The organism is Xanthomonas euroxanthea (assembly GCF_900476395.1).
In the GTDB taxonomy this organism is placed as follows: Bacteria; Pseudomonadota; Gammaproteobacteria; order Xanthomonadales; family Xanthomonadaceae; genus Xanthomonas; species Xanthomonas euroxanthea.
The window spans coordinates 1-57,671 of the sequence record NZ_UIHB01000005.1 but is presented as its reverse complement, the minus strand read 5'-3'; the positions used below and the strand labels follow the sequence as shown (position 1 = coordinate 57,671).

General features: G+C 65.6%; 45 protein-coding genes and 1 pseudogene (1 of these 46 running past the window's edge). 26 read left to right on the top strand and 20 right to left on the bottom strand.

Translation table 11 applies throughout. The features are described from left to right. The 5 genes from CPBF1521_RS14445 to CPBF1521_RS14425 all read left to right on the top strand — a co-directional run. On the top strand, positions 1-885 hold the 3' portion of the coding sequence (locus CPBF1521_RS14445; protein WP_104582146.1) for an MDR family MFS transporter. 702 nt of this gene lie to the left of the window's left edge; the window shows 885 of its 1,587 coding nt (coding positions 703-1,587); its start codon lies off the left edge, out of view; its stop codon occupies positions 883-885. A 4-nt stretch (positions 886-889) separates the two neighbouring features. Beyond that, positions 890-2,380: an efflux transporter outer membrane subunit gene (locus CPBF1521_RS14440; protein ID WP_181901243.1), complete on the top strand. Its 1,491-nt coding sequence runs from the start codon at positions 890-892 to the stop codon at positions 2,378-2,380. 252 nt (positions 2,381-2,632) lie between these two features. Further along, the gene (locus CPBF1521_RS14435) at positions 2,633-3,763 is read left to right on the top strand and encodes an ABC transporter ATP-binding protein (protein WP_115677433.1); all 1,131 of its coding nucleotides are present in this window, start codon (positions 2,633-2,635) and stop codon (positions 3,761-3,763) included. Beyond that, entirely contained in the window at positions 3,760-4,674 is a 915-nt protein-coding gene (locus tag CPBF1521_RS14430; protein WP_104649071.1) for an ABC transporter permease subunit, read from the top strand. The genes CPBF1521_RS14435 and CPBF1521_RS14430 overlap by 4 nt, the downstream gene beginning before the upstream one ends. After that, complete coding sequence (locus CPBF1521_RS14425; RefSeq protein ID WP_115677432.1) at positions 4,671-5,519, top strand: ABC transporter permease subunit; 849 nt, start codon at positions 4,671-4,673, stop codon at positions 5,517-5,519. The genes CPBF1521_RS14430 and CPBF1521_RS14425 overlap by 4 nt, the downstream gene beginning before the upstream one ends. A 156-nt stretch (positions 5,520-5,675) precedes the next feature. On the opposite strand, the gene CPBF1521_RS14420 is transcribed toward CPBF1521_RS14425, so the two are convergent. After that, on the bottom strand, positions 5,676-5,969 hold the full coding sequence (locus tag CPBF1521_RS14420; protein ID WP_235858466.1) for a hypothetical protein: 294 nt from the start codon (positions 5,967-5,969) through the stop codon (positions 5,676-5,678). Positions 5,970-6,356: 387 nt separating this feature from the next. Between CPBF1521_RS14420 and CPBF1521_RS14415 the strand changes: the two genes are divergently transcribed. Beyond that, positions 6,357-7,721 (top strand): NAD-dependent succinate-semialdehyde dehydrogenase, encoded by a 1,365-nt coding sequence (locus CPBF1521_RS14415; protein ID WP_115677431.1) that lies wholly within the window; start codon positions 6,357-6,359, stop codon positions 7,719-7,721. A 288-nt stretch (positions 7,722-8,009) separates the two neighbouring features. On the opposite strand, the gene CPBF1521_RS14410 is transcribed toward CPBF1521_RS14415, so the two are convergent. The 6 genes from CPBF1521_RS14410 to CPBF1521_RS14385 all read right to left on the bottom strand — a co-directional run bounded on the left by CPBF1521_RS14410 (position 8,010) and on the right by CPBF1521_RS14385 (position 12,988). Beyond that, the gene (locus CPBF1521_RS14410; RefSeq protein WP_047125205.1) at positions 8,010-9,011 is read right to left on the bottom strand and encodes a magnesium and cobalt transport protein CorA; all 1,002 of its coding nucleotides are present in this window, start codon (positions 9,009-9,011) and stop codon (positions 8,010-8,012) included. Positions 9,012-9,025: 14 nt separating this feature from the next. Next, positions 9,026-10,279 carry a lipoprotein N-acyltransferase Lnb domain-containing protein gene (locus CPBF1521_RS14405; protein ID WP_235858475.1) on the bottom strand — a complete coding sequence of 418 codons (1,254 nt, stop codon included), beginning with the start codon at positions 10,277-10,279 and terminating at the stop codon, positions 9,026-9,028. 14 nt (positions 10,280-10,293) lie between these two features. After that, on the bottom strand, positions 10,294-11,172 hold the full coding sequence (locus tag CPBF1521_RS14400) for an HlyC/CorC family transporter (protein ID WP_016901625.1): 879 nt from the start codon (positions 11,170-11,172) through the stop codon (positions 10,294-10,296). A 95-nt stretch (positions 11,173-11,267) separates the two neighbouring features. After that, positions 11,268-11,786: a hypothetical protein gene (locus CPBF1521_RS14395; RefSeq protein WP_115677429.1), complete on the bottom strand. Its 519-nt coding sequence runs from the start codon at positions 11,784-11,786 to the stop codon at positions 11,268-11,270. Beyond that, on the bottom strand, positions 11,786-12,271 hold the full coding sequence (ybeY, locus tag CPBF1521_RS14390) for an rRNA maturation RNase YbeY (RefSeq protein WP_104582154.1): 486 nt from the start codon (positions 12,269-12,271) through the stop codon (positions 11,786-11,788). The genes CPBF1521_RS14395 and ybeY overlap by 1 nt, the downstream gene beginning before the upstream one ends. A 54-nt stretch (positions 12,272-12,325) precedes the next feature. Next, on the bottom strand, positions 12,326-12,988 hold the full coding sequence (locus CPBF1521_RS14385) for a hypothetical protein (RefSeq protein WP_115677428.1): 663 nt from the start codon (positions 12,986-12,988) through the stop codon (positions 12,326-12,328). Positions 12,989-13,405: 417 nt separating this feature from the next. On the opposite strand from CPBF1521_RS14385, the pseudogene CPBF1521_RS14380 reads away from it, so the two are divergent. From CPBF1521_RS14380 to recJ, 10 genes and pseudogenes are all read left to right on the top strand, one after another. After that, positions 13,406-13,582, top strand: a pseudogene (locus tag CPBF1521_RS14380) (nuclear transport factor 2 family protein); the annotation flags it as partial. A 369-nt stretch (positions 13,583-13,951) separates the two neighbouring features. Next, positions 13,952-15,154 carry an aminotransferase-like domain-containing protein gene (locus CPBF1521_RS14375; RefSeq protein ID WP_115677425.1) on the top strand — a complete coding sequence of 401 codons (1,203 nt, stop codon included), beginning with the start codon at positions 13,952-13,954 and terminating at the stop codon, positions 15,152-15,154. Then, complete coding sequence (locus CPBF1521_RS14370) at positions 15,151-15,873, top strand: MOSC domain-containing protein (protein ID WP_115677424.1); 723 nt, start codon at positions 15,151-15,153, stop codon at positions 15,871-15,873. The genes CPBF1521_RS14375 and CPBF1521_RS14370 overlap by 4 nt, the downstream gene beginning before the upstream one ends. 458 nt (positions 15,874-16,331) lie before the next feature. Next, complete coding sequence (dapB, locus tag CPBF1521_RS14365) at positions 16,332-17,048, top strand: 4-hydroxy-tetrahydrodipicolinate reductase (RefSeq protein WP_115677423.1); 717 nt, start codon at positions 16,332-16,334, stop codon at positions 17,046-17,048. A gap of 239 nt (positions 17,049-17,287) precedes the next feature. After that, a complete protein-coding gene (gene carA / locus CPBF1521_RS14360; RefSeq protein ID WP_104585273.1) occupies positions 17,288-18,421 on the top strand; it encodes a glutamine-hydrolyzing carbamoyl-phosphate synthase small subunit in 1,134 nt (377 codons plus the stop codon). Next, on the top strand, positions 18,418-18,774 hold the full coding sequence (locus tag CPBF1521_RS14355; RefSeq protein WP_047124293.1) for a hypothetical protein: 357 nt from the start codon (positions 18,418-18,420) through the stop codon (positions 18,772-18,774). The genes carA and CPBF1521_RS14355 overlap by 4 nt, the downstream gene beginning before the upstream one ends. 114 nt (positions 18,775-18,888) lie before the next feature. Continuing rightward, positions 18,889-22,131, top strand: a complete 3,243-nt coding sequence (carB, locus tag CPBF1521_RS14350) for a carbamoyl-phosphate synthase large subunit (protein WP_104585271.1) — start codon at positions 18,889-18,891, stop codon at positions 22,129-22,131. Between the two features lie 8 nt (positions 22,132-22,139). After that, the gene (gene greA / locus CPBF1521_RS14345; RefSeq protein ID WP_016903166.1) at positions 22,140-22,604 is read left to right on the top strand and encodes a transcription elongation factor GreA; all 465 of its coding nucleotides are present in this window, start codon (positions 22,140-22,142) and stop codon (positions 22,602-22,604) included. A 30-nt stretch (positions 22,605-22,634) separates the two neighbouring features. After that, positions 22,635-23,555, top strand: coding sequence for a phosphoglycerate mutase (locus tag CPBF1521_RS14340; RefSeq protein ID WP_115677422.1), 921 nt, complete (start codon positions 22,635-22,637; stop codon positions 23,553-23,555). Beyond that, complete coding sequence (gene recJ / locus CPBF1521_RS14335; RefSeq protein ID WP_115677421.1) at positions 23,552-25,291, top strand: single-stranded-DNA-specific exonuclease RecJ; 1,740 nt, start codon at positions 23,552-23,554, stop codon at positions 25,289-25,291. Before CPBF1521_RS14340 ends, recJ begins: the two co-directional genes overlap by 4 nt. Before the next feature lie 827 nt (positions 25,292-26,118). Here the strand turns inward: recJ and CPBF1521_RS14330 are convergent. Together CPBF1521_RS14330 and CPBF1521_RS14325 are read right to left on the bottom strand one after the other, a co-directional pair. After that, complete coding sequence (locus tag CPBF1521_RS14330; protein ID WP_115677420.1) at positions 26,119-27,156, bottom strand: DUF1176 domain-containing protein; 1,038 nt, start codon at positions 27,154-27,156, stop codon at positions 26,119-26,121. 99 nt (positions 27,157-27,255) lie between these two features. Continuing rightward, positions 27,256-28,470, bottom strand: a complete 1,215-nt coding sequence (locus CPBF1521_RS14325; protein WP_115677419.1) for an acyltransferase family protein — start codon at positions 28,468-28,470, stop codon at positions 27,256-27,258. 152 nt (positions 28,471-28,622) lie between these two features. On the opposite strand from CPBF1521_RS14325, the gene CPBF1521_RS14320 reads away from it, so the two are divergent. The 5 genes from CPBF1521_RS14320 to CPBF1521_RS14300 all read left to right on the top strand — a co-directional run bounded on the left by CPBF1521_RS14320 (position 28,623) and on the right by CPBF1521_RS14300 (position 36,065). After that, entirely contained in the window at positions 28,623-29,543 is a 921-nt protein-coding gene (locus CPBF1521_RS14320; RefSeq protein WP_235858464.1) for a LytTR family DNA-binding domain-containing protein, read from the top strand. A 234-nt stretch (positions 29,544-29,777) separates the two neighbouring features. Further along, positions 29,778-30,903, top strand: a protein-coding gene (gene prfB / locus CPBF1521_RS14315; protein ID WP_104648650.1) for a peptide chain release factor 2 whose coding sequence is annotated in 2 segments (ribosomal slippage) — positions 29,778-29,852 and positions 29,854-30,903 — 1,125 coding nt in all. Because the reading frame shifts where the segments join, the coding sequence is not laid out codon by codon here. Between the two features lie 185 nt (positions 30,904-31,088). Then, positions 31,089-32,606 (top strand): lysine--tRNA ligase, encoded by a 1,518-nt coding sequence (lysS, locus tag CPBF1521_RS14310; RefSeq protein ID WP_053045483.1) that lies wholly within the window; start codon positions 31,089-31,091, stop codon positions 32,604-32,606. Positions 32,607-32,746: 140 nt separating this feature from the next. After that, positions 32,747-33,883, top strand: coding sequence for a cyclic di-GMP phosphodiesterase response regulator RpfG (gene rpfG / locus CPBF1521_RS14305; protein ID WP_026064477.1), 1,137 nt, complete (start codon positions 32,747-32,749; stop codon positions 33,881-33,883). Positions 33,884-33,887: 4 nt separating this feature from the next. Next, positions 33,888-36,065, top strand: coding sequence for an ATP-binding protein (locus CPBF1521_RS14300; RefSeq protein WP_115677417.1), 2,178 nt, complete (start codon positions 33,888-33,890; stop codon positions 36,063-36,065). Positions 36,066-36,118: 53 nt separating this feature from the next. On the opposite strand, the gene CPBF1521_RS14295 is transcribed toward CPBF1521_RS14300, so the two are convergent. Both CPBF1521_RS14295 and rpfB read right to left on the bottom strand, forming a co-directional pair. Next, positions 36,119-36,988, bottom strand: coding sequence for a crotonase/enoyl-CoA hydratase family protein (locus CPBF1521_RS14295; protein WP_016903176.1), 870 nt, complete (start codon positions 36,986-36,988; stop codon positions 36,119-36,121). A gap of 474 nt (positions 36,989-37,462) precedes the next feature. Next, positions 37,463-39,145, bottom strand: coding sequence for a fatty acyl-CoA ligase RpfB (rpfB, locus tag CPBF1521_RS14290; RefSeq protein ID WP_115677416.1), 1,683 nt, complete (start codon positions 39,143-39,145; stop codon positions 37,463-37,465). A 97-nt stretch (positions 39,146-39,242) separates the two neighbouring features. Between rpfB and CPBF1521_RS14285 the strand changes: the two genes are divergently transcribed. Beyond that, on the top strand, positions 39,243-39,692 hold the full coding sequence (locus CPBF1521_RS14285; protein ID WP_104585253.1) for a Cif family virulence factor: 450 nt from the start codon (positions 39,243-39,245) through the stop codon (positions 39,690-39,692). A gap of 213 nt (positions 39,693-39,905) precedes the next feature. Here the strand turns inward: CPBF1521_RS14285 and acnA are convergent, their stop codons facing one another. After that, a complete protein-coding gene (gene acnA / locus CPBF1521_RS14280) occupies positions 39,906-42,674 on the bottom strand; it encodes an aconitate hydratase AcnA (RefSeq protein WP_115677415.1) in 2,769 nt (922 codons plus the stop codon). Positions 42,675-42,825: 151 nt separating this feature from the next. Between acnA and CPBF1521_RS14275 the strand changes: the two genes are divergently transcribed. The 4 genes from CPBF1521_RS14275 to CPBF1521_RS14260 all read left to right on the top strand — a co-directional run bounded on the left by CPBF1521_RS14275 (position 42,826) and on the right by CPBF1521_RS14260 (position 47,197). Further along, positions 42,826-43,074: an AbrB/MazE/SpoVT family DNA-binding domain-containing protein gene (locus tag CPBF1521_RS14275; protein WP_016903180.1), complete on the top strand. Its 249-nt coding sequence runs from the start codon at positions 42,826-42,828 to the stop codon at positions 43,072-43,074. Next, a complete protein-coding gene (locus CPBF1521_RS14270) occupies positions 43,071-43,481 on the top strand; it encodes a type II toxin-antitoxin system VapC family toxin (RefSeq protein WP_016903181.1) in 411 nt (136 codons plus the stop codon). The genes CPBF1521_RS14275 and CPBF1521_RS14270 overlap by 4 nt, the downstream gene beginning before the upstream one ends. A 48-nt stretch (positions 43,482-43,529) precedes the next feature. Next, a complete protein-coding gene (gene acnB / locus CPBF1521_RS14265; protein ID WP_104644554.1) occupies positions 43,530-46,121 on the top strand; it encodes a bifunctional aconitate hydratase 2/2-methylisocitrate dehydratase in 2,592 nt (863 codons plus the stop codon). 197 nt (positions 46,122-46,318) lie between these two features. After that, complete coding sequence (locus CPBF1521_RS14260; RefSeq protein WP_235858463.1) at positions 46,319-47,197, top strand: alpha/beta fold hydrolase; 879 nt, start codon at positions 46,319-46,321, stop codon at positions 47,195-47,197. Positions 47,198-47,526: 329 nt separating this feature from the next. Here CPBF1521_RS14260 and CPBF1521_RS14250 read toward each other — a convergent pair whose 3' ends face one another. The 8 genes from CPBF1521_RS14250 to CPBF1521_RS14215 form a co-directional block, all read right to left on the bottom strand. Then, the gene (locus CPBF1521_RS14250; protein ID WP_164740896.1) at positions 47,527-49,752 is read right to left on the bottom strand and encodes a sensor domain-containing protein; all 2,226 of its coding nucleotides are present in this window, start codon (positions 49,750-49,752) and stop codon (positions 47,527-47,529) included. A gap of 108 nt (positions 49,753-49,860) precedes the next feature. Continuing rightward, positions 49,861-50,937 carry a protein-glutamate methylesterase/protein-glutamine glutaminase gene (locus tag CPBF1521_RS14245; RefSeq protein ID WP_047125438.1) on the bottom strand — a complete coding sequence of 359 codons (1,077 nt, stop codon included), beginning with the start codon at positions 50,935-50,937 and terminating at the stop codon, positions 49,861-49,863. Then, positions 50,934-51,530 carry a chemoreceptor glutamine deamidase CheD gene (cheD, locus tag CPBF1521_RS14240; protein ID WP_024937701.1) on the bottom strand — a complete coding sequence of 199 codons (597 nt, stop codon included), beginning with the start codon at positions 51,528-51,530 and terminating at the stop codon, positions 50,934-50,936. Before cheD ends, CPBF1521_RS14245 begins: the two co-directional genes overlap by 4 nt. Continuing rightward, positions 51,527-52,396 carry a CheR family methyltransferase gene (locus CPBF1521_RS14235; protein WP_104537492.1) on the bottom strand — a complete coding sequence of 290 codons (870 nt, stop codon included), beginning with the start codon at positions 52,394-52,396 and terminating at the stop codon, positions 51,527-51,529. The genes cheD and CPBF1521_RS14235 overlap by 4 nt, the downstream gene beginning before the upstream one ends. Before the next feature lie 206 nt (positions 52,397-52,602). Continuing rightward, a complete protein-coding gene (locus CPBF1521_RS14230) occupies positions 52,603-54,984 on the bottom strand; it encodes a methyl-accepting chemotaxis protein (protein ID WP_180496963.1) in 2,382 nt (793 codons plus the stop codon). 85 nt (positions 54,985-55,069) lie between these two features. Continuing rightward, positions 55,070-55,453 carry a hypothetical protein gene (locus CPBF1521_RS14225; RefSeq protein ID WP_005993867.1) on the bottom strand — a complete coding sequence of 128 codons (384 nt, stop codon included), beginning with the start codon at positions 55,451-55,453 and terminating at the stop codon, positions 55,070-55,072. A 171-nt stretch (positions 55,454-55,624) separates the two neighbouring features. Next, a complete protein-coding gene (locus CPBF1521_RS14220) occupies positions 55,625-56,110 on the bottom strand; it encodes a chemotaxis protein CheW (RefSeq protein ID WP_016904902.1) in 486 nt (161 codons plus the stop codon). Between the two features lie 130 nt (positions 56,111-56,240). After that, on the bottom strand, positions 56,241-57,023 hold the full coding sequence (locus CPBF1521_RS14215) for a flagellar brake protein (protein ID WP_164739190.1): 783 nt from the start codon (positions 57,021-57,023) through the stop codon (positions 56,241-56,243). Positions 57,024-57,671: the final 648 nt, after the last annotated feature.

The window sequence follows — 57,671 nt, the reverse complement described above, 5'->3', positions numbered from 1 at the left end:
GAAGGCCAGCGCGAACGCTGGTTCGAATCCAGCGAGATCAACACGCTGAGCGTGATCGCGCTCAGCGGATTCGCTGCACTGGTCGTGGGCCAGTTCCGCAAACGGCCGCCGGTGATCCACCTGTCACTGTTGCTGCATCGCAGTTTCGGCGCGGTGTTCGTGATGATCATGGCGGTGGGCATGATCCTGTTCGGCGTCATGTACATGATCCCGCAGTTCCTGGCGGTGATCTCCGGCTACAACACCGAGCAGGCCGGCTACGTGCTGCTGCTGTCGGGCCTGCCGACCGTGCTGCTGATGCCGATGATGCCCAAGCTGCTGGAGGTGGTGGACGTGCGCATCCTGGTGATCGCCGGGCTGATCTGTTTTGCCGCGGCCTGCTTTGCCAATCTGTCGCTGACCGCCGACACCGTCGGCATGCATTTTGTCGCCGGCCAGTTGTTGCAGGGCTGTGGCCTGGCGCTGGCGATGATGTCGCTGAACCAGGCGGCCATCTCCTCGGTGCCGCCGGAGCTGGCCGGCGATGCGTCCGGCCTGTTCAATGCCGGCCGCAACCTGGGCGGCTCGGTGGGGCTTGCGCTGATCTCCACCTTCCAGGAGCGCCGCATGACCTTCCATACCGAAACCATCGGCAGTGCGATCACTGCCAATTCCTCGCGCGCGCAGGATTTTCTTTCCGGCCTGACCGCGCAGATGCAGGGCAGCGCCGGCGGCGAGGCGGCCATTCGCTCGGTTGCGCAGCTGGCGCGCCTGGTGCAGCAGCAGGCCCTGGTGATGACCTATAGCGATCTGTTCTGGATCTTCGGCGTGATCGTGGTCTGCACGATTCCGCTGGCCTTTTTGCTCAAGCCGTTACCCAAGGGGGCGCACCTTGCAATGCACTGATTCCATGCGCCTGATCCGCATGCCGCTGGCCGCGGCGTTGAGCGTGGTCCTGCTCGGCGGCTGCATGCTGGGTCCCAACTACACCAAGGCGCCGGCAGTGGCCGATGCGGCGATGCAGGCGCCCGCATTGCATCGCGCCAGTGGCGCCGACGTGGTCGCTGCCGCGCCGCTGAATCACTGGTGGGAGGAGTTGCACGACCCGACCCTCACCCAGCTGGTCACCCAGGCCCTGGCCGACAGCCCCAACCTGCGCGCGGCGCAGGCGCGGCTGCGCGCCAACCGCGCACTGGCCAGCCAGCGCCGTGCCGAGCGCCTGCCCAAGCTCAATGCCAGCGCGGTGTATGTGTATGCCGAGCCGCCGCAGACCATCGTCGATACGCTGGGCGGCTTGCAGAATGGCCAGAACGGCCAGCCACCGGCCCAGGGCAGCGAGGCGCTGGATCTGGAAAAGACCCAGATCTACAGCGCCGGTTTCGATGCCAGCTGGGAGCTGGATTTCTTTGGCCGCCGCCGTCGCGCCGCCGAAGGCGCCCTGGCGCAGGCGCAGGCCTCGGAAGCCGAGCTGGCCGATGCGCAGGTGCAGCTGGCGGCCGAAGTGGGGCAGGTGTACCTCAACTACCGCGGCCTGCAGGCACGGCTGGCGATCGCCGATGTCAACCTGGACAAGATCGGGCAGACGCTGCGCCTGACTCAGCAGCGCCGCGCGCGTGGTGCGGCCTCGGACCTGCAGGTCGAGCAGATCGCCACGCAGGTGCAGCAACAGGAAGCGCAGCGCCTGCCGCTGGAGATGCAATCGCAGGAAGCGCTGGACCAGCTGGCGCTGATGGTGGGGCGCGCGCCCGGCGCGCTGGATGCGCAGTTGCGCGCGCCGCAGCCGTTGCCGATGCTACCCACGCAGGTGCGCGTGGACGATGCCGGCGCCCTGATCCGTCGCCGCCCCGATGTGCGCAAGGCCGAGCGCGAGCTGGCGGCCTCCAGCGCGCAGATCGGCGAGGCGTTGAATGGCTATTTCCCGCAAGTGACCTTGCTGGGCGGCCTGAGCTGGGTCGCCGGTTCGCCCAGCGATTTCAATTCCGACGCGTTGACCACGCTGGCGGTGCCGATGCTGCGCTGGTCGATCTTTGATTTTGGCAAGACCCGCGCGCAGGTGGAGCAGGCGCGTGCCGGCAATGCCGGCCGCGAGGCGGCCTACGAGGGTGCGGTGCTGGCGGCGTTGCAGGACGCCAACTCCGCGTTGTCGCGTTTCGGCTCGGCGCGCAAGCAACTGGTGGTGGCGCGGCAGGCCGAAGCCTCGGCCACGCGTTCGGCCGGGTTGATGCAGCAACGCCGCGATGCCGGTGCCACCTCGTCGATCGATCTGCTCGACGTGCAACGCCAGCAGCTGTCGGCGCAGGACGCTGCCGCACAGGCGCAGGTGCAGTTGCTGGTGAACTACGTCGCGCTGCAGAAGAGCCTGGGGCTGGGCTGGAGCGCGCCGGTGCAGGAGGCACGCTGATCGCGACCGGTCGCGGTGGGCATGGGCACGCTGGTCCTGGCAGGGTGCTGCCCTGCCGCTGCCGGCACCACCCTGCTGCGCTACCCGCGCTGGCAGGTGCGCATCAGACATGCCGGGTCGGCGTCAGCTGGTGGCAGAGCACGCGATCGAACTGAAGGGGACCGGTGCCGGCATTCGCACCGGGCACTGGTGGCCCCGGCGTCTTGCGGTGCACAGTCATTGCCGGGCCACGCTTCGCAAACGAGAGGGTTCATGGCACTTACCCAGGCCGCAGCGGCGCCGCTTTCCGCTGGCGACAACGCCTATCTGAGCATCAGCGAGGTCCGCAAGGAGTTCGACGGCGTCGTCGCGGTCGACGAAGTCAGCCTGCAGATCCGCAAGGGCGAAATCTTCGCGTTGCTGGGCGGCTCGGGCAGCGGCAAGTCCACCTTGCTGCGCTGCCTGGCCGGCTTCGAGCGGCCGACCAAGGGCCGCATCGTCCTCGATGGCCAGCCGATCGACGCACTGCCGCCGTACGAGCGCCCGATCAACATGATGTTCCAGTCGTATGCGCTGTTTCCGCATATGAGCGTGGAGCAAAACATCGCCTTTGGACTGAGGCAGGAAGCCCTGCCCAAGGCAGCAATCGCGGCGCGCGTGGGCGAGATGCTGGAGCTGGTGCAGCTCGGCAGCCTGGCCAGGCGCAAGCCGCATCAACTCTCCGGCGGCCAGCAGCAGCGCGTGGCGCTGGCGCGTTCGCTGGCCAAGCGGCCCAAGTTGCTGCTGCTGGACGAACCGATGGGCGCACTGGACAAGAAGCTGCGCTCGCAGATGCAGCTGGAGCTGGTCAACATCATCGAGACCTCCGGCGTCACCTGCGTCATGGTCACCCATGATCAGGAGGAGGCCATGACCATGGCCACCCGCATCGCATTGATGGACCAGGGCTGGATCCAGCAGGTCGGCACCCCGGACGAAATCTACGAACAACCGGCCAACCGCTTCGCCGCCGAATTCATCGGCTCGGTCAATCTGATCGATGCGGTCATCGTCGAGGACAAACCGGACCACGTCAGCCTGAAGGCCCGGGCATTCGACGCCAGTATCCGGGTCGGCCATGGCATCACCGGTTTCGAAGGGCAGGCGGTGGCGTTCGCACTGCGTCCGGAAAAACTGGTCATCGGCAAGGAGGAACCCGCCCAGCCCTGCAACAAGGCGCAGGGCGTGATTGAGGACATCGCCTATTTCGGCAGCCACTCGGTCTACCACGTGCGTCTGCCCGGTGGCTTCAAACTGATGGCCAACTTCGCCAATCGGCAGCGCTGGGCCAGCGAAGCGCTGACCTGGGGCGACACTGTGTGGCTGAGCTGGGGCGAGGACGACGGCGTGGTGCTCACCGCATGAGGCGCCGCCTGTTCCGCGCAGCAGTGCCGGGCGCGCGCTGGGGCGTGATCGCCGCACCGTATCTGTGGCTGCTGGTGTTCTTCGCGATCCCGTTCCTGATCGTGCTGAAGATCTCCTTTGCCGAGCGCGCCACCGCGATGCCGCCGTACACGCCGCTGTTCGCCATCGCGGCCGATGGCGCGGTGAGCGTCAAGCTGCATCTGGGCAACTATCTGGTCCTGCTGCACGACAGCCAGTACCTGGCGGCGTATGCGAGTTCGATCCGGATCGCGGCGCTGTCGACCGTGCTTGCGCTGTTGATCGGCTACCCGATGGCCTATGTCATTGCGCGGCTGCCGCTGGCCACGCGCAACGTGGCGATGATGCTGGTGGTGCTGCCGTCGTGGACCTCGTTCCTGGTCCGCGTGTACGCCTGGATCGGCATCCTCGACGGCAACGGCTTGCTCAATCAGGCGCTGCTGGCGCTGGGAGTGATCCGCCAGCCGTTGCAGTTGCTGTACACACCGCTCGCCGCCTATATCGGCATCGTGTACTGCTATCTGCCCTTCATGGTGCTGCCGTTGTACGCCAACCTGGTCAAGCACGATCGGCGCCTGCTCGAAGCCGCCTACGATCTGGGCGCGCGGCCGTGGCAGGCGTTCGTGCGCATCACCTTGCCGCTCTCGCGCAACGGGATCGTGGCCGGCTGCATGCTGGTGATGATTCCGGCGGTGGGCGAATTCGTGATTCCGGAAATGCTGGGCGGGCCGGATACCTTGATGATCGGCCGCGTGCTGTGGGGCGAGTTCTTCAACAATCGCGACTGGCCGGTGGCCGCTGCGGTGGCCACGGTGATGTTGCTGCTGTTGCTGGTGCCGATCGTGCTGTTCCACCGGTATCAGCAGCGCGAGCTGGAAGGGCGGCTGACATGATGCGCGCCTGGCGCGGTGGTCGCGTGCTGGGTGGCAGCGTGCTCGCGCTGGGCTTCGGCTTTCTGTACCTGCCGATCCTGTTGCTGATGGTCTACTCGTTCAACGCCTCGCGGCTGGCGATGGTGTGGGGCGGCTTTTCCACGCGCTGGTATGGCGAATTGCTGCGCGATCGCCAGCTGCTGGATGCGGCCTGGGTCAGCCTGGAAGTCGCGTTCTGGACCGCCGGGGCATCGACGCTGCTGGGCACGATGGCGGCGCTGGCGATGGTGCGCATGCGGCGTTTCCCCGGCAAGACCCTGTTCGGTGCGCTGATCACCGCGCCATTGGTGATGCCGGAGGTGATCATCGGCCTGTCGATCCTGTTGTTGCTGGTCTCGATGGGCGGCGTGCTCGGCATCGCACCGCGCGGCGCGGTGGCGATCTGGGCGGCGCATGTCACCTTCACCGTCTCGTTCGTGACGGTGGTGATCTCCTCGCGCCTGCAGGAACTGGATCGCTCGCTGGAAGAAGCGGCGATGGATCTGGGCGCGACACCGTTGAAGGTGTTCTTCCTGATCACCTTGCCGATCATCGCCCCCGCATTGGCATCGGGCTGGCTGCTGGCGTTCACGCTGTCGCTGGACGATGTGGTGATCGCCAGCTTCCTGGCCGGGCCCAGTTCGACCACCTTGCCGATCAAGGTGTTCGCGTCGGTGCGGCTGGGCATCAGCCCCAAGATCAACGCGCTTGCCACGCTGATGGTGCTGGCGGTGTCGATCGCCGCAGCGATCGGCTGGTGGCTGCTGGCGCGCAGCGAACAACGCCGCCAGCGCGATGCACAACTGGCGCTGCAAGCTGCTTCCTGAGCAGGCACCAATATGAGTGTGGCGAATGCATCGCCACCAGCGGCGGCCAGACGGCTGCGAACGCCGACGCCACCGACATCCACGATGGCTGCACGCCGATTGCGGACGCCTGATGCGGCCACCGGACGCCGGGCACGGCAGTTGGTTGGGCCGCTGTTACCTGGCCGGAGGCGTGTACCCGCTGTCCCAGGGCTGCGGCTTGGTCAGGTAGCACTGATACTCGGCGCTGATGTCGTAGCCCTGTTGCTCGACCTTGGGTTGTTCGTCGGCGCGATCCTTGTCCTTGTTCTTTCCGTCGTCCTTGGATTTCTGCTTGCTCGGATAGATCGTGACCATGTTCGGCGACGAGTGCGCGGTAACGAATTGGCGGATGGCAGTGTCCGAGCAGGCCCGCAGTGCCTGTTCCTCGCAGGGTTGACTGGGATTGGGCAGCGTGTTGGTGCAGCTCACGGTGACAAATCCGTTCGGACCCGGACGCGGGCCGTGCAGCATGTCCTGCAGAACGGCGCACCCCGGCAGGCAGGCGCCGATGCCAAGTACAACTAGAACAATCAGATCCCGGCGCATCGTGGTGGTCTTCCGTGAATGGATGAAGCTGCCAAGTGCCGAATGCTAGAGCATTTTTGTGCGGTGGGACGGTCGGGACAGGGCAGGGCCGCTTTCGTTAGCGTGGCTGGAAGCGTTGCTCCGGTTGCCAGTGATCCGCGAGCGGTGCGATGGAGGTGCGGCATTGCGTCGCGGCGTGGGTAAACACAGCGTTGCAGCGATTTGCTGCGGTTGTGACGCGGCTGCAACTTGCCGGCGACTAGCATGGCGGGCCTGTAACAGGAGACCGTCATGTCCTACGACACCGTCAACCCGGCCAATGGCCAGGTCGAGCACACCCAGCACACCCTCGACGCTGCCGGCATCGAAGCGCGCCTGGCTGCTTCCGCCAAGGCATTCCCGCAGTGGGCGGCGCTGCCGTTGTCAGAGCGCGGCGCGCTGTTGCGGCGCGTGGGCGAAGAGCTGACCCGGCGGCGCGACGAGTTGCAGCGCATCATGACCGCCGAGATGGGCAAGCTGCGACACGAGGCGCTGGCCGAGGTCGACAAGTGCGCACAGGCCTGCGCCTATTACGCCGAGCATGCGGCCGAATATCTGGCACCGCGCGACATCCCGACCGAGGCGCAGTCCAGCTATGTGCGCTACGAGCCGCTGGGTTGCGTGTTTGCGGTGATGCCGTGGAATTTCCCGCTGTGGCAGGCGTTTCGTTTCCTCGCCCCGGGGCTGATGGCCGGCAATGTCGCGCTGCTCAAGCACGCCAGCAATGTGCCGCGTTGCGCCGATGCGATGAAGCAGGTGCTCGATGCCGCCGGTATTCCGCCCGGCGTGTTCGACGTGCTGCATATCGACAACGATCAGGCCGCAGCTGTGCTGCGTGACGATCGCATTGCCGCGGTGACGCTGACCGGCAGCGAGCGCGCCGGGCGGTCGCTTGCTGCAAATGCGGGCGATCAGTTGAAGAAGTGCGTGATGGAACTGGGCGGCAGCGACGCGTTCGTGGTGCTGGAAGACGCCGACCTGGAGCACACCGTCGCTTCAGCCGTGCAGTCGCGTTTCGACAACAGCGGGCAGACCTGCATCGCCGCCAAGCGCTTCATCGTGGTGGACGCCATCGCCGATCGCTTCATCGAACGCTTCGTGGCCGCCGCCGCCAAGCGCGTGCTCGGCGACCCGCAGCAGGAGGCCACCACACTGGCGCCCATGGCCCGCGCGGATCTGCGCGACGAGTTGCACAAGCAGGTACAAGCCAGCGTGGGAAAAGGCGCCAAGGTGCTGCTGGGCGGCGAACCGGTGCCTGGTTCGCATGCCGGCTATCCGGCCACCATTCTCGATCATGTCGCCCCGGGCATGCCGGCCTACGAGGAAGAATTCTTCGGTCCGGTGGCCTCGGTGATTCGCGTGCGCGATGAGGCGGAGGCGGTACGCGTGGCCAACGACACTAGCTTCGGCCTGGGAGGCAGTGTGTGGACTTCCGATGCCAAGCGCGGCGAGCGCGTGGCGCAGCAATTGCAGTGCGGCGCGGCGTTCGTCAATTCGGTGGTCAAGAGCGACGTACGCCTGCCGTTCGGCGGCATCAAGCGCTCGGGATTCGGCCGCGAGCTGGCCGAGCACGGCATCCACGAGTTCATGAACATCAAGACCATCTATGTGGCTTGATGGCCGGGATTGGTGATTCGGGATTTGGGATTCGTAAAAGCAGGCCTTCCTTCTCCCCTCGGGAGAAGGTGCCCGAAGGGCGGATGAGGGTACGGGCAGCCCACGATGATGCCGACGCCTTCTAACCAGCCAGTACAGAGTCAGCGCGCCTTGCAGTACGTGCAGTGCGGGAACCTCCAGCAGCTCTGTGCCAAGCCAACACTCAGCAGTCAGAAAAACCTGCTCTACCCATTCCCGAATCCCGAATCCCGAATCCCGATTCCCGATTCCCAGGCCGCAACGCGGCCCTCAAAGCCACCGCGCACGCTTGAACAGGCGATACAGCACCAGGCATGAGGCGACCACGCCGGCGACCAGCAGCGGGTAGGCGTAGCGCTTGTCCAATTCGGGCATGTGGGTGAAGTTCATGCCATACCAGCTGGTGATCAGGGTGGGGGCGGCCAGCAGCGCGGCCCAGGCGCCCAGGCGCTTGACGGTTTCGCCCTGGGCCAGGGTCACCATCGACAGGTTGACGCTCAGCGCGGTGCCCAGCATCTCGCGCAAGGTGTCGATGGCGTCATTGATGCGCACCGCGTGATCGAGCACGTCGCGCAGATAGATGCCGACTTCGTCGTGGATCAGCGAGCCCGGGTTGCGCTTGAGGTGCGAGAGCACGTCCTGCAGCGGCGCCACCACCAGCCGCATCTTGTTGAGTTCGCGCTTGAGCTCGTACAGGCGCACCACGGTTTCGCGCTTGTAGTTGTCGGCAAAGATGTCCTTTTCCAGGCCTTCCAGCGTGTCGCGGAACTCGTCCATGATCGGCAGATAGTTGTCGACCACGAAATCGAGCACGCCGTACAGGCAAAACGAGGCGCCCATGCGCAGCATGGCCGGTTCGCGTTCGACCCGGTGCCGCACCGGCGTATACGACAGCGATGCGCCATGGCGCACCGTCAACAGAAAGCGCGCGCCCAGGAACGCGTGCGTCTCGCCGTAGCGGATGCGCTCGTTGACCAGCTGCGCGGTGTTGACCACCACGAACAGGGAGTTGCCGTAGCTCTCGGCCTTGGGGCGCTGGTGCGCCTTGAGCGCATCCTCGATGGCCAGATCGTGCAGGCCGAACTCGTCCTGCAGTTTGTGCAGTACCGATTCCTGCGGCTCGTACAGCCCCACCCAGACGAACCCATCCGGGCGCTGCAGCACGTCGCTGATCTGCTCCAGGCTGATGTCGTGGCGTTCGCCCTCGCCGTCGTAATAGGCACAGGTGATGACGCAGGAGGGGTTGTCCGGATGGCGGCCGTGGTGGTTCATGGACGCATCCTGGATCAGCGCGTGCGCACGGACAAGTCACGCCGCCGCAAGGCGATGGCGAGCGCGGTGTGGATGGGCAACAGCAGCAGCACCCATTGCAGGTTGTCCTGCGCCTGGAACGACAGCCAGTGGATCAGCAAGGCCAGCAGGGCCGAGCCGGCGACCAACCAGCGCAGCACGTCGAACCAGCGTCCGGGCCGGCGCCCGCGCAGCAGGGCGATGCCGCCGACCAACAGCAGCACGCACAGCGGGTTGACCAGCAGCAGGTTGCGATTGGCCCAGGCCGATTGATGCACGGTGAAGCCCCACAGATACACCAGCAGGCCGCCGCCGATCGCGCACAGCAGCCAGTACGGCAGGGCGAGAGCGGCGAGCACGCGCGGCCGGCGACCGAGCGCCAGCACGCCGGCGGCGACGATCAACCCGGTCAGCAACCATGGCCACCAGTGCCGTTGCTGTTCGGCCGGCTCCGGTGCGATGCGATGCGGCAACAGCACCTGCGTGGACTGCACCAAAGGGCGGCCGGCGCTGTTGTGCACCTGGGTCAGGCTGTCGGCCAGCCGCATCGGTACGAAGGCTTCTTCCCAGCGCGACAACGGGCGGTCGGCGTACGGCCCCAGGCCCAGGTCGAAGCCCAGCCACATCCACGGGGCGGGAGAGGCCAGGCGTACTGCCTCGCTGCGGTAGGTATTGCCACGCGAGCGCCCGGCCAGTTGCGATTTCAATGCGCCGCCCATCGCCCGGTCCAGCGTGTCGCGGACCATCGTGGCGCAGTTGGCCACGAAATAATCGTAGTGATAGCGCGCGTTCTCGGGCCGGCTGCGAACGGCCAGCCCGTCGGCCAGCGCGCGCGCCTGGTCCGGTGGCAGATCCAGCCACTGGATGCTGACGCCGCGGCCGACCGCGCGATATTGCTGCAGGTCTTCGTCCAGCGGCAACGCGACCAGGTAGTACATCATCTCGCCGCGCGCAAAACGCGGAACGAAATCCGGCTCGCTGGGATCGAAGAAGCCGAAGTTGTAGGAGGTGGCCTGCCCGGTGACCGGATCGACCACCACGATGGCATCGTGACCGAAGCGCTCGAAGAACACCTCGCCCGGCTGCATGGTGACCACGCCGACACGCGGTGCCGACGCAGCCGGTTGGGCAGGGGCCTGATCGGCGACCTGGGCAACGGCGGCAGGCGCCACCAGCAGTGCAAGCAACAGCAGCAGGCAGGACGCCGCCCATCGCCGAACCCTGCCGCGGCCTGTTGCTGCAGCAGTCATGCGGTGCGAAAGGTTCAAGCGTCGTCCTGCGGGTCTGGCGGCAGGATGGTCACGTGGAAGGCGTGCACGCGCCGCGCATCGGCCTTGGCCACGCGGAACGCAAAGCGCCCCAGCGTCAGCTCCTCGCCGGTTTCCGGCAGATGCCCGATCGCATCGGTGACCAGGCCGCCGACGGTGTCGTACTCGTCATCGGGGAAGTCGGCGCCAAAGCGCTCGTTGAAGTCCTCGATCGGCGTCAGCGCATCGACCACATAGCGGCCGTCGGCCTGGATGGCGATCAGCGAATTCTCTTCCTCGGCATCGTCGTGCTCGTCGTCGATCTGGCCGACGATCTGCTCCAGCACGTCCTCGATGGTGACCAGCCCGGCGACACCGCCGTACTCGTCCACCACGATGGCCATGTGGTTGCGCGACAGGCGGAATTCCTTGAGCAGGACGTTGAGCTTCTTCGATTCGGGGATCAGCACCGCCGGGCGCAGCAGTTCGCGCACATTGCCGGGGCCGTTGTCGGCAACCACGCCGCGCAACAGGTCCTTGGCCAGCAGGATGCCGAGCACTTCGTCCTTGTTCTCGCCGTGCACCGGGAAGCGCGAATGGCCCGATTCCACCACCTGCTTCATCAGGTCGATGAAACGCGCCTCCACCGGCAGCGAGACCATCTGCGAGCGCGAGATCATCACATCGCCCACGGTGAGCTCGGACACGGAGATCGCGCCTTCCATCATGCGCAAGGTGTCTGCGGCGATCAGGCCGTCCTGCTCGGCGGTCCGCAGCAACGCGACCAGTTCGTCGCGGGTATGGGGCTCGCCAGAGAAGGCAGCGCTCAGGCGCTCGAGCCAGCTACGGCGTTTTTCGGGTGTTTCTTGGGATTGGCTACTGTCGTCTTCGGACATCGTGACGGGGGGCGGCACCCGGCAAACCAGGCGATAGCAGGCAGTCTAACAGGAAGCCGCTAAGGCGCTGTAGACGGGGCGGGGCGGGCACCGCGTCAGGGCAGGTCCAGGCTGTAGCCGCAGCCGACCACGGTCTTGCCCGGATGCGACTTCACGTTGGAGACGCTGAGCACGATCGATTCGATCATCGCCTCGCCGGTCTTGGGGTTGGTGGTGTCTTCGCTGACCAGCTCACGGCCGTACATGACCTTGTCGGCGTTATCCACGCCCAGTTCCAGGTTCAGCTGCTTGGCCAGCGGGCGCGGGTCGGGCAGGTCCAGCAGCGCCATGACGCTGGCGCCGGAGAACGCGATATGGGTGGTGCGGTGGCCGAACACGGTGATCGGCGTGTTGAGCGTGTACTCGGTCATGAACAGGTTGGCCTGTTCCAGCGGCGTCCAGCCCAGCGCAACCGCCTTGAGCGGGTCGGCCAGCACCGGCGCCAGCGCGTTGAAGTCGCCGATGCGCTGGCGGCATTCGATCAGGGCCGGCAGGTCCGGACGCACCGGCGCGGTCTGGGCCCAGGCGCCGGAGCAGGCCAGCAACAGCACCGCGGTGGCGACACAGGCCCGCATCAGTGCTCTCCCGCATAGGGGTCGTCGATGCCGAGATCGGCCAGGATCTCGCGTTCGAGTTGCTCCATCGCGTCGGCCTCCTTGTCGTCCTCGTGATCCCAGCCCAGCAGGTGCAAGGTGCCGTGCACGGTCAGATGGGCGTAATGGGCGGCCAGCGACTTGCCTTGTTCGGCGGCCTCGCGCGCCACCACCGGCGCACAGATCACCAGATCGCCGAGCAGCGGCATCTTGATGCCCTTGGGCAGGCCCTCGGGCAACTCGGCCGGAAAACTCAGCACATTGGTGGCGTAATCCTTGCCACGGTAATGGTGGTTGAGCGAGCAGCCTTCCTTCTCATCGACAATGCGCACCGCCAGATCGGCCTCGCGGATGCGCCCCTTCAGCGCGGCCGCCACCCACTTGCGAAAACTCACCGCCGACGGCAGGCCGGCGCGCGGCAGCGCGTAACTGACAGCGACGTCGAGGCGGACAGGTCCACGGGTCATGGCGATACCAGCATTGAGCTCAGACAGGGGCCACAGTATCGCGCGTGTGTTGCCTCACTGCGACTTCCACTCGCCGGCGTTGTAGGTGATCTTGATCACCTCGACTGTTTCGACTAGCTCTTCGATGCCTGCCTGCTTGGTCGAACTGTGGCAATTGAAGTCCATATGGGTCTTGAGCTGGCGTGCCATCTCAACGGCGCCCTGCTCTGGCGCGGCCTTGGCGTCGAGGTAGATGGTCTGGTCCGCGCACCCGCCAATATTGCTGACCTGGATGGCCGGCACGAGCGCGCGCGCAGCCTGGTCGGCGAGTGCGTCGAAAGTGGTCTGCGCGGTTGCTTGCTGCGCTGCCGATACCCGCAGCTTGATGTAGTAAAGCTGCTTGTAGAACAGATAGCCGTTGGACAGCAGCGGCATGCCGGACGACGCCAGGTCCACGCTGAGCCGCAACTTTTCCCCAACGATGCGTTCGGCATCCGCGATGGCTGCGATCACCTTGGCATCCACTGCGTTGGCCGGGATGTTTTTCGGGGCATCATCGCTGGTCAATACGAACCTGCTTTGGTCCAGCTCGTCCAGCCGCGAATAGCTGCCTTGTGCGCGCGCCGCGGCGAGGTCTTTGCGAAAGGCGACCATGCCGTACTCGATGGCCTCGGCTTGATCGCGCTGCCCGGCCGGATAAACGAAGACATCGATATTCAATTCCGGATGCTCAGCCATCGTGTAATGAAATGCGGCCCCCGACACCTTGGCTGCGGGGTTGTACGAGCTGCGGGCGAGCGTAAATGGACCAACGCTCCTCGGTGCGGCCAGGTAACTGGTCTCGATGTAAGCGCGCGAGGATGCCGGGGCCTCATCCGGAGCGGCCGATAACGCACCTGGGGCAACACCCAGCATGCAGACGAGCAACAACGCGCGACAACCGACCATGAGCACCTCCTGTGCGGAACGATGCCGCAAGTGTATCGCCGTTGCGCACTGGGCTGGTGCAGCTGGCTCAGCACCGCTGCAGGCGGACAGGCGCAAAGGGCTACGCGATGACTAAGCGCTGCGGATTACTGGAGTCTGGAGGTCTCCCTGCTCGTCCGGCGTTGCACCGAACCGTGCCGAGCAAGGCATCCACGGTCACGTCCCGCCACCAGGATCGAGATCGCCGCCGATGAAGCCTCGGCCATGGTCGAGACACGTGCCACGCTCGGCTTGCCGGGGGTGCGCATGACCTTCCGCTCGCGCGACAAGCTGATCCGCAAGCGCTGGAAGACCTTGATCGAACGCAGCGAAGGCACGGCCTGGGTCGGCCCGGCGTACGAGTAGGCGCCGCCGGCACTGTCGCTGCCGCATTGCCAAGGCGGTGTCATCGATGCGCCGACGCGATGCCGGTCATCGACACGCGCCGATCTGGCTCGCTGCCCAGCCGACCTGCGCACGCAGCCTGCGTCGGCGGAAACAGGTGACATTCCGTGCAAGGCCATGCACGTGTGGCGATCGCCTTGCTGGCAGGCGCCAACGCGAGGACATCGACCGCACTGCACGGCAATGTCGGTAGCGCCAGCGCAACGCAGGAAAGCAGGTCGCCACGCGTGGCGATGGTCGGTGCGGCACCACCCCCGTCATTGGCCGAGGTGCGCATCCGACGCTGCAGTGCACAGCGGGCCGGCCATACGCCTTCGCTATGCTTGGGCCATGACGACCTCCTTCCAGATCTCCCGGCGTGCGCAGGCGCTGACCAGTTCGGCGATTCGCGAAATCCTCAAGGTGACCGAGCGGCCGGAGGTGATTTCCTTCGCCGGCGGGCTGCCGTCGCCGGCCACCTTTCCGGTGGAGCGCATGCGCGCGGCCAGCGATCAGGTGCTGCGCGATGCGCCGCAGGCCGCACTGCAATACGGCCCCACCGAAGGCTATGCGCCGCTGCGCGACTGGGTGGCCGCACGCCTGAGCCGCGACGGCGCCAGCGTCCGGCCCAGCCAGGTGTTGATCACCACCGGCTCGCAGCAGGGGCTGGACCTGCTCGGCAAGGTCTTCATCGATGAGGGCAGCAAGGTGCTGGTGGAAACGCCAAGCTACCTGGGTGCGTTGCAGGCGTTTTCGCTGTTCCAGCCGAGCTTCATCGGCATGCCCTCGGACGAGGACGGGGTGGTGGTGGAGGCGCTGGACCCTGCATTGCTGGCCGATGCGCGCTTTCTGTACTGCCTGCCGAATTTCCAGAACCCCACAGGCCGCCGGTTGCCGCTGGCGCGGCGCCAGGCCCTGGTGGCGCACGCGGCGCAGGCGGGCGTGCCGATCGTCGAAGACGATCCGTATGGCGAGCTGTACTACAGCGGCCGGCCGCTGCCGAGCCTGTTGTCGCTCAATCCGGAGGGCGTGATCTATATGGGCTCGTTCTCCAAGGTGCTCGCGCCCGGCTTGCGGCTGGGCTATGTGGTTGCGCCCGAGGCGGTGCTGGGCAAGCTGATCCAGGCCAAGCAGGCGGCCGATCTGCATACGCCGTCGTTCACCCAGCGCGTGGTCCACCAGACGCTGCAGGACGACTTCCTGGACACGCATATCCCGCAGATCCGCGCGCTGTATGCGCGCCAATGCAGCCTGATGCTGGAGGCCCTGGATCGGCATTTCCCACCCCAGGTGCAATGGAATCGCCCCGAAGGCGGCATGTTCCTGTGGGTGAGCCTGCCGCCCGGGCTGGACGGCACCGCGCTGCTGGCGCGTGCGATCGCGCGCAATGTCGCGTTCGTGCCGGGCGCGCCGTTCTACGCCACCTTGCCGCAGGTCAATACCTTGCGGCTGTCGTTCGTCACCGTGCCCGGCGACAGGATCGATGCCGGCATCCAGGTCCTGGGTGAGGTGTTGCGCGAGGCGCTGGCCGAGTTGCCCGGGCAGGGCGCGTGACCACGCAGACCAGTGGCGTGCAGGCGCCGGCGCTCGCGGTCAGCATCGACCGCGTGGCGATCGGGGTCGCACGCGATTTCACCCGGCCCGGTAGCCGCAGCGCCATCGACAAGCGTGCGGTGAGCGGGCCTGTGCGCGTCGGTCCGGACGGGCTGCACGGTGACGAGCAGGGCGACCTGCGTGTGCACGGCGGGCCGGACAAGGCGATCCATCACTATCCGCGCGATCACTACGCTGCCTGGCAGGCCGACCTCGGCGCGCATGCGTTGCTGGAGACGGCCGGCGCGTTCGGCGAGAACCTGAGCAGCGTCGGCCTTACCGAGGCCGAGGTCTGTCTGGGCGATCGCTTTGCATTGGGTACGGCGGTGGTGGAAGTGTCGCAGCTGCGTCAGCCGTGCTGGAAGCTGTCCGACCGCTTCGGCCTGCGCGACATGGCGCGCCGCGTGCAGGACACCGGCCGCACCGGCTGGTATTACCGCGTGCTGCAACCCGGCGACGTGGCAGCCGGCGACATGCTGACGCTGCAGCAGCGACCGCACCCGCAATGGCCGCTGTCGCGCCTGCAACAGGTGTTGTACGCGCGCAATGTCGATGCCGCCGCCATCACCGCAGTGTTGCAGCTACCGCTGGTGCCGTCATGGCGGGCGCTATTCGAACGCCGCTTGCAACGCCGCGAAATAGAGAGCTGGAGCAAGCGCCTGCATGGCGCAAGCGACTGAGAGCCGCCAACACCATCGCACGCAATCAAAGCCCGCAGCCGCGCTAGCTGCAGGGCTGAGATTTGGGATTCGGGAGTCGGGAGTCGGGATTGGGGAATCGCGGTCACGAAGTCGGCAAACGCCACCTTCCAGGCGCCGCCATGATGGCCGTGTGCCATGCGTCTTCATCGTCCTTGCCAACGTACAGCGGCGCAGCCCTCACCGACCCATGGCCGCTCGCGCCGTTGTGTGCCAACCACCACGCGCACCCCACGGACGCCACCAAGCCAAAGCGCCACAGCACATAAAACGCGCACACCCGCACCCGCTCTCACGAGTCCCTGATCCCGATTCCCGATTCCCGGCTTTAACGACTCCCCAATCCCGACCCCCCAATTCCAGCTTTTACGATTCCCGATTCCCGATTCCCGATTCCCAGCTATCTTGTACAACCCCATCGCCCAGCTAGGCCTGCCGCCATGACAACGTCTCCTGTGAAAGTTCTGATCCACGGCGCCTCCGGGCGGATGGGCAAGGCCTTGCTGCGTCTGGCTGCCGAAGACGAGGCCTTGCATGTCGTCGGCGCGGTGGTGGGGCGTGCGCCCTCGCAGCGCGTGGTGGACGGCGTGCCGTATTTCGCCGCCAGCGAGCTCGGCGGTGCGCCGAGCTTCGACGTGGCGATCGACTTCAGCCTGCCGCAGGGCTTCGCGCCGATCCTGGCGTTGTGCGTGCAGCGCGGCAAACCGCTGGTGTCCGGCACCACCGGTCTGGATGAGGCGCAGCGCGCCGCCTTGCTGGAGGCCGCGCAGCAGATTCCACTGGTGTGGGCGTCTAACTTCAGCCTGGGCGTTGCGGTGCTGACCGAGCTGGTGGAGCGTGCCGCCGGCAGCCTGCCGGGCTGGGATTGCGACATCGTCGAAGCCCACCACGTGCACAAGCAGGACGCACCCTCCGGGACCGCACTGACGCTGGGGGAGGCGGCCACCGGCAGTGGCGCGCAGCCGCGCTTTGCCAGCCTGCGCGCCGGCGACATCGTCGGCGAGCACACGGTGCAGTTCACCGGGCTGGGCGAGCGGGTGGAACTGGTGCACCGCGCGACCAACCGCGACATCTTCGCGCGTGGTGCCCTGCATGCGGCCAAGCGGCTGCTCGGCAAGCCGCCCGGCAGCTATCGCGTGCGCGATCTGGTGCTGTAACCGGCGCGTCGCCGCGCATGAATGGCGAATGATCGCAGTGGCGCCTTCATCCCGCCATTGCGATGCCGGCACGGCAGCCGGTGTTCTTCAGGCTGGCATGCCGGGGCACTTGCCTTTACAATTCTCGCTTGCCCGAACCAGCGTCGGACCGGTCCCCAGCACCGCGTCCGCGCTTTGCTGCAACCGGAATTTGGCCGGAAGCGCATCGGAGTCCCAGGCAGCCAGAGCGAGACCCCCACGTGACCCAACCCGCAATCCTTGTCCTCGAAGACGGCACCGTGTTCGAGGGCGAATCCGTAGGCGCCAACGGGCTTTCCGTCGGCGAAGTGGTGTTCAACACCGCCATGACCGGTTACCAGGAAGTCCTGACCGATCCCTCCTACGCCCGCCAGATGGTCACGCTGACCTATCCGCATATCGGCAATACCGGCTTTACCGATCAGGATGACGAGGCCAGCAAGATCTGGGCCGCCGGCCTGATCGTGCGCGATGTGCCGCGTCGCCCCAGCAGCTGGCGCAGCGAAGTCGCACTGCCGGAGTGGCTGCAGGCCCGCGGTGTGGTGGCCATTTCCGGCATCGATACCCGCAAGCTGACCCGCCTGCTGCGGCAGAAGGGCGCCCAGAACGGCGCGCTGATGGCCGGCGAGATCGATGTCGACAAGGCGCTGGAAGCCGCGCGCAGCTTCCCCGGCCTGAAGGGCATGGACCTGGCCAAGGTGGTTTCCACCGAGACCAGCTACGGCTGGCAGGAAGGCTCGCTGGATCTGAACTCCGACACGTTCGTGCGCACCGAGCTGAAGCACAAGGTCGTGGCCTATGACTACGGCGTCAAGCTCAACATCCTGCGCATGCTGGCCGACCGTGGTTGCGACGTCACCGTGGTGCCGGCACGCACGCCGGTGGCCGAGGTGCTGGCGATGCAGCCCGATGGCGTGTTCCTGTCCAATGGCCCGGGCGACCCGGAGCCCTGCGATTACGCGATCGCCGCGATCAAGGAGCTGGTCGCGCAGAAGGTGCCGACCTTCGGCATCTGCCTGGGCCATCAGCTGCTGGCGCTGGCCGCCGGCGCCAGCACGGTCAAGATGACCACCGGCCATCACGGCGCCAACCATCCGGTGCAGGATCTGGACGGCGGGCGGGTGATGATCACCTCGCAGAACCATGGCTTTGCGGTGGATGAAAGCACGCTGCCGGCCAATGTGCGGGTGACCCATCGTTCGCTGTTCGATGGCACCAACCAGGGCATCGCGCTGACCGACGCGCCGGCGTTCTCGTTCCAGGGCCACCCGGAAGCCTCGCCGGGGCCGCGCGATGTGGGGCCGCTGTTCGACCGGTTTGTGGAGTTGATGGCCAAGGATGCCAAGCGCGCATGAGCGCTCGGTTGATGGGTGTGCTGATCCTGCTGGTGGGCGCCGCCGTGGCCTATTGGGGCGTCTGGATGCCGCTGCAGCAGGCGCAGGCGGGCGTGGCGTCGATCACGCTGCCCGGAGGCATCAAACTGGCCTTGCTGGTGCCGATGTGTGTCGTCTTCGGCATCGGCTATGTGGTTGGAGGAGGATCCTTTCACCAGCGCATGCAGAACACCGACCCGGACAAGGTGCGTCGCTGGGGCAAGACCTCCGGGACCGGCTGGCTGTTGCTCCTGGTCAGCTTCGCCGCCGCGTTCGCGCTGCATCAGTGGATGCAGAACACCCTGCGCGCCCTGGGCTATGGATACGCCGGATGACCCCGGCTTTCGGCTTCGTGGAGTCGATGCAACATCATGCCGCGTCGCGATGCGATCGCCGCGGCCACTCTTCCGCACCTGCGGCTCGCCGCATGTTCCTAATCGAGTAAAGAAATGCCAAAGCGCACCGACCTAAAAACCATCCTGATCATCGGCGCCGGCCCGATCGTCATCGGCCAGGCCTGCGAGTTCGATTACTCCGGCGCGCAGGCGTGCAAGGCGCTGCGCGACGAGGGGTATCGCGTGGTGCTGGTCAACAGCAATCCGGCCACGATCATGACCGACCCGGACATGGCCGATGCGGTGTACATCGAGCCGATCAACTGGCAGACGGTCGAGAAGATCATCGCCAAGGAAAAGCCCGATGCCCTGCTGCCGACCATGGGCGGGCAGACCGCGCTGAACTGCGCGCTGGATCTGGCCGACCATGGCGTGCTGGAGAAGTACAACGTCGAGCTGATCGGCGCCAAGCGCGAAGCCATCCGCATGGCCGAAGACCGCGAGCTGTTCCGCGTGGCGATGGGCGAGATCGGCCTGGATTGCCCCCGGGCCGAAGTGGCGCACACGCTGGAAGAGGCGCTGGATATCCAGACCCGCGTCGGCTACCCGACCATCATCCGCCCCAGCTTCACCCTGGGTGGCAGCGGCGGCGGCATCGCCTACAACCGCGAAGAGCTGATCGAGATCGTCGGCCGTGGCCTGGAACTGTCGCCGACCACCGAAGTGCTGGTGGAAGAGTCGGTGCTGGGCTGGAAGGAGTTCGAGATGGAAGTGGTCCGCGACACCGCGGACAACTGCATCATCGTCTGCGCGATCGAAAACCTCGACCCGATGGGCGTGCATACCGGCGACTCGATCACCGTGGCACCGGCGCAGACGCTCACCGACAAGGAATACCAGCGCCTGCGCGATGCCTCGATCGCGGTGCTGCGCAAGATCGGCGTGGATACCGGCGGCTCCAACGTGCAGTTCGGCATCAGCCCGACGACCGGCCGCGTGGTGGTGATCGAGATGAATCCGCGCGTGTCGCGTTCCTCGGCGCTGGCGTCCAAGGCCACCGGCTTTCCGATCGCCAAGGTCGCCGCCAAGCTGGCGGTGGGCTATACGCTGGACGAATTGAAGAACGAGATCACCGGTGGCCTGACCCCGGCCTCGTTCGAGCCGTCGATCGACTACGTGGTCACCAAGATCCCGCGCTTTGCGTTCGAGAAATTCCCGCAGGCCGATGCGCGCCTGACCACCCAGATGAAGTCGGTGGGCGAGGTGATGGCGATGGGCCGCACCTTCCAGGAATCGCTGCAGAAGGCGCTGCGTGGGCTGGAAACCGGCAAGATCGGGCTGGATCCGACCGGCCTGGACCTGAGCAGCGAAGACGATATCGCCGCGCTCAAGCGCGAGCTCAAGGCGCCGGGTCCGGAGCGCCTGTTCTATGTCGCCGATGCCTTCCGCGCCGGCATGAGCGTGGCCGATGTCTACGCGCTGTCGTTCATCGACCCCTGGTTCCTGGATCAGATCGAAGAACTGATCAGCCACGAGCAGCAGCTGGCTGATGACGGCATGCAGGCACTGGATGCGGCGCGTCTGCGCACGCTCAAGCGTGCCGGTTTCTCCGATGCGCGCCTGGCCGAGCTGACCGGCACCAACGAAGAATCGGTGCGCACGCTGCGTCGCGCGCTCAAGGTGCGCCCGGTCTACAAGCGCGTGGATTCGTGCGCTGCCGAATTCGCAACCAGCACCGCGTACCTGTATTCGACCTACGAGGACGAGTGCGAGGCGCTGCCGACCGATCGCGACAAGATCATGATCCTCGGCGGTGGCCCCAACCGCATCGGCCAGGGCATCGAGTTCGATTACTGCTGCGTGCACGCAGCGCTGGCGCTGCGCGATGACGGCTTTGAAACCATCATGGTCAACTGCAACCCGGAGACCGTGTCCACCGACTATGACACCTCCGACCGTCTGTACTTCGAGCCGCTGACGCTGGAAGACGTGCTGGAAATCGTCGAGCTGGAAAAACCCAAGGGCGTGATCGTGCAGTACGGCGGCCAGACCCCGCTGAAGCTGGCGCGCGCGCTGGAAGCCAATGGCGTGCCGGTGATCGGCACCTCGCCCGATTCGATCGACCTGGCCGAAGACCGCGAGCGTTTCCAGCAACTGGTCGACAAGCTGGGCCTGAAGCAGCCGCCCAACCGCATTGCCCGCAATGCCGAGGAAGCCCTGGTGCTGGCGCGCGAGATCGGCTACCCGCTGGTGGTGCGTCCGAGCTACGTGCTCGGCGGCCGCGCGATGGAAATCGTCTACGGCGAATCCGATCTGGCGCGCTATGTACGCGACGCGGTCAAGGTCTCCAACGATTCGCCGGTGCTGCTGGACCGCTTCCTCGACAACGCGGTGGAAGTGGACGTGGACATCATCGCCGACAAGGATGGCAACGTGCTGATCGGCGGCTTGATGGAACACATCGAGGAAGCCGGCGTGCATTCGGGCGATTCGTCCTGCTCGCTGCCGCCGTATTCGCTCTCGCCCAAGACCCAGGCCGAGCTGCGTCGCCAGGTGGTGATGCTGGCCGAAGGCCTGAACGTGGTGGGCCTGATGAACACCCAGTTCGCGGTGCAGGTAAACGAGGCCGGCGACGACGTGGTGTTCCTGCTGGAAGTGAACCCGCGTGCCTCGCGCACCGTGCCGTTCGTGTCCAAGGCGATCGGCATGCCGCTGGCCAAGATCGCCGCGCGCTGCATGGCCGGCAAGACGCTGGCCGAGCAGGGCGCCACCAAGGAAATCGTGCCGGGCTATTACTCGGTGAAGGAGGCGATCTTCCCGTTCGCCAAGTTCCAGGGCGTGGACCCGATCCTCGGGCCGGAGATGCGCTCCACCGGCGAGGTGATGGGCGTGGGCCGCAGCTTCAGCGCCGCGTTTGCGCGCGCGCAGGAGGCCGGCGGCATCAAGGCACCGCCGGTGGGCAAGGCGTTCGTGTCGGTGCGCGATCCGGACAAGCAGCGCGTGCTGCCGGTGGCGCAGGCCCTGGTGGAGCGCGGCTATACGCTGGTCGCCACGCGCGGTACCGGCGCCTGGCTGCAGCAGAACGGGCTGAACTGCGAGATCGTCAACAAGGTCGCCGAAGGGCGCCCGCATATCGTCGATTCGATCAAGAACGGCGAGATCGTGTATATCGTCAACACCACCGAAGGCCGCGCCGCCATCTCCGATTCGTTCTCGATCCGGCGTGAAGCGTTGCAGCATCGCGTGACCTATTCGACCACCGTTGCCGGCGCCAAGGCGCTGGTGCATTCGCTGGAATTCCGCGGCACCGGCCCTGTCTGGTCGCTGCAGGAACTGCACAAGGAACTGGAAGCATGAGAGCACCCATGACGGCAAAGGGCGCGCAGCGCCTGCGCGAAGAGCTGGACCAGCTGAAGTCGGTCAAGCGTCCGGCGGTGATCAATGCGATCGCCGAAGCACGTGCGCACGGCGATCTGAAGGAAAATGCCGAATACCACGCCGCACGCGAGCAGCAGAGCTTCATCGAAGGCCGCATCAAGCAGCTGGAAGGCGAACTCTCGCATGCCGAGATCATCGACATCACCAAGCTGTCGGCCGGCAACAAGATCGTGTTCGGCGCCACGGTGACGCTGGCCGACACCGAGACCGACGAAGAGAAGCGCTACCAGATCGTTGGCGATCTGGAGGCGGACATCAAGCTGGGCATGATCGCGATCTCCTCGCCGTTGGCACGCGCGTTGATCGGCAAGCTGGAAGGCGATTCGGTCACCATCGATGCGCCGGCCGGCCAGCGCGAGTACGAAGTGGTCAGCGTTGCCTATCTGGACTGACGGGCCGGGAACGAGCGACCCCACCGACCGATGACCACCGCAACGCTGCTGCTGCCGGAAAGACGCCGCCTGCCCGGTGCGTTGGGCGACACGCCGGTGGCGCGTGCGCTGGCGCGCGCCGACCAGCAAAGCGTCGAGCCCGGCGAGGTGGCGCAGCTGCAGCGCCACTTCACGCTGACGCCTGCGCAGTGGCCGGTGGCCGCATTGACCCGCCAGCTCGATGCCGGCGATGCGGCCGGTGCGACCTGGGTGCGTGCCGATCCGGCCTACGTGGTACCGGACATGCAGGGCGCCCGCTTGATGGGCTACGGCGAGGCGCTCGGCCCCACCGCCGAGGACCTAGCGGTGTTGTTGCCGATCCTCAAGCCGATGTTCGGCGATGCCGGCTTCCTGCTGGATGCGCCCACGCCTGCGCGCTGGTATCTGCGGCTGTCGCCGGATGCCAGGCTGCCCGACTTCGCGCCGCCGGATCTGGCGATCGGCGATGACCTGTTCGAGCATCTGCCGGCTGGCGAGGTCGGCCGGCGCTGGCGTGCCTTGCTGACCGAAGCGCAGGTGCTGCTGCATCAGCATCCCTGGAACGAGGGCCGCGTGGCCAGCGGCAAGCCGGCGATCAATTCGCTGTGGTTCTGGGGCGGCGGCGTGCTGCCGCAGGCGGTGAGCTCGCCGCACCGTCAGGTGCGCAGCCGCGAATCGCTGCTGCGTGCGCTGGCGCTGGCGGCGGGCGCCGATGCGCAGGGCGAACAACGCGTGGACGCATTGGTGGACCTGCGGCACCTGCGCTCGCTGCAGCAGTTCAGCGACGACGCGGTGGCGCCGTTGCTGGCGGCAATGGCGCGTGGCGAACTGGATCGGCTGGTGCTGGATTTCCAGGATGGCGACACCGTGTCGCTGACGCGTGCGCAACGCTGGCGTTTCTGGCGCAAGCCGCGGGCACAGCTGGCGCAATGACCTCCACCCCGCGGATCGTCCGGCGCCCACCCGGGCAGGCCGGCAGTTGGCCCGATGCCATGTTGCCGCTGCTGCGCCGCATCTATGCCGCGCGCGGCGTGACCGATACGCAGGGCGCGCAGCCGCGTCTGGGGCAGTTGCTGTCACCGCAGTTGCTGCACAACAGCGACGTCGCGGCCGAGTTGCTGGCCGATGCGATCGCACAGCAGCGTCGCATCCTGGTGGTGGGCGATTTCGACTGCGATGGCGCCACCGCCTGCGCGGTCGGCGTACGTGGCTTGCGCATGCTCGGCGCGCTGGATGTCCACCACGCGGTGCCCAATCGCATGGTGCATGGCTATGGTCTGTCGCCTGCGCTGGTGGACGAGCTGGCTGCATTGCAGCCGGATCTGCTGGTCACCGTCGATCACGGCATCGCCTGCCACGCCGGCGTGGCCGCGGCCAAGGCGCGTGGCTGGACGGTGCTGGTCACCGATCATCACCTGCCTGGTGAGGTGTTGCCGCCGGCCGATGCGATCGTCGATCCGAACCTGGCCAACGACCGCTTCCCGAGCAAATCCCTGGCCGGGGTCGGGGTGATCTTCTACGTGCTGATGGCCTTGCGCGGCGTGCTGCGCGCGCGCGGCGCCTTTGCCGAACGCGCCGAGCCGGATCTGTCGGTATTGCTGGACCTGGTGGCGGTCGGCACGGTCGCCGACCTGGTGCCACTGGACACCAACAACCGTGCGCTGGTGTCGGCCGGCCTGCGCCGCCTGCGCGAGGGCAAGGGGTGCATCGGCCTGCGCGCCCTGATCGAGGCCAGCGGCCGCGACGTGGCGCGCCTGAGCGCCAGCGATATCGGTTTTGCACTGGGGCCACGTCTCAACGCCGCCGGCCGACTGGAAGACATGGCCCTGGGCATCGAACTGCTGCTCAGCGAAGACTGGAGCCGGGCGCGCGAGATCGCCGGCACCCTGGAAGAGATCAACGCCGAGCGTCGCGCGGTGCAGCAGTTGATGACCGACGATGCCGAGCAGGCGGTCACCAAGGTGGTGCTGGATGCCGATGGCGAATTGCCGATCGCCGCGTGCCTGTTCGACGCCGACTGGCACCCCGGTGTCATCGGCCTGGTCGCCTCCAAGCTCAAGGACCGGCTGCATCGCCCGGTGATTGCATTGGCGCCGGCCGAGCCGGGCAGCAGCCAGCTGCGCGGCTCGGCACGTTCGATTCCCGGCCTGCATATCCGCGATGTGCTGGCTGCGGTGGACGCGCGCCACCCGGGCCTGATCCAGAAGTTCGGCGGGCATGCGATGGCGGCCGGATTGAGCCTGGAGCAGGCCGCACTGGCGACCTTCGAGCAGGCATTCCAGCGCCAGGTGCAGACGATGGTGGACGCCTCGTTGCTGCATGCCGAATTGCACAGCGACGGCGAACTGGCCGCGCACGAGCTCGATCACCTGCATGCCGAGGCACTGCGCGTGGCCGGGCCGTGGGGGCAGGGTTTTCCCGAGCCGCTGTTCGATGGCCGGTTCGAAGTGCTGCAATGGCGCCTGCTCAAGGAGCGCCATCTCAAGCTCACCCTGCGCTGCGCGGGTCGCGCCGAACCGCTCAACGCCATCCACTTCAATGGCTGGCGCGGCAGCGAGCCGGCACGCATGGTGCGGCTGGCGTACCGCCTGGTCAGCGACGACTATCGCGGCGGCACCGCGGTGCAGTTGATCGTCGAACATTGCGAGCCGGCGACAGTCACTGGCTGAACTGCGGGCTCAGCGTTCTCTCTATCTCTTGTAGGCTGCACCTGGCGTCATCTGGATGATCCAGGCCGCGTTGGTCGAGGGCGCGTGGTGTCCTCGCCGCTCGCGGGATGCGCCGTGAATCCGTCCGTGGAGGGAGCTGAGCGTCGGGTTCTCAGGCGCGCGGCTGCCAGTCGCTGGCTTCGGTAAGGGGCGGCAGCGCGGCCGGGGATCGGCTCCTCGGCTCGGTCAGACATCCTGTCTGACTCGCCGCCGCGGCACCTCCTGAGTGCCGCTCTCCGCCAATCCCCGGCCACGCTGCCGCCTCGGCATGTCGTTTCCGCGACCTGGTCAAGGCAGGCCGCTTCACCATCTTGTTTTCAAGCTTCGCGATGACGACGCTGCAGGTGTTTTCTTGAAGGCCCTGTGTTGTTCGGCGTGTGCCGGGAAGCCGATCGGACGCGCCGTGATCCAAGCCACACGCGTCGTGCTCCGCCTGCAACACGTACACCGACTATCTGGAGAGGTCCTTGCCCGCCCACCGTCGCGGGACCTTGAGCGGCATGGATGCCGCGCCGGAGCCTACATGGAAGAGCCTGCAGGGACGTACTTGCGGCGTGTCCTGCGATGGTGGGCGGGGCAAGGGCCCTGCAGCCAGGCAGCAGCTCAGCCGCTCTGCACGTGCTCTGCACTGAGCTTCGCACCACAGGCGGCATTTATGCGGGAGTACATGCTCTAAGAGCCGCATGCCTGACGGCCGCAAAGCAGTCTGATTTGCAGTTCGAAGCGTCCTGCAAGACCGTGCAAGCGCACACTGACGCTCGCACTCGCTCGCACTGTCCTCGCCTCGATCAGGGCGCCTTCTTGACTTCGGTCACCAAGGTCGGCAATTCCCACGCGCCGCCAGCGGCGACCAATCTGCACAGGCCGGAGGTGGATTCGGAGGTCGGCACGAAACGGCGGCCGTCCCAGGTCCAGCTGGCCTCGCTGTAGCAATCGCCCAGGCCACGGCCCTTCTGCGATTCAAGGATGGTGGAACCGTCGATATCGCTGGCGTGCGTGGTCACCAACGTCGGCGCGAAGGGCGCGCGTGCATTGATCACCCAGAAACCGGTGCCGACGTTGTAGGCGCCCATCCAGCAGTCGGTCGACACCAGCAGTTTGTCGCTGCTGAGCCGGGTGATCGACAGCGGCTCGGCCGTATCGTCGGCCTGCAGTCCCTTGCATTCCTCATCGGCCGGCAAGCTGGCACGCAGTGCTTGATAGAGCGCAGGCAGCGTGCCCAGGCGCGCATCGGCCGCTTGCGGTGCTGCCAGTTTGACCGCGCGCACCTGCGGTGCCGGCACGGCCGGCAGCACCGTGGCTTCGTCGCGATCGCCCTTGCGCACCAGTGCGCCGCGCGTGCCTAGCCGGCCCTGGAACTCGTCCATCTTCAGCAGCACCGCCGCCGCCCCACGATCGGACAGCTGCCAGCGGCGGCCATCGTTGCCCACTGCCACGATCTTGCTGCTGCGGGTCAGTGCGGCCAGCAGTGCGGTCACCTGCGCGCTGGTCAGCGGCGCGGTGCCGCTGTCGCGATTCAATGCCAGCTTGCCCAGGTCGCGCTGGTCGATGCGCAAGCTGAGCGAGGCCGGCATCTTGACCTCGTCGTACTGGCCCAGCATCAACTCGGCGGTGACCGCTTGTCCGGCACCGGCCTTGCGCGTCAGCAGCACCGACACCGGCGTGCTGTCGTCTGCATCCGGCTGATAGCCGGCAGCGCGGCAGGTGCGGGTGTTGTCGCAGGCGATGGTCCAGTCCTGGTGGTCGAAGGCGATGCCCACCGGCGCATCGGCAAGGGCGGCGACAGGCGCGAGCAACAAGGTGGCGGCAAGCAGGGTAGGGCGCATGGTGTCTTCGAAAGAGCGTGTCCGGCGCGCATCTTGCGTTGCTGCCGACGGGCCGTCCAGTGCGTGGCAGGCGAAACAGCGCCACCCTGCGCCTGGTGTTCATGGGGTCATCGGCATGACGTCGGCCTTCCTCGCCGAACGCGGCGTGCGTGCGCGCAATCCGAACAAGGGACGCAACCAGCGCACCCGGCGGATCGCAAACTCGTGCAACGCCAGGCAGCCGATCACGGTGGCGGCGATCACCAGCGTCGGCTCCAGCCAGGCATTCAGATGCAGGGGCATCAGCCAGTACAGCGTCACGATGATCAGGCTCTGGTGCAGGATGTACCACGGGAACACCGCCTCCGTGCAATACGGCAGCCAGCGGAACGGGCGGTTCAATCGGTGCCTGGCCCAGCCAAGAATCGCCAGCAGCGCCAGCCAGGTGTAGGCGGCACGTGCGCTGTGCTCGATCACCTCCCACGGCAGCGCGGTAAGTGGTGCACCCGGTTGCGCAGTCTGCCCATGGATGCTGGCATAGCGAATGGCCAGTTCGGTGCCGATTGCCGTAAGCGCGGTGCCTAGCGTGAGCCAGCGCAGCTGCACGGCCCACTGCCAGAAGCGCTCGCTGCGCGCCAGCAGGTATCCCAGGACGAACAACGGGAACGACTCGGCGTGCACGAACCAGTCGCCAAACAGCGCGTGGGTGGGCGGGTGGCGTGGCATCACCCACAGCACGCAGAACGCTTCCCACAGGATCGGCAACAGCAGCAGGGCCGGCACGGCCAGCGCAGTGGGCAGGCCCGGTAACGCGGTCAGCCGCAGCGGGCGTGTCAGCGATACCAGCGCCATCAATGCGACGGTATAGGGCAGCAGATAGGCCAGATACCACAGGTGGTTCCAGGTGATGCCATGCTGCCAGCCATCGAAACTGCCGGCCGGCCACGGCCGCACCTGCCAGTAGCGCAACAGGAAGTTGCCCAAGCCCGGGCTGACCTTGCCGTTGCTCACGCCCTGGCAATAGGCCTGCACCGCCACCACCACGAACATGCCGAACAACAACGGTGGCAGCAATCGCCCGCAGCGCCGCAAGGCAAAGCGCCAGGGCGTGGCCTGCGGCCGCGACAGCCCGATGGCGATGCCGGAGATCATGAACAGCAAGGGCATCCGCCAGCGGTTGAGCACGATCATCGGCCATTGCAGCCACTGCGCGGTGTGCACGCTCTTGAGGTGGAACTCCCAGTCGGCCACGTAGGCCATGCCCACGTGGTACAGGATCAGCAGTGCGAAGGCGAAGACGCGCAAGGCGTCGATATCGTGGCGGCGCTCGGTCATGGTCGTGTCGGTAGGAGACATGCCCGCATCCTCGGCAACGCCGGTCCCAGGCAGCTGCGCCAAGGGTGGCAATGCCGTCCCGGAGTGACCAGTTGCGGTCCTGCAGGGACGAACCGGGGGCGGCCAGCGGGCGGTTTGCATAGAATGCGCGGATGAATTCACCTGTGTCCGGGGCGATCGAACGCGAGACCGACAGCGATGCCAATGCGGGCAGGCGCTGGGTGGCGTTGATCTGGCTGCTGGTTTTCTATGGCAGCGCGCTGGGCAACACCGCCAGCACATGGCTGGCGGCACGGCGCGACGGCCAGCCGCTGCTGCTGTGGCAGGTGCTGACCTGGGAGTTGAGCAGCGCGACCGTCTCACTGCTGCTCTTGCCGCCGCTGATCTGGCTCTGCACGCGTTGGCCATTGCATGCCGATGTCTGGCGGCGGCGCGTTCCTGTCTATATTGCGGCCGCACTTGCCTGGTGGCTGCTGCACGTGAGCGGCATGGTGCTGCTGCGCAAGCTGGTCTATCTGGCGGTCGGTGCGCACTACGATTTCGGCGCCTTGCGGTTGCAGTGGATTTACGAGCTGTCCAAGGATCTGCGCACCTTTGCCCTGCTGGTGGCGCTACGCCACACGCTGGCCTGGTATGGCCGGCGTCGGCAGGGCGAGGCGCATCTGCTGGCCGCGCCGGACGAAGGCCCGCCGGTCGAGCCACTGGACCGTCCGGAACGCTTTCTGGTGCGCAAGCTGGGGCGCGACTTCCTGGTCGCCACCGCCGACATCGAGTGGATCCAGGCGTCGGGTAACTACGTCAACCTGCATGTACGCGGCCACGATTACCCGCTGCGCAGCACGATGGCCGCGATCGAGGCCAGGCTCGACCCGGCCGTGTTCGTGCGTATCCATCGCAGCTATCTGGTGAAGCTGGCACGCGTGCAGGCGATCGAGCCGCTGGAATCCGGCGACGCCCGCGTACACCTGGCCGACGCCGGCGTGCTGCCGTGCAGTCGCCGTTACCTGGCTGCATTACGGGCGTTGGCGGGGCAGGCGCCCACACCGCAGCGTGTCGAGGCCGCGCCGGGCTGACCGTTCCAGGCGGTCAGCCTTGCGACCGGAGCGAGCGCCAGCCTCGCAGTGGCAGATGAGCCCAGACGCTCGTCATCTGGACCGCCTGCTGGCTGCCTTGCTCCGGTCTGAGCTTGCAGTGGTCGCCATGACGTCCATGGCCGGCACGAAACTGCGGCCCGTCACGATCGCCACCGCGTTCCGCCGCCGCCGCCCGCTTGCTAAACTACCGGGCTTGTTTGCCGGAAATCCGTCATGATCGAAACCAATCCGATCCGCCAGCGCATCACCGATCTCAACGATCGCGTGCTCTCGCTCAGGGGGTATCTTTGACTACGACGTCAAGAAAGAGCGTCTAGAAGAAGTCAGCCGGGAGCTCGAGAGCCCCGACGTGTGGAACGACGCCGAGCGCGCGCAGGCCCTGGGGCGCGAGCGCTCGATGCTGGAAAAGACCGTGATCGGCATCGCCGACGTGCTGGCCGGCCTGGCCGATGCCGCCGATCTGCTGGAACTGGCCGAGAGCGAGCAGGACGAAGACACCGCGGTGGCGGTGATCGCCGATCTGGACAAGTACCAGACCCATGTCGAAAAGCTGGAATTCCAGCGCATGTTCTCCGGGCAGATGGACGGGGCCAATGCCTTCGTCGACATCCAGGCCGGCGCCGGCGGCACCGAGGCACAGGACTGGGCCGAAATCCTGCTGCGCATGTACCTGCGCTGGGCCGAGTCGCGCGGCTGGAAGACCGAGCTGATGGAAGTGTCCGGCGGCGAAGTGGCAGGCATCAAGTCGGCCACGATCCGCATCGAGGGCGAGTATGCCTATGGCTGGCTGAAGACCGAGATCGGCGTGCACCGGCTGGTGCGCAAGTCGCCGTTCGATTCTGACAACCGCCGGCATACCAGCTTCACCTCGGTGTTCGTGTCGCCGGAAGTGGACGACAACATCGAGATCGACATCAATCCGGCCGATCTGCGTACCGACGTGTACCGCTCCTCCGGTGCCGGTGGCCAGCACGTCAACAAGACCGAATCGGCAGTGCGTATCACGCACATCCCGACCAACACCGTGGTCGCCTGCCAGACCGGCCGCAGCCAGCACCAGAACCGCGACAACGCGATGAAGATGCTGGCCGCCAAGCTGTACGAGCTGGAAGTGCAGAAGCGCAACGTCGAACGCGACGCGCTGGAAGCCACCAAGTCCGACATCGGCTGGGGCAGCCAGATCCGCAACTACGTGCTCGACCAGAGCCGCATCAAGGATCTGCGCACCGGCATCGAACGCAGCGATACGCAGAAAGTGCTGGACGGCGATCTGGACGAATTCGTCGAGGCCAGCCTCAAGGCCGGCCTGGCGGCAGGCTCAAAACGCCTGGATGCCTGATCGCGCGGCGAGGCCGCCGCGCCCGCTGCGACATCGGCGGCGCGGTTGCAGTGCGGCACATCGCCACGCAGTCCCGTTGCGCCGCGCAGTTGTCACCGAGACACCGTAAAACGCAGGAACCGGCCCGCCCGGTTCCGCATTCTCCACCGGGCATGCGCCCGACCTATCGCAGACCGATTCCCGCCATGACCGAGCAGACCCCCGCGCCGCAGATCCCCGCCGACGAGAACAGCCTCATCGCCGAGCGTCGCGCGAAACTGGGCGCGTTGCGCGGCCAGGGCATCGCCTATCCCAACGATTTCGTGCGCGAACACTTCGCCGGCGACCTGCAGGCCGAATTCGCCGACGCCGACACCTGGACTTCCGAAGCGCTGGAAGCAACCGGGCGCACGGTCCGGATGGCCGGCCGCCTGATGGCCAAGCGGGTGATGGGCAAGGCCAGCTTTGCGCAGATCCAGGACGAGTCCGGGCGCGTGCAGCTGTTCCTGCAGGGCAATGTGCTCGGCGATGCCTACACCGCGTTCAAGGGTTGGGATGTCGGCGACATCGTGGCGGTGGAGGGCGGGCTGACCCGCACCAAGACCGGCGAGCTGTCGGTCAAGGCCAGCGCGCTGCGCCTGCTGACCAAGTCGCTGCGTCCGTTGCCGGACAAGTGGCATGGCCTGTCTGACGTGGAGCAGCGCTATCGCCAGCGCTACGTCGACCTGATCGTCACCCCGGAGGCGCGCGAGGTCTTCATCAAGCGCTCCAGGATCATCCGCGCGATCCGCGCCTGGCTGGACGCGCGCCGCTTCCTGGAAGTGGAAACGCCGATGATGCATTACATCCCCGGTGGAGCCACCGCCAAGCCGTTCACCACCCACCACAACGCGCTGGACCTGGACCTGTACCTGCGCGTAGCGCCGGAGCTGTACCTTAAGCGGCTGGTGGTCGGTGGCCTGGAGCGCGTCTACGAGATCAACCGCAACTTCCGCAACGAGGGCGTGTCGACCCGGCACAACCCCGAGTTCACCATGCTCGAGCTCTACGAGGCCTATGCCACGTACCACCAGATCATGGACCTGACCGAACAGGTGATCCGCGACACCGCGCAGTCGGTGCTGGGTACCACCCAGGTGAACTGGGACGGCGCCGCCATCGATCTGGCGCCGGCTTTCCGGCGCTGGCGCATGGATGAGGCCGTTCGTCACCACAATCCTCAGATCAGCGCGGCCGATTGCACTGATCGCGACGCGCTGCTGGCGCACTGCGAGCGGCTGAAGATCAAGGTCAAGCCGTCCTACGGCTGGGGCAAGTTGCTGCTGGAAATCTTCGAGGCCACCGTGGAACACACGCTGGTGCAGCCGACCTTCATCACCGACCATCCGGTCGAAGTGTCGCCGCTGGCGCGCTCCAGCGATACCGAGCCGGGGTACACCGACCGCTTCGAGCTGTTCATCAACGGCAAGGAGCTGGCCAACGGCTTCTCCGAGCTCAATGACCCGGAAGACCAGGCCGCGCGGTTCCAGGCGCAGGTGCAGGCCAAGGACGGTGGCGACGACGAAGCGATGCATTACGACGCCGACTACATCCGTGCGTTGGAGTACGGCATGGCGCCGACCGGCGGCCTGGGTATCGGCATCGACCGCCTGGTGATGCTGCTGACCGGCAGCACCTCGATCCGCGATGTGCTGCTGTTCCCATATATGCGTCCGGAAGCCTGATCTTTTTTGTGCCGTCGGCGTGCCGACGGCACAGATACTGCATATGCTAGAGCGGAGCCCCGAATGGCGTATCGTCGGGGGAGTCGGCCCGGCGGCCGGCGTCATCGCTTTTCCGTTCTCAGGAAAGAGGAGCAACGGCTATGCAGGATGTTTTGGGTAATCTTGCCGGCGTGTCGTCGGCGGATACATCGGGAAGCTGGTCGGAAAAGGCGGATCTGGGATTGAACATCGTCATTGTCGATGACCAGATGTCTGCGCGGACGATGCTGCGCCACGTCATCGAGGACATCGCACCGGAATTGAAGGTCTACGATTTCGGTGATCCGCTCGACGCGTTGGCGTGGTGCGAGGCCGGACGGGTGGATCTGTTGCTGCTCGACTATCGCATGCCGGGCATGGATGGCCTGGAGTTCGCCCGGCGTCTGCGCCGGCTGCCAAGCCATCGCGATATCCCGATCATCCTGATCACCATCGTCGGCGACGAGCCGATCCGCCAGGCCGCGCTGGAGGCGGGCGTGATCGACTTCCTGGTCAAGCCGATCCGTCCGCGCGAACTGCGCGCACGCTGCGCCAATTTGCTGCAGCTGCGTCAGCAGAGCGAAAGCGTCAAGCAGCGCGCGCTGTCGCTGGAGCAGCGTCTGCTGGCCAGCATGAACGAGGTCGAAGAGCGCGAACGCGAGACGTTGTCGCGGCTGGCGCGCGCCATCGAGTACCGCGACTCGGGCACCAGCGCCTTCCTGGAGCGCATGTCGCACGTGGCCGGCCTGATCGCCGAGCAGCTCGGATTGTCCGAGGAAGAAGTGCGCATCATCGAGATGGCCGCACCGCTGCACGACATGGGCAAGATCGCCATTCCCGACGCGGTGTTGCTCAAGCCGGGCAAGCTCACCGACGACGAGATGAGCATCATGAAGCGGCATCCGCGCATCGGCTACGAGCTGCTCAGTGGCAGCCAGAACCGTTTCATCCAGGTCGGCGCCTTGATCGCGTTGCGTCACCACGAGCGTTACGACGGCACCGGTTACCCGGATGGGCTGGTTGGCGAAGCGATCCCGCTGGAAGCGCGCATCGTGGCGGTGGCCGACGTCTTCGACGCGCTGCTGTCGCCGCGCCCGTACAAGGAGGCATGGACCATGGACGCCGCGCTGGCCTATCTGTATGCACAACGCGGTCGCCTGTTCGACCCGCGCTGCGTGGATGCGCTGCTGCGCGGTCGCGCGCAGCTGGACCAGATCTGCGGCGAATTCTCGACCGCATCGGCACGACCCGGGGTGTGAGGCAATGAATCCGTTCGGAAGGATCCGGCAGCGGTTGATGCATCGACCCGACAGCGAACATGGTCAGGCGATCGTCCGCATCGTGCTGATCAGCCTGATCCTGGCGTATGTCCTGCTGCCGGGTGTCCGGCACAGCCTGCCGCCGCACCAGCACACCGGCGTTCTGGTCATTGTGCTGACGGGCCTGAGTCTCGGACTTGCGTTGTTCGGATGGCTGCTGTGGCGGCCCGGGCGCTCGGATGCGCGTCGCATCCTGGGCATGTTGGCCGATTACGGCTTGATGGCGGCCGGCATGATCCAGATGGGCGAGCCGCTAGCCTGGGTCTATGTCGTGGTGATGTGGGTCACCGTCGGCAACGGCCTGCGCTACGGCAACCGCTATCTGTACCTTGCGGTGGGAATGGCGGTGGTGAGCTTTTCCACGACGCTGTGGATGACCGACTACTGGCAACGCAACCAGCGGCTCGGTATCGGGCTTGCCGTTGGTCTGGCCGCCGTTCCGTTGTATTTCTCCAGTCTTCTGCGGCAGTTGACCCGCGCCACCGCCGAGGCGCGCCGTGCCAGTGAGGCCAAGAGCCGCTTCCTGGCCAACATGAGTCACGAGTTTCGGACACCGCTCAATGGCCTGTCCGGCATGACCGAGGTATTGGCAACGACGCGTCTGGATAGCGAGCAGCGCGAATGCCTGAAGACCATTCAGGCATCGACACGCAGCCTGCTGGCGCTGGTAGAGGAGGTGCTGGACATCTCGGCGATCGAAGCCGGCAAGCTGCGGATCAACACGTCCGACTTTGCGTTGCAGGACATCCTGCAGGCAATCGGTCTGATCCTGGAGCCGCAGGCCAGGGCCAAGGGGCTGCATTACCAGACAGCCGTGGCTGCCGACGTGCCTTCGCGTGTGCACGGGGACGCGGGACATCTGCGGCAAATCCTGCTCAACCTGGTCGGCAACGCGGTCAAGTTCACCGACCACGGCAGTGTCCAGTTGAAAGTGGCGGCCACCGAGGCCAGCGGCCGTGGCGGTTTGCTGCTCCGTTTTGAGGTGCTCGATACCGGCATCGGTGTGCCGGTCGATATGCGTCCGCGTTTGTTCGAGGCGTTTGAACAGGCAGATACCGGACTGGCGCGCCGGTTCGAAGGCAGCGGCCTGGGAACCACGATCGCCAGGGGGCTGGTCCAGTCGATGGGGGGCGCGATCGGGTTCGAGGAAAATCCCGCGGGCGGCAGCTTGTTCTGGTTTGAACTGCCGTTTGGCCTGGCGGCCGCCAAGCCCGCAGCAACGCCATCGCCTGTGCTGCATGAGGCGGAGTCCACGATACCGGGCAACGTGATTGCGTTTGCCGATCCGTTTCTACGTCACCGTGCCCGCGTGCGCAGCATGCATATCCTGGTGGCGGACGATCATCTGGCAAATCGCCTGGTTCTGCAGCGGCTGCTGCAGAAAGCAGGCCATCGCGTGACCTGCGTTGACGGCGGCGAGGCCGTACTGGATGCATTGGCCGAGGCAGACTTCGACGCGGCCATCGTCGACTTGCACATGCCCGGTGTCAGCGGTCTGGACATGTTGAAGCAGCTCAGGGTGATGCAGGCGGGCGGTATGCCGGGCACCCCGGTCGTGGTGTTGAGCGCCGATGTCACGCCCGAGTCGATTCGCAGCTGCGAGCAGGCGGGCGCCTATGCCTTCCTGGCCAAGCCGGTGGCGGCGATCAAGTTGCTGGATACGCTGGCCGACATCGCCGTCAACCAGAAACTGCGTCAGGCCGATCCGGCCATCGCTACCCGCAGCCCGGCGCCGAGTGGCGCCGTCCTCGACCCTGCCGTGCTCGACGAGCTGGCGGAACTGGGGATGGGGAATGAGTTCGAACGCGAGTTCATTCAACAATGTCTCAGCGATGCCGCAGCTTGCGTTGTCCAGCTCGGCAAGGCGGCGGCGGACCAGGACTGGGCACGTCTGCGCGAGCATGCTCATGCGGTCAAGGGCGTTTCCAGCAATCTCGGGCTGGTGGCGCTGGCCGAACAGGGAGGTGAGTTGATGCGCCTGCCGGAAGCGCAGCTGCGCGCAGAATGGAGCCAGAGGCTGGAGCAGCTGAAGACGGGGTTGACACTCGGGCGCGAGGCGCTTGCTCAACGCGCACAGAACAAGTCCGACGGCGGAGTCAGCGGGAATGGCGACCGCGGCTAAGTGAAGCCCGGCGATAGGCCGGGCCTGATTCCCCCAGTACTGGATCCACCAAATCAGGCGGCACTTGCGCCAGCGCGGCGATTCTGTGCCTTGACCAAACGGTCCATCGTGCGCAGTGATTTCTCGCTCAGTGCCAGGGCAGTGTCGACCCAGACCTCGGTAATGCGCAGCAATTCGTCGTAAGGCACCGCCTGCGCGAGGTTGCGTGCGGCGTTCATCGCCAGATAGGCGTGGGAGATGCGCTTTTGCTGGCGAATCAGCGTTTCGGTGGCAACGACTCCCTGGCCCTTGGGGACGAGCACGTCCACGATTCCCATCGCATGCATTTCCTCGCTGCTGTAGATGCGTCCGTCGAGAATGATTTTTTCTGCCAGTTGGGGCGACACGCGACGGCACAGAAACGAATACGCGCCCATGCCCGGAAACAGACCGAACAAGACCTCGGGCAGTCCCATCCCGATGCCTTCTTCGGCCACGATGGTGTGGCAGGCCAGCGCCATCTCCAATCCACCTCCCAATGCATCGCCTTGCAGCAGCGCAATGCTGCGCACGTCCCCGCCAAAGCCGACATGCAGGTGATGGACGCCCTCCACGCAGCGGGTGGCATAGCGCATCAACTGCTCGCGGTTTTGGTCGCGGATCAGGCGTGCAAACAGGTCCAGATCGCCGCCGAGATTGAAGGCGGTGGAGTCGGATGCAAGCACGAAGTGGCGTAGTTCACCACTGCGACGCTCATGCGGGGCGCGGGTGATGGATCCCATGACATCCCATATGTCGTCCAGCAATTCGGGACTGCAGCAGGGACGGATGCCAAAACGCGCATTGGCATGCATGAACAACCAGTGGGTGCCATCAGCGGCCGACGCATCGACCCGAATGGTGGAGTGGGGGCGGCCGATCGAAATCTTTTCAACGGTATTCATGGGCGTGATCCTGGAAAAGCCCGCGATGGGAGAGTGGACGCCGGCGGGCGCGCGCGATCCACTCCGAATCGATGCTACACCGGCACTATCTCCATGAACGCTGAGGGCTTCCTTTCTACCCGGTGAGCCCTGTGTGCTGAATCTTTCAGCGAATGTCTGCAAACAAATGCAGTTTATTGTGGATTACCCAGTGCTGAAATTATCTGTTTGGTCATTGGCCTGTGGTTTCCTGCAGGGCTTCCCTGGCTGGTGTTATCAACCGCAAAGTGCGTGCCTGCATTTGCGGGTGTCAAAAATGCGGATATAACCAGGTGCAAACCGGCCATCATTCCGGCATGCCCGTGGTCGCATACCACTCGTCTGAGACGCGTGAACCGTCCGAAGCGTGCAAAAGCAGACGCCCGCAAGGCCTGGAGGCAGTGCGGGCGTGGGATGGCAGCCGGGTGGCCGTCGATCTGCGGTGGCGCCGGGGGATTATCCCTTGGGCGCATCCCGCAGTTCGCGGCGCAGGATCTTGCCGACATTGGTTTTCGGCAGTTCCTTGCGGAACTCGATCACGCGCGGCTGCTTGTAGCCGGTCAGGTTGGCGCGGCAGTGCGCCTTGACCGCATCGGCGGTCAGCGCAGGGTCTTTCTTCACGATGACCGCCTTGACGATCTCGCCGGACTTCTCGTCCGGCACGCCGACAGCGGCCACTTCCAGCACCCCGGGCATTTCGGCGATCACGTCCTCGATCTCGTTCGGGTAGACGTTGAAGCCGGACACCAGGATCATGTCCTTCTTGCGGTCGACGATGTAGACGAAACCCTGCTCGTCCATCCGTGCGATATCGCCGGTGTGCAGCCAGCCGTCGGCATCCATCACCTTGGCGGTTTCTTCCGGCTTCTTCCAGTAGCCCTTCATCACCTGCGGACCCTTGATGCACAGCTCGCCGATCTCGCCCAGCGGCAGCATCGCGCCGGCGTCGTCCTTGATGCAGGCATCGGTGGACGGAATCGGCAGACCGATCGAGCCGTTGTAGTCCTTCAGGTCCATCGGGTTGATGCAGGCGGCAGGCGAGGTTTCGGTCAGGCCGTAGGCCTCGACCAGGGTCAGGCCGGTGACCTTTTTCCAGCGTTCGGCGACTGACCGTTGCACCGCCATGCCGCCGCCAAGGGTCATCTTCAACGTGGAGAAATCCACCTGGTCGAAGCCGGGCGTATTGAGCAGGCCGTTGAACAGCGTATTGACGCCGGTGAACGCGGTGAAGCGGGTCTTCTTCAATTCCTTGACGAAGCCGGGCATGTCGCGCGGATTGCTGATCAGGTGATTGCAGCCGCCGATCTTCATGAAGACCAGGCCGTTGGCCGTCAATGCAAAGATGTGGTACAGCGGCAGCGCGGTGATCACCACCTCGGCGCCTTCTTCCAGCTTGCCGGTGCCGGCAAGCCACTGGTGGGCCTGCTGCATGTTGGCCACCAGATTGCGGTGGGTGAGCATCGCGCCCTTGGCCACGCCGGTGGTGCCGCCGGTGTACTGCAGGAAGGCGATGTCATCGGGCTCGATCTGCAGCGTCGGCACGCTGTGCTTGCGGCCCAGCGCCAGTGCGTCGCGAAACCGGATCGCGCCCTTGATGCGGTAATCGGGCACCAGCTTCTTGACGTACTTGACGACGAAGTTGACCAGCGCCGCTTTCGGGAAGCCGAGCATGTCGCCCAGCCCGGTGGTGATCACCTGCTTGACCGGGGTGTCGGCGATGACCTGCTGCACGGTGGTGCCGAAGTTGTCGATCACCACCAGCACGCTGGCGCCGGAGTCGATCAGCTGATGCTTCAGCTCGCGCGGGGTGTAGAGCGGATTGACGTTGACCACGGTCAGGCCGGCACGCAGGATGCCGAAGGTGGCCACCGGATACTGCAGGCAGTTGGGCATCATCAGGGCGACGCGGTCGCCTTTCTTCAACTGCAGTTCGCCAAGCAGATAGGCGGCAAACTGCTCGACCAGCTGATCAGCTTCGCGATAGGTGAGGGTCTTGCCGAAGCTGTGATACGCGGGGCGGTCGGCGAACCGCTTGACCGAGGTGGCGAACACCTCTGCCACGGTCCGGAACTGCTCCAGATCGATCTCGGCGGCAACGCCGGCCGGATAACTTTGCAACCAAGGACGTGCCTGATTCATCTGCCCCCCTCCAGGGTGTTCGCTACGTGACGCGGTGTGTTCCACGGCGCTACAACAGCTGGCAGCATACCGTCATGGATGGAAAAGGCGAAGCGTGATGCAGGGCAGCATTCAAGCGCGGTGGCGGGTCGGGTTGGTTGCGATTTGCATCGTGGGCCTGGTCGGTTGCACGCGTGCCGCACCGGAACAACGGCTGCGCGCAACGCTGGAGACGATGCACCAGGCGATCGAAGCGCGCGACATCGGCGAGGCGATGGTGCCGGTGGCCGAGGATTTTGTCGGCGACCAAGGACTGGACGCAGCCGGCCTGCGGCGATTGATGCAGCTGCAGATGCTGGGCAATCGCCGCATCGGCGTGACCCTGGGGCCGGTGGATGTGCAACTGCACGATGACACCGCACGCGTGCGTTTCACCGCGCTGCTGACCGGCGGCAGCGGGCGCTGGCTGCCCGAGCAGGCACAGACCTACCAGGTGACCACCGGCTGGCGCTTGCAGGACGGCGACTGGCAGCTGTACCACGCGCAGTGGGAGCCGACCGGGCACTGATGCCGCGATTCTGGAGCGCGCATCGCCAGGTGGGCGCGGTGGGTATCGGATGGCAAGATATTTCCCCGCTGCGCTGCGCTGCGTTTGCGTGCAGCGCCCGTCCGCCTCCGATGACTGCTCACCTGTCCGGCAATACGAGGTTCCAGTTGCCCAAAACACCACTCCCGCCGGGCGGCGGGAGTGGGGTCATGCTTACAGGGCAGCGCGCTGCGATCAGGCCGCCTTGCGGGCAGCCAGTTGACGCAGCACGTACTGCAGCAGGCCACCGTGCTTGAAGTACTCCACTTCCTTGGGCGTCAGCAGCAGCACCTTGACCTGGAACTGCTTGACGCTGCCGTCGGACTTCTTCGCATCCACCGTGGCACGACGGCTGGCGCCGTCCTGCAGGCCGGTGATGTCCAGCACCTCCGAACCATCCAGGCCCAGGGTCTGGGCGTTTTCGTTCTCCAGGAACTGCAGCGGCAGCACGCCCATGCCGACCAGGTTGGAGCGATGGATGCGCTCGAAGCTCTCTGCGATCACTGCCTTGACGCCGAGCAGGTTGGTGCCCTTGGCCGCCCAGTCGCGCGAGGAACCGGTGCCGTATTCCTTGCCGGCCAGTACCACCAGCGGCACGCCATCGGCCTTGTACTTCACTGCCGCATCGTAGATGGCCAGTTTTTCCGGCGCCGCGCCGTCCTTGCCGTAGTACAGCGTGTTGCCGCCTTCTTCGCCGCCGAACATCAGGTTCTTGATGCGGATGTTGGCGAAGGTGCCACGCACCATCACGTCGTCGTTGCCGCGGCGGCTGCCGTAGCTGTTGAAGTCGGCCGGTTGCACGCCGCGCTCCTGCAGGAAGCGGCCCGCCGGCGAATCCTTCTTGATGTTGCCGGCCGGCGAGATGTGGTCGGTGGTGATCGAGTCGCCGAACAGGCCCATGATGCGTGCACCATGCACATCCTCGACGTGGCCCACCTGCATGGTCATGCCATCGAAGTAGGGCGGGTTCTTGATGTAGGTCGAGGCCGCGTCCCATTCGTACAGCGCACCATCCGGAGAAGCGATGGTGTTCCAGCGGCTGTCGCCCTTGAACACGTCGGCATAGTTCTGCTTGAACATCTCCGGGCCGACGGTGGCGGCGATGGTGTCGCCGATTTCCTTGTTGCTCGGCCAGATGTCGCGCAGATACACCGGCTGCCCGTCGCTACCGGTGCCCAGCGGGTCGGTGGTGAGGTTGATGTCGGTGGTACCGGCGATCGCATACGCCACCACCAGCGGCGGCGAGGCGAGGTAGTTCATCTTCACTTCGGGATGCACGCGGCCTTCGAAGTTGCGGTTGCCCGACAACACCGAAGACACCACCAGATCGTCCTTGGCAATCGCCGCAGACACATCGTCCGGCAGCGGGCCGGAGTTGCCGATGCAGGTGGTGCAGCCGTAGCCGACCACGTAGAACCCGAGCTTTTCCAGATCGGCGAGCACGCCGGCCTTGCTCAGGTAATCGGTGACCACGCGCGAGCCCGGCCCGAGCGAGGTCTTCACCCACGGCTGCGCCTTCAGCCCCTTGGCCGCCGCGTTACGCGCGAGCAGGCCGGCACCCAGCATCACTGCCGGATTGGAGGTGTTGGTGCAGGAGGTGATCGCGGCGATCACCACCGAGCCGTCGCGCAGCTGCCAGCCGGCGCCGCTGTCGGTGGAACTCTCGGCTTGCGCGGCCTTGGCGCCGACCGCAGTGCCGCCGCCGCCTTCGTTCTTCAGGCGGTCTTCCTGCTTGACGTCGGTCAGGCGCTTGCTGCGCGCGTCCACGAACGGCTTGAGGCTCTCGCGGAAGTTGGACTGCATGTCTTCCAGCAGCACGCGGTCCTGCGGGCGCTTGGGGCCGGCCAGCGACGGCTTGACCTCGCCCATGTCCAGCTCCAGCGTGGCGCTGTACTGGGCCGGTGGGGTATTGGCGTCGTGCCACAGGCCCTGCGCCTTGGCATAGGCTTCGACCAGGGCGATCTGCTCCTCGCTGCGGCCGGACAGGCGCAGATAGGTCAGCGATTCTTCGTCGACCGGGAAGATGCCGCAGGTGGCGCCGTATTCCGGTGCCATGTTGCCGATGGTGGCGCGGTCGGCCAGCGGCAGGTGCTGCAGGCCTTCGCCGTAGAACTCGACGAACTTGCCGACCACGCCGGCCTTGCGCAGCATCTGGGTGACGGTGAGCACCAGGTCGGTGGCGGTGGCGCCCTCGGGCAGCTTGCCGCTGAGCTTGAAGCCGACCACCTGCGGAATCAGCATGGACGAGGGCTGGCCCAGCATCGCAGCCTCGGCCTCGATACCGCCCACGCCCCAGCCCAGCACGCCGATGCCGTTGATCATGGTGGTGTGGCTGTCGGTGCCGAACACGGTGTCCGGGTAGGCGATCCGCGTTCCGTCCTTGTCCGCGCTCATCACCACGCGTGCCAGGTTTTCCAGGTTTACCTGGTGGACGATGCCGGTATTGGGCGGCACCACCTTGAAGTTCTCGAATGCCTTCTGGCCCCAGCGCAGGAAGCCGTAGCGCTCCTGGTTGCGCTGGAATTCGATCTTGCCGTTGAGGTCGAGCGCGTCAGCCGAGCCAAACACATCCACCTGCACCGAGTGGTCGATGACCAGCTCGGAGGGAATCTGCGGGTTGATCTGGTCGGCCTTGCCGCCGAGCTTGACCACGGCATCGCGCATCGCGGCCAGGTCGACCACGCACGGCACGCCGGTAAAGTCCTGCAGCACCACGCGGGCCGGCATGAAGGCGATTTCGATATCGGGCTCTGCCTTGGGGTCCCACTTGGCGACCGCTTCGATGTGGTCCTTGCCGACGGTGACGCCGCCGTCCTCGTGCCGGAGCAGATTCTCCAGCAGGATCTTCATCGAATAGGGCAGGTGGCCGATCTCGAAGCGCTCGCCCAGCTTGGGCAGGCTGTAGTACTCGTAGCGCTGGCCGTGGACCTCGAACGAGGTGCGGGTGGAAAAGGAATCGCTCATGCATCACTCCTATGGCAGCAGGCTTTAGGTCTGTTTGGGACAGTGTGACCAATTCAGTGTGTACGTTCGGTTGCAGCACAGGGTATGTGGCCTTGAGTACGACAAGTCAAGTATGTAAAATCACTGCATACTTTCTGCCGGGGCCACCTCCATGGAAGCCACAGTTGCCGAACGCGGGCAGATCACGCTGCCCAAGGCCGTGCGCGATGCCCTGGGCCTGACCAAGGGCACCACGCTCAAGATCGAGCTCGACGGCGGGCGCATCATCCTGCGCAAGGACGTCAGCGAGGCGCTGCGCAAGGTGCGCGGCAAGTTCAAGCTGGTCGACGGGCTGACCAGTACCGACGAGGCGATGCGCGCCATCCGTGGCCGCGCCCCCGGGGATCCGTTCGACCCATGATTGCCCTGGATTCCTCGGTGCTGCTCGACATCCTGGTCGGCGATGCGGTCTACGGCGAGGTGTCGGAGATCTGCATCGGCGATGCGCTGGCGCGCGACGAGGTGGTGGTCTGCGATGCGGTGGTGGCCGAGGTGCTGGCCATGCTCGACACCCAGGTCGACCTGATGGAAACCCTGGCCTCGATCGGGGTGCGTTACGAAGCCACCCAGGAAGCGGCGGCGGTGCGCGCCGGCCATATGAACAAGCGCTTCCGCGCGCGCGGCGGCAAGCGCGAGCGGGTGGTGGCCGATTTCCTGATCGGCGCCCACGCGATGCTCCAGTGCGACGGGTTGATCACCCGCGACGAGGGCTTTTTCCGCGACTACTTCAAGGGTTTGAAGATCGTTGTCCCCAAACCCGCACGCTGATCCACGTTTCGCGTTTACACATTCACTGTTGTCTTTCGGAGAATCCGCATGTTGGAAGCCTATCGCCACCACGTTGCAGAGCGCGCCGCGCTCGGTATCCCGCCGCTGCCGCTGACCGCGCAGCAGACCGCCGAGGTCATCGAGCTGCTGAAGGCTCCGCCGGCGGGCGAAGAACAATTCCTGGTCGAGCTGCTCAGCCAGCGCGTCCCGGCCGGTGTCGATGACGCCGCCAAGGTCAAGGCCTCGTACCTGGCCGCGGTGGCGTTCGGCACCGAAAAGACCGCGCTGATCAGCCCCACGCGTGCGACCGAGCTGCTCGGCACCATGCTGGGCGGCTACAACATCCAGCCGCTGATCGATCTGCTCGACAACCCCGAGCTGGGCGCCACCGCCGCCGAAGCGCTCAAGCACACCTTGCTGGTGTTCGACGCCTTCCACGACGTGCAGGAAAAGGCCGAAGCCGGTAACGCGCACGCCAAGGCCGTGCTGCAGAGCTGGGCCGAGGCCGAGTGGTTCACCAGCAAGCCGGAAGTGCCGCAAAGCATGACCGTCACCGTGTTCAAGGTACCCGGCGAGACCAACACCGACGACCTGTCGCCGGCCCCGGATGCGACCACGCGCCCGGACATCCCGCTGCACGCGCTGGCGATGCTGAAGAACGCCCGCGACGGCGCGGCCTTCGTGCCGGAAGAAGACGGCAAGCGTGGCCCGATCCAGGCCATCGCCGACCTCAAGGCCAAGGGCCATCTGGTCGCCTACGTGGGTGATGTGGTCGGTACCGGTTCCTCGCGCAAGTCGGCGACCAACTCGGTGCTGTGGTGGACCGGCGAGGACATTCCGTTCATCCCGAACAAGCGCTTCGGCGGCGTGTGCCTGGGCAGCAAGATCGCCCCGATCTTCTACAACACGATGGAAGACGCCGGTGCATTGCCGATCGAGCTGGACGTGTCGCAGATGGAGCACGGCGATGTGGTCGAGCTGCGTCCGTACGACGGCAAGGCACTGAAGAACGGGCAGGTGATCGCCGAGTTCGCGATGAAGTCCGACGTGCTGTTCGACGAAGTGCGCGCCGGCGGCCGCATTCCGCTGATCGTCGGCCGCGGCCTCACCGCCAAGGCACGCGAATTCCTGGGCCTGCCGGCCTCGGACCTGTTCCGCCTGCCGATGGACCCGCCGGACACCGGCAAGGGCTTCTCGCTGGCGCAGAAGATGGTCGGCCGCGCCTGCGGTCTGCCGGAAGGCCAGGGCATGCGCCCGGGCACCTATTGCGAGCCGAAGATGACCTCGGTGGGCTCGCAGGACACCACCGGCCCGATGACCCGCGACGAGCTCAAGGACCTGGCCTGCCTGGGCTTCTCGGCCGACCTGGTGATGCAGTCGTTCTGCCACACCGCCGCTTACCCGAAGCCGGTGGACGTCAAGACCCATCACACCTTGCCGGAGTTCATCTCCACCCGTGGCGGCGTCTCGCTGCGTCCGGGCGATGGCGTGATCCATAGCTGGCTCAATCGCATGCTGCTGCCCGACACGGTCGGCACCGGCGGCGACTCGCATACGCGTTTCCCGATCGGCATCTCGTTCCCGGCCGGCTCCGGCCTGGTGGCGTTCGCCGCTGCCACCGGCGTGATGCCGCTGGACATGCCCGAGAGCGTGCTGGTGCGCTTCAAGGGTGAGATGCAGCCGGGCGTGACCCTGCGCGATCTGGTCAACGCGATCCCGCTGTACGCAATTAAGGACGGCCTGCTGACCGTGGCCAAGCAGGGCAAGAAGAACATCTTCTCCGGCCGCATCCTGGAAATCGAAGGGCTGCCGAACCTGAAGGTGGAGCAGGCGTTCGAGCTGTCCGACGCCTCGGCCGAGCGCTCGGCGGCCGGTTGCACCGTGCACCTGGACAAGGCGCCGATCATCGAATACCTGACCAGCAACATCACGCTGCTGCGCTGGATGATTGCCGAAGGCTATGCCGATGCGCGCACGCTGGGCCGCCGCATCAAGAAGATGGAAGAGTGGCTGGCCGACCCGCAGCTGCTGCAGCCCGATGCCGACGCCGAATACGCGGCCGTCATCGAGATCGACCTGGCCGACATCCACGAGCCGATCGTGGCATGCCCGAACGACCCGGACGACGTCAAGACACTGTCCGACGTGGCCGGCGCGGCGATCGACGAGGTGTTCATCGGTTCGTGCATGACCAACATCGGTCACTTCCGTGCCGCCGCCAAGTTGCTGGAAGGCAAGCGCGACATCCCGACCCGCCTGTGGGTTGCGCCGCCGACCAAGATGGATGCCTCCGAGCTGACCAAGGAAGGCCATTACGGCACCTTCGGCGCGGCCGGTGCGCGTATGGAAATGCCGGGCTGCTCGCTGTGCATGGGCAACCAGGCCCAGGCACGCGAGGGCGCCACGGTGTTCTCCACCTCCACGCGTAACTTCCCCAACCGTCTCGGCCGCAACACCAACGTGTACCTGGGTTCGGCGGAACTGGCCGCGATCTGCTCGCGTCTGGGTCGCATCCCGACCAAGGACGAGTACATGGCCGATGTGGGCGTGATCAAGACCAGTGGCGACCAGATCTACCGTTACATGAACTTCGATCAGATCCAGGAATATCAGGACGTGGCCGACACCGTCGCTGCCTGATCCAACGGTTGGATCACCCGTTCGAGAACGCCCGGCAATGCCGGGCGTTTTTCGTTATTCGGGCGATGGCTTCGTCTTGGCCAAGCAATGCCGGAAGTTAAAGGCAATCGCAGTTAACTCACCTGCCGCATTGCAACAAAAATCTGAAGTCGGGAGGCCTAGAGTGGCGCCGCTTCCACTCGCTGTGATGATCTCCAATGCCTACTTGCACGATCGCTGGTCAAACGCTGCACTACGCACACTACGGTCACGGGTTTCCGGTTCTGCTCGGCCACAGTTATCTCTGGGATGCGGCCATGTGGGAGCCGCAGATCCAGGCGCTGTCGCAGCACTATCGGGTCATCGTCCCCGAGTTGTGGGGACACGGACAGTCGGCAGCATTGCCGGCAGGCACGCAGACGGTTGGCGATCTTGCCAGGCAGATGCTGCAATTGCTGGACGCGTTGGAGCTGCCGCAGTGCGCGGTGGTCGGCTTGTCGGTCGGTGGCATGTGGGCCGCCGAGCTGGCGCTGCTGGCACCGGAGCGCGTGCGCAGCCTGGTGTTGTTGGATACCTTCCTGGGGGCCGAGCCGCAGGCCACGCAAACGCGTTATTTCGGGTTGCTCGATGCAATGGAAGCCGCGGGGCAGGTGACGCCTGCGTTGATCGAGGCGATCGTGCCGATCTTTTTCCGTCCCGGCATCGATCTGAATTCCGCGCTGCCGGCGGCGTTTGCACAGCGCCTGGCGGCGCTGTCGGCCGAGCAGGTGCGTGCCTCCATCGTGCCGTTGGGCCGGCTGATCTTCGGGCGCGCCGATCGCCTGGAGGCGATGTCTGCGCTGAATCCGGCCAGCACGTTCCTGCTCGGCGGCGCGGACGATATTCCGCGGCCGCCCGAAGAATTGTGGCTGATGGCCGAGGTGATCGGTTGCGACTACGAGCTGATTCCCGATGCTGGGCATATCGCATCGCTGGAGAATCCGGCGTTCGTCACCGCGCAGTTGCTGGGGTGGTTGAAGCGCACGGTGGCATCGGATTCGACGCGGATGGACAGGCGCGCGCTTGAAGGCAGCGCTCAGGCACAGGCACCGCTCTGACTGGTGTGCTGCTGATCTGGTGAATCAGAGCGACACCATGCGTTGCTTGCAACCATGCGCAACGACCATCTCGATTGGCGCTGCTTGCAACCATGAGCGCCGATCACCTCACTTGGTCCTTGCCCGCTCACCGTCGCGGGACCTTGAGCGGCATGGATGCCGCGCCAGAGCCTACAGGGACGTCCTTACGGCGTGTCCCGCGATGGTGGGCGGGCAAGGGCCCTGCACCGAAGTACCAGATCAGATGCTTTGCGTTCTCTGCTCGACATTCTCCAGCCTGAGCTGAAGAACACCTGCTTTTGAGCTCTGCCACGGACACCGAAGCCGTACTAAGGCTGCGCACCCAACCAGGCTTCCAGTGCCGCCGCCGGCAAGGGCCGCGAAAACAGATAGCCCTGCAGCACTTCGCAGCCGAGGTCGGCAAGGAACAGGCGCTGTGCTTCGTTTTCCACGCCTTCGGCAACCACGTGCTTGCGCAGATGCTCGCCGATGCGCAGCACCGAGGTGGTGAGGGCGCGGGCGTCTTCGCTGTGTTCGATGTCGCGCACGAAGCTCATGTCCAGCTTGAGTTCGTCGATCGGCAGGCGGTGCAGGTGGCTCAGGCTGGAGTAGCCGGTGCCGAAGTCGTCCAGCGACAACGAGATACCGGCTTCGCGGATGGCATGCAGGTTCTCCAGCACGCCCGGTTGCCCGGACAGCATCACGCTCTCGGTCATTTCCAGCGTGAGGTCGGAGGGCTGCGCGCCCGTCTCGGCGATCAGGCGCAGCAGGTCGCTGAGCATGCGCGGGCTTTCGAAGCTGCTCGCCGACAGGTTTACCGACACCCGCGTCACCGGCACACCACGCGTGCGCCAATCGGCGATCTGCCGGCAGGCGCTGCGCAATACCCAATCGTTGAGCTGCGGCATCATGCCTTGCTCTTCGGCCACGGGCAGGAAACGCGCCGGCGAAATGGCGCCCAGTTGTGGATGATTCCAGCGCAACAGCGCTTCCACGCCATACAGCGCGTGCGGCGCGGCGCTGTGCAATTGCGGTTGATAGTGCAGCTGCAGCTGATCGCGGCCGATGGCCTGGCGCAGCTCCGCTTCCAGCGCAACGCGCTCCTGCGCCATGCGGTTCATGTCGGAACTGAAGAAGCGGAAGCGTCCGCCGCCTTCCTGCTTGGCGCGGTTCATGGCTAGATCGGCATGCCGCAGCAGGATGTTGATGTCGCGCCCGTCCTCGGGAAACATCGCCACGCCGATGCTGGCGGACGGATGCACGGTCATGTGCCCGACCGGCAGCGGCCTGGCAATGGTGCCCAGCACCCGTTCTGCGGCGGCACTGGCCTGCTCGGCACTGCATTGCGGCAGCGCAAGTGCGAATTCGTCGCCTGCCAGGCGCGCCAGCATGGCGGTGGCGGGCAGCTGTTCGCCGATGCGCAGGGCGATGTCGCGCAACAGGCCGTCGCCGGCGGCATGGCCCTGGCTGTCGTTGATCAATTTGAAGCGGTCGATGTTGATGAACATCAACGTGGCCGGTTCGCCGGCATATTCGGCCTGCGTCAGGGCCTGCTCGGCGCGTGCGCTGAACATGATGCGGTTGGGCAGGCCGGTCAGCGCATCGTAGAACGCGAGTTGGTGCACGCGTTGGCGGGTCTGCTCGCGCTCCAGTGCCAGCGTGCACAGCTGCTGGCACAGATCGGTGAGGCGTACGTGCCAGGCATCGGCCCGCTGGGCCTTGCGGTAGTACAGCGCGAAGGTCCCGAGCACGCGTGCGCTGTTGGAGCGGATCGGCGTGCTCCAGCAGGCGCGCAGGCCCATCGGCAACAATACTTCGCGAAATTGCGCGAACAGCGGGTCGGTGGCGATGTCTTCCACCATCACCGCACGGCCGCGCCAGGCGGCCGTGCCGCAGGCGCCTGCGCCCGGCGCGATCTTCAAGCCGTTGACCGCATCGGCATACTCCGGCGGCAGGCTGGGGGCCGCCAGCGAATGCAGGCAGCCTTGATTGTCCGCGCTCATGACCGTGGCCAGCACGTCCGGCGCGATGCGTTCGACCTCGGTGCAGATCAGCGTCATCACCTCGATCAGCGGCCGCTCCTGCACCAGCGCCTCGAGCACGCGGTGCTGCAGCACCTCATGCATCTTGGTGTCGGTGATGTCGGTCAGCACCGCCACGTAATGCGAGGGAAGATGCCTGGCGTCGTAGATCGGATTGAAGTTGAGCGAGATCCACAGCGGCGTGCCGTCCTTGCGATACACCAGCAGGTCGGCCTGGGTCTGCTGCAGGGCGTCGGCGCGGTCGCGGATGCGTGCCACCTCGTCCTGGTCGCTTTGCGCGCGGGTGAGCACGTCCGAGGGACGCTTGCCGACCAGTTCGGCCTCGGTATAGCCGAACATGCGCTGGAAGCCGTCATTGGCATAGAGCAGGCGCGATTGCAGATCGCAGATCAGGATCGCACTGCTGCTGCCGTCCAGCGCTTCGGCCAGCAGGCGCGAGCGCGTGGCGTCGGGATGTTCGTCGGGCCTCGTCATGCCGGCGGTGATCGGGCCGGCCTTGATCGTCCCGGGCATGAGCGGGTGATCTGCCCGCGCATCCGCCGTCGTCGGCGACGCGGCGTCCGCGACGCCGGGAGCCGCCGCCTGTTCGGTCGGGTGCGGGGGGCGGGACTTCATGCCGGATCAGCGCGCCTGCGCCGACAGCGCGATCAGGCGCTCGGCCACGCGGTCCAGCGGTACCACTTCCTGCGCGGCGCCGAGTTTATAGGCGGCACCGGGCATGCCCCAAACCACGCTGCTGGCTTCGTCCTGCACCAGCGTGGGCGCGCCGGCCTGCAGCATTTCCAGCAGGCCGCGTGCTCCGTCGTCGCCCATGCCGGTGAGGATGGCGCCGACCGCATTCGGGCCGGCGTTGGCAGCGACGGAGCGGAACAGCACGTCCACCGCCGGCTTGTGGCGATTGACCGGTGGGCCGTCGTCGATGCGGCAGCGCCAGCGCGCACCGTCGCGGATGATGCGCAGATGCTGGCCGCCGGGCGGCAGGTAGGCATGGCCGGGCAGGATCGCCTCGCCGTCGCTGGCCTCGCGTACCGACATCGCCGAATGGCGATTGAGGCGCTCGGCGAAGGCGGTGCTGAAGCTGGCCGGCAGATGCTGGGTCATCACCACCGCCGGTGCATCGGCGGGCATGTGCTCGAGCACCACGCGCAGGGCTTCGGTGCCGCCTGCCGAAGCACCAATGGCGATCAGGCGGTCGGTGGTGCGAAAGCGCAGCGCGCTGCCCGGCACCGGCGCCGACTGCATGTCCAGGGTGACCTTGGGCGCGCTGGGACGATTGAGCGCGCTGACCTTGGCCTTGGAGGCCATCTTGACCTTGCTGACGATCTCCTCGGCATAGCCTTCCAGCCCGCGTGCGACGTCGATCTTGGGCTTGGAGACGAAATCCACCGCGCCCAGCGACAAGGCCTGCAAGGTGGTGTCGGCGCCCCGCTCGGTCAGCGATGAGATCATCACCACCGGGGTGGGGCGCAGGCGCATGAGGTTTTCCAGGAACACCAGGCCGTCCATGCGCGGCATTTCCACATCCAGCGTGATCACGTCCGGATTGAGGCGTTTGATCTTTTCGCGCGCCAGGATCGGGTCGGCGGCCGAGCCGATCACCTCGATACCGGCATCGCGCGAGAGGATTTCGGTCAGCATCTGGCGTACGACCGCCGAGTCGTCGACGATCAATACACGCACAGGGGTTTCCAGCGTCATTCGAACAACTCCACTCCACCGGTGACCGGTGCTTTGGACAGACGGGCGCGCACGGCCGATTCGGCGGCGGCGACTTCGGCTTCGTGTGCATGCGGCAAACGCTGCACGACCACGCGTCCGGTCGTCGGGAAGAACCACACCTTGCGCGGATGGATGCCGCACAGATCCTCGGCAATGATGGGAATGTGCTCGGCCTGCAGGTACTGGCGCACGAACTCGGCATTGCGGGTGCCGACCGGATTGCTGGTGAAGCCCTTGAGCACGTTGGCGCCACCGAACACCTTGGCTTCGATGCGTTTGCGATGCGCGCCGCGCTTGAGCATGTCGTTGATCAGCAACTCCATCGCATAACTGCCGTAGCGCGCGGGTGCGCCGTCACCGACCTGGCCTTCCGGCAACAGGAAGTGATTCATGCCGCCGATCTTCAGGACCGGGTCGCGCAGGCAGGCGGCAACGCACGATCCCAAGGTGGTCGTCAACGCGGTGTCGTCGTCCACCACCAGGTATTGGGTGGGCAGCAGCTTGGCGGTGATGGTCTGGAACCGCGAGTCGCGGTAGCGCATGACATCGTCGACCTGCACGGCGGTGCTCATGTGGCGGCTCCGGCGCGCGGCGCACGCCGATACAGCGTGCGCCCGCACGGCTGGATCAGGTCGGCTGCGTGCAGGTAATTCTCCGAGTGCCCGGTGTAGAGCAGGCCGTCATCGCCCATGTGGCTGACCAGACGCGACAGGATGCCGCGCTGGGTCGGCTTGTCGAAATAGATCATCACGTTGCGACAGAACAGCGCCGCGTACGGGCCGCCGACGTCGTAACGCGGCGCCAGCAGATTCAACTGGCGGTATTCGATGAGTTGGCGCAACGCCGGTATGACCCGGCACTTGCCCTCGTTGGGGCCGCTGCCGCGCTGGAAATACTTGCGCTTGATCGATGCGTCCAGCGAGGCGACGCGGTCGATGGCGTAGACGCCGCGCGAGGCGGTTTCCAGCACCTGGGTGTCGACGTCGGTGGCCACGATGCTGACCGGCGGGGTCAAGGTGCCGAAGGCTTCGCAGGCGGTGATGGCGATGGAGTAGGGCTCCTCACCGGTGGAGGCCGCGCACGACCAGATCTTCAAGGGCGCCTGCGAGGCACGCTTTTGCAGTTCTTCGCGCAGTTTGTCGAAGTGGTGCGGCTCGCGGAAGAACGAGGTCAGATTGGTGGTCAGCGCGTTGGTGAACGCCTGCCATTCCTCTTCGTCGGTGCCTGCTTCCAGCTGGTCCAGATAGTCGCGGAAGGAGCGCAGACCGAGCACGCGAAGACGACGCGACAGCCGGCCATACACCATGTCGCGCTTGGCCGGAGCCAGGGCGATGCCGACACGCTGATAGATCAGGTCGCAGACGCGCTTGAAATCGCGGTCGCCAAAATCAAATTCGCGTGTGTCTGAAGCGGGAGTCGAGGTGGTCGTCATATCCATAAGCGTCGTGAGCTATGACTGGATATCGGCCACGTGGTCATGCAACTGAAGCACTAATCGGTGTCTTGCGGGGCAGGGTCGCATCTGGCGCCTGCAACCGCGTTGGCGGGTAGCGGGCGAGGCCAAAGCGCGGCGCTGCGCCCTGCGCTGGCTGCAGATGCGCAAAGCCCCGGCAGTGCCGGGGCTTTGCGGGGACAACCTTTGGATCAGAACTCTTGCCAGTTGCCGTCGGCCAGGGCGGCCTGCGGCTTGGCCGTCCGCGATGGCGTGGCCGCCGCACGCGCGGCCGGCTTGGTTGCGGGCGTCACCGCAACCGGGCGCGAGGCGACCGGGCGGGCGCGTGCAGCCGGCGCGGCCGGCGCAGCCGGCTCGTCCAGCTTGAACACCGACACCGCTTCGGCCAGGTGGCCGGCCTGCTCTTCCATCGAGCGTGCGGCCGCAGTGGCTTCTTCCACCAGGGCGGCGTTCTGCTGGGTGGTCTCGTCCATCTGGGTGATGGTCTGGTTGACCTGCTCGATGCCGGCCGACTGTTCCTGCGAGGCGGCGGAGATCTCGCCCATGATGTCGGTGACACGCTGCACGCTGGCCACGATCTCGGCCATGGTCGCACCGGCCTTGCGCACCAGTGCCGAGCCCTCGGCCACCTTGTGCACGGAGTCGTCGATCAAACCCTTGATCTCCTTGGCCGCGCCGGCCGAACGCTGTGCCAGCGTACGCACTTCCGAGGCGACCACGGCAAAGCCGCGGCCCTGTTCGCCGGCACGGGCGGCTTCCACCGCCGCGTTCAAGGCCAGGATGTTGGTCTGGAAGGCGATGCCGTCGATGACCGAGATGATGTCGGCGATCTTCTTGGACGAGGCCTCGATGCCGGACATGGTGGTGACCACCTGCGAGACCACGTCGCCGCCCTGCGAGGCCACGCCGGTGGCGCCGATGGCGAGCTGGTTGGCCTGGCGGGCGCTTTCGGCGTTCTGCCTGACCGTGGAGGTGAGCTCCTCCATCGAGGCGGCGGTTTCTTCCAGGTTGGCCGCCTGCTGCTCGGTACGATGCGACAGGTCGCTGTTGCCGGAGGCAATCTCGCCGGCAGCCGAGTTGATCGCGGTGGACGAGACCTTGATGCGCCCGACGATGTCGGAAAGCTGCTCGGCGGTGGCATTGGCATCGTCACGCATCTGCGCGAACACGCCACTGAATTCGCCGCGCATGCGCACGGTCAGGTCGCCGCGCGACAACGCCGACAGCAATGCGGAGATCTGCTCCAGGCTGGCGGCGTTGGCATCCAGCAAGCCGTTGAGCTGCTGGGCCAGCTGCAGGAAGAAGCCCTGCTTGCCATCGGTTTCCACCCGGCCGCTCATGTCGCCGCTGGCGGCGGCACGCACGATGCGGGCGACTTCTTCTTCGACCTGGACCTCGATGGTGCGATCGCGCCATTCACAGACATCGCCGGTGCTCTCGCCCTGCTCGTTCTTGATGACGGTGACGGTCTGCATCATCACAAACTCGCCGTAACGCTCCTCGAAGCTGGTGATGCCGTCGCGTTCCAGCGCTGCGATGGCCTTGTGCACGGTCGCTTCGGGCAGGCCGAGATAGCTGATGTGCTGACCGATGATCTTGCTGGCCTCAAACTCGGGCGAGGACAGACGGATGCTGCCTTCGTAATGCGTGACCAGCTTCTGGAACGCCTCGTTGGCGTAGATCATGATCCGATCGGTGTCGGTGATGAAGGTGCTGGTGGAGGATTTGTCCAGTGCGGTACGGATACGCAGGTTTTCGTCGGCGATCTTCTTGTCGCGTTCGATGCGTTCCTTCAGGTCGCGCTGCATCCGGTGCATGGAGCGCATCAGTTCGCCCACTTCGTCCTGGCCCTGCACATTGATCTGGCCGTCGAGCTTGCCGCTGGCGATTTCGGTGGCGGTGGACACCGCGCCGCGCATGCTCTTGACGATGGACCGTGCGAACAGGAATGCCAGGCCCAGGCCACCGGCGATGCCGATCAGCAGCACCAGCACGGTCAACGAGACCGAGGTGGCATGGACCTTTTCGGCCTTGCTCTTGGCAGCCTGCGCCAACTTGTTGTCTTCGGCGATCAACGCGGCCAACGATGCCTGTGCCTTGGCATGCAGTGCGCTGGTTTCGCCAACGAAGGTATCGACGGCGTCGTCAGGCAGGTTCAGTTCCAGCATTTCGTCGACGCTTTCGTAAGAGGCCGAGGCCTTCTTCCAATCCGCAACGAAGGTGGCAAACAGCTGCTTTTGCTGCGGGCTCTCGATCAGGCGGGGATAGCCCTTGATCGTGGCCTCGATTTCGCCATTGAGCCGCTTGGCGCGGACCTTGGCTTCCTGCTTGACCGAGTCGCTGGCGCGCACCAGATTTTGATAGGACGCATTTCGATATTCGCCGAGCATGCCGCGCAGATCGCCTGCTTCGCGCACGCTGGACATGGTATTGCCGGCCAGGTCGCGGGTGACATTATTGAGCGAGGCCAGGCCCGCGTAGGCGATGATTCCCTGCACCAGCATGATCAGCAGCACGATGCCGAACGCCAGCATCAGCTTGGGCATCAATTTGAGATTGTTGATCCATTGCATTGACACGATTCCCCGGTAGAAGTCAGTGCGCATAACCGCAAACAGCAGATCGCCACGCGCGAGGGCGTGGCGATCTGCTAGGCGATTACTTGATGGTGGCCAACTTCAGGCTGGCCGGCGAGCTGACTTCGATTTCGGCACGCGAGCTGTCGCGCTGGATCTTGCCGAGCACACAGACGTCCTTGCCTTCCAGGGATTCCGGGGCAAAACTGAACTTGCCGCGGTTGGCGCCGTCGATGCGGGCCGAGAAGGTGTGACGCGGGAACATGCCGCCCATGTACAGGAAGGTGGGTTCACCTTCCGAGCTCTGGGCGTACTTGGCCTTTTCGACCTTGCCGCACACCATGCCGTCCTTGCCGACGAAACGGGTCGCCATTTCCGGCGGAATCATTTCCTGCGACTGAGCCGACAGCGTGGGAGCAACGATCACGAGAGCAGCGACGGGGAGGAGCGAGAGCAGGAACTTCATTGGGATTCTCCAGAATCAAAAGTCGAACGGTGACCCGTTTATGTACGCGGGCTTCTATTCAGCTATCGGCTAGCCGCCGTTCAACTTGAATCCGAAAAACGTGATTTCTATCTCACTTCAACTTCGTTGTGCGTCTCGTGTCGGGATGCTCCCGACACCAGATGGTCTGAATCAGGCCGCTTCTTCGGCCAGCTGCTGCTGACCGAGCTCGGTGCTGTCCAGCAGGGTCTCGATATCCAGCAGGATCAGCATGCGATCGTCCTGGGTGCCGATGCCCGAGATGAAGCGGGTATCGACCGAGGCGCCGAATTCGGGGGTGGGGCGGATCTGATCGTCGTTGAGCGGGATCACGTCCGAGACGCTGTCCACCACGATGCCGACGACGCGGTCTTCGACATTGAGCACGATCATTACGGTGAAGGCGTCGTAGCGCGCTTCTTTCAGGCGCAGCTTCAGGCGCAGGTCGATCACCGGCACGATGGTGCCGCGCAGGTTGATCACACCCTTGATGTAGTCCGGTGCGTCGGGCAGACGGGTGACCGAGTCGTAGCCGCGGATTTCCTGCACTTTCAGGATGTCCACGCCGTAGTGTTCTTCGCCAAGGGCGAAGCTGAGGAATTCACCACCGGTGCCGGTGGTCGTGCTTTTGTCGTTCATGGAAACTCCGGGCGTTGCGGCTGAGTGTCGGATTGCAGCTATAAAAAAGCATGCGGATGAGGATTGCCCTAGCAACATCGGCGCAGTGCAGGGCAACTTTAGCCGTGCGCCGAGGCTGGTGCGGGTGGGTTCAGAACACGCCGCTCTTGCGCGCATTGCGCTGGCGGTCGACCCGGAAGATGTAGCGCTGGATGGTCTCGTCGGCGCCGCGTGGCAGGTCGCTGAACTGCATGCCGACCCGGAAGCCTTCGCTGCCGTTGGGCAGGGTCTGCTTGTACTGGCTGCACACCGTCAGCGGCAGGGTGATCGGCGCGGTGTCGGGCAGTTGCAGCGTGCAGTTGCGGTAGGTGCGTTGTGGTTCGAGCAAGGGCATGCCGTCGGTGAGCGAGACCGCCAGGCCGCCACTGCTGATGTCGATCACGCGCAACTGCAGGTTGAGATTGCCGCCCTGTGCCTCGTCCTGGCGAATGATGCAGATGGGCGAGTCGGTGATCGGCGTCTCCAGCCGGTACGACTCGCGGCGCTGCATGTGGTACATCGCCTCGGGCAGGTCGGCGCGGAAGGCGACATGGATGTCGCGTTCCAGCCGGTCGGGCGTTTCCAGCCGGAAGCGGATGTTGACCCGTTCCAGTTGTGCGTAGCACAGCAGGTACTTGGCCTCCTGGATGGCGCGGTTGGAGGCCTCGTTGTGGCTGCCGTCCAGAATCACGCAGTCCTCGTCTTCGTCCACTTCGAGCACGGCGGTGGGCACGGCCATGTCGCGCCCGGCCACATGCATGGTCACGATGGCGCGCTGGTCGAGCAACTGGCGCAGCAGGCCACGGATCTGCCGTTTGTTGCGCAGCAGATAGCGCTCGTCACCTTCGGCAAGGTGATCGTCGTGGTCCAGCTCTGAGGTATCGCCTTGGGACATGGGCACAGGCACAGTAGATGCGGGAAGACGCCGGAACGGTTGTCCTGGCGTCGCCTTGATATCGGCGACAAAGCGAAATCTTTAAGGGCTGCTGACAAAAAACCACTGCGTGACGTCTTGGTTGCTTTCGGCGCTATGTTCCTGGCGCTGATGGTGCGGATGGATCCAGTTGTGGAGCGGGCGGGATCTGCGGGTTTGCTGCGGGGCCCTCGCCCGCCCACCATCGCAGGACACGCTGCAAGTACGTCCTTGTAGGCTCCGGCGCGGCATCCATGCCGCTCAAGGTCCCGCGACGGTGAGCGGGCAAGGACCTATCGAGATGGTCGATGTGCACGGTAAGAGCGGTGCTGGAGGCGTCGTTCGCTCATAACGTATCGGCTCCATGTCTGATGGGCACCGCGCGCTCGACGCTGCGGGTTTGCTGCAGGGTCCTTGCCCGCCCACCATCGCAGGACACGCCGCAAGTACGTCCATGTAGGCTCCGTCGCGGCATCCATGCCGCTCAGGGTCCCGCGACGGTGAGTGGGCAAGGACCAGTCGAGAGGGTCGGTGTGCACGGTAAGAGCGGTGCTGGATGCGTCGTTCGCTCATAACGTATCGGCTCCATGTCTGATGGGCACCGCGCGCTCGACGCTGCGGGTTTGCTGC

Coding starts and splice junctions, on each gene's coding strand:
- CPBF1521_RS14440 (WP_181901243.1), top strand. CDS start 890: ATGCGCCTGATCCGCATGCCGCTGGCCGCGGCGTTGAGCGTGGTCCTG.
- CPBF1521_RS14435 (WP_115677433.1), top strand. CDS start 2,633: ATGGCACTTACCCAGGCCGCAGCGGCGCCGCTTTCCGCTGGCGACAAC.
- CPBF1521_RS14430 (WP_104649071.1), top strand. CDS start 3,760: ATGAGGCGCCGCCTGTTCCGCGCAGCAGTGCCGGGCGCGCGCTGGGGC.
- CPBF1521_RS14425 (WP_115677432.1), top strand. CDS start 4,671: ATGATGCGCGCCTGGCGCGGTGGTCGCGTGCTGGGTGGCAGCGTGCTC.
- CPBF1521_RS14415 (WP_115677431.1), top strand. CDS start 6,357: ATGTCCTACGACACCGTCAACCCGGCCAATGGCCAGGTCGAGCACACC.
- CPBF1521_RS14410 (WP_047125205.1), bottom strand. CDS start 9,011: ATGAACCACCACGGCCGCCATCCGGACAACCCCTCCTGCGTCATCACC.
- CPBF1521_RS14405 (WP_235858475.1), bottom strand. CDS start 10,279: ATGACTGCTGCAGCAACAGGCCGCGGCAGGGTTCGGCGATGGGCGGCG.
- CPBF1521_RS14400 (WP_016901625.1), bottom strand. CDS start 11,172: ATGTCCGAAGACGACAGTAGCCAATCCCAAGAAACACCCGAAAAACGC.
- CPBF1521_RS14395 (WP_115677429.1), bottom strand. CDS start 11,786: ATGCGGGCCTGTGTCGCCACCGCGGTGCTGTTGCTGGCCTGCTCCGGC.
- ybeY (WP_104582154.1), bottom strand. CDS start 12,271: ATGACCCGTGGACCTGTCCGCCTCGACGTCGCTGTCAGTTACGCGCTG.
- CPBF1521_RS14385 (WP_115677428.1), bottom strand. CDS start 12,988: ATGGCTGAGCATCCGGAATTGAATATCGATGTCTTCGTTTATCCGGCC.
- CPBF1521_RS14375 (WP_115677425.1), top strand. CDS start 13,952: ATGACGACCTCCTTCCAGATCTCCCGGCGTGCGCAGGCGCTGACCAGT.
- dapB (WP_115677423.1), top strand. CDS start 16,332: ATGACAACGTCTCCTGTGAAAGTTCTGATCCACGGCGCCTCCGGGCGG.
- CPBF1521_RS14355 (WP_047124293.1), top strand. CDS start 18,418: ATGAGCGCTCGGTTGATGGGTGTGCTGATCCTGCTGGTGGGCGCCGCC.
- carB (WP_104585271.1), top strand. CDS start 18,889: ATGCCAAAGCGCACCGACCTAAAAACCATCCTGATCATCGGCGCCGGC.
- greA (WP_016903166.1), top strand. CDS start 22,140: ATGACGGCAAAGGGCGCGCAGCGCCTGCGCGAAGAGCTGGACCAGCTG.
- CPBF1521_RS14340 (WP_115677422.1), top strand. CDS start 22,635: ATGACCACCGCAACGCTGCTGCTGCCGGAAAGACGCCGCCTGCCCGGT.
- recJ (WP_115677421.1), top strand. CDS start 23,552: ATGACCTCCACCCCGCGGATCGTCCGGCGCCCACCCGGGCAGGCCGGC.
- CPBF1521_RS14330 (WP_115677420.1), bottom strand. CDS start 27,156: ATGCGCCCTACCCTGCTTGCCGCCACCTTGTTGCTCGCGCCTGTCGCC.
- CPBF1521_RS14325 (WP_115677419.1), bottom strand. CDS start 28,470: ATGACCGAGCGCCGCCACGATATCGACGCCTTGCGCGTCTTCGCCTTC.
- CPBF1521_RS14320 (WP_235858464.1), top strand. CDS start 28,623: ATGAATTCACCTGTGTCCGGGGCGATCGAACGCGAGACCGACAGCGAT.
- lysS (WP_053045483.1), top strand. CDS start 31,089: ATGACCGAGCAGACCCCCGCGCCGCAGATCCCCGCCGACGAGAACAGC.
- rpfG (WP_026064477.1), top strand. CDS start 32,747: ATGCAGGATGTTTTGGGTAATCTTGCCGGCGTGTCGTCGGCGGATACA.
- CPBF1521_RS14300 (WP_115677417.1), top strand. CDS start 33,888: ATGAATCCGTTCGGAAGGATCCGGCAGCGGTTGATGCATCGACCCGAC.
- CPBF1521_RS14295 (WP_016903176.1), bottom strand. CDS start 36,988: ATGAATACCGTTGAAAAGATTTCGATCGGCCGCCCCCACTCCACCATT.
- rpfB (WP_115677416.1), bottom strand. CDS start 39,145: ATGAATCAGGCACGTCCTTGGTTGCAAAGTTATCCGGCCGGCGTTGCC.
- CPBF1521_RS14285 (WP_104585253.1), top strand. CDS start 39,243: ATGCAGGGCAGCATTCAAGCGCGGTGGCGGGTCGGGTTGGTTGCGATT.
- acnA (WP_115677415.1), bottom strand. CDS start 42,674: ATGAGCGATTCCTTTTCCACCCGCACCTCGTTCGAGGTCCACGGCCAG.
- CPBF1521_RS14275 (WP_016903180.1), top strand. CDS start 42,826: ATGGAAGCCACAGTTGCCGAACGCGGGCAGATCACGCTGCCCAAGGCC.
- CPBF1521_RS14270 (WP_016903181.1), top strand. CDS start 43,071: ATGATTGCCCTGGATTCCTCGGTGCTGCTCGACATCCTGGTCGGCGAT.
- acnB (WP_104644554.1), top strand. CDS start 43,530: ATGTTGGAAGCCTATCGCCACCACGTTGCAGAGCGCGCCGCGCTCGGT.
- CPBF1521_RS14260 (WP_235858463.1), top strand. CDS start 46,319: ATGCCTACTTGCACGATCGCTGGTCAAACGCTGCACTACGCACACTAC.
- CPBF1521_RS14250 (WP_164740896.1), bottom strand. CDS start 49,752: ATGCCCGGGACGATCAAGGCCGGCCCGATCACCGCCGGCATGACGAGG.
- CPBF1521_RS14245 (WP_047125438.1), bottom strand. CDS start 50,937: ATGACGCTGGAAACCCCTGTGCGTGTATTGATCGTCGACGACTCGGCG.
- cheD (WP_024937701.1), bottom strand. CDS start 51,530: ATGAGCACCGCCGTGCAGGTCGACGATGTCATGCGCTACCGCGACTCG.
- CPBF1521_RS14235 (WP_104537492.1), bottom strand. CDS start 52,396: ATGGATATGACGACCACCTCGACTCCCGCTTCAGACACACGCGAATTT.
- CPBF1521_RS14230 (WP_180496963.1), bottom strand. CDS start 54,984: ATGCAATGGATCAACAATCTCAAATTGATGCCCAAGCTGATGCTGGCG.
- CPBF1521_RS14225 (WP_005993867.1), bottom strand. CDS start 55,453: ATGAAGTTCCTGCTCTCGCTCCTCCCCGTCGCTGCTCTCGTGATCGTT.
- CPBF1521_RS14220 (WP_016904902.1), bottom strand. CDS start 56,110: ATGAACGACAAAAGCACGACCACCGGCACCGGTGGTGAATTCCTCAGC.
- CPBF1521_RS14215 (WP_164739190.1), bottom strand. CDS start 57,023: ATGTCCCAAGGCGATACCTCAGAGCTGGACCACGACGATCACCTTGCC.